This window comes from Paraburkholderia sp. BR14312, from assembly GCF_040948675.1.
GTDB lineage: Bacteria > Pseudomonadota > Gammaproteobacteria > Burkholderiales > Burkholderiaceae > Paraburkholderia > Paraburkholderia nodosa_A.
Genome location: NZ_JBFPKI010000023.1, coordinates 1 through 55621 on the forward strand (window position 1 = coordinate 1; position 55621 = coordinate 55621).

53 protein-coding genes (1 of these 53 cut by a window edge) are annotated in these 55621 nt (G+C 67.0%); 34 read left to right on the forward strand and 19 right to left on the reverse strand.

Translation table 11 applies throughout. The annotated features are described in order from the left end of the window. Positions 1-242: 242 nt before the first annotated feature. A complete protein-coding gene (locus AB3X98_RS39205; protein WP_368606173.1) occupies positions 243-884 on the reverse strand; it encodes a C39 family peptidase in 642 nt (213 codons plus the stop codon). A 321-nt stretch (positions 885-1205) separates the two neighbouring features. Between AB3X98_RS39205 and AB3X98_RS39210 the strand changes: the two genes are divergently transcribed. After that, positions 1206-2060 (forward strand): helix-turn-helix domain-containing protein, encoded by an 855-nt coding sequence (locus tag AB3X98_RS39210; RefSeq protein WP_069268748.1) that lies wholly within the window; start codon positions 1206-1208, stop codon positions 2058-2060. A gap of 37 nt (positions 2061-2097) precedes the next feature. Here AB3X98_RS39210 and AB3X98_RS39215 read toward each other — a convergent pair whose 3' ends face one another. Both AB3X98_RS39215 and AB3X98_RS39220 read right to left on the reverse strand, forming a co-directional pair. Beyond that, entirely contained in the window at positions 2098-3948 is a 1851-nt protein-coding gene (locus tag AB3X98_RS39215) for a hybrid sensor histidine kinase/response regulator (RefSeq protein WP_368606203.1), read from the reverse strand. Between the two features lie 52 nt (positions 3949-4000). After that, a complete protein-coding gene (locus tag AB3X98_RS39220; protein WP_342950262.1) occupies positions 4001-4525 on the reverse strand; it encodes a molybdopterin-dependent oxidoreductase in 525 nt (174 codons plus the stop codon). A 306-nt stretch (positions 4526-4831) separates the two neighbouring features. On the opposite strand from AB3X98_RS39220, the gene AB3X98_RS39225 reads away from it, so the two are divergent. Then, the gene (locus tag AB3X98_RS39225; RefSeq protein WP_342950261.1) at positions 4832-5779 is read left to right on the forward strand and encodes a phosphoribosyltransferase; all 948 of its coding nucleotides are present in this window, start codon (positions 4832-4834) and stop codon (positions 5777-5779) included. A gap of 12 nt (positions 5780-5791) precedes the next feature. Here the strand turns inward: AB3X98_RS39225 and AB3X98_RS39230 are convergent, their stop codons facing one another. Beyond that, complete coding sequence (locus tag AB3X98_RS39230; RefSeq protein ID WP_368606174.1) at positions 5792-7468, reverse strand: ATP-binding domain-containing protein; 1677 nt, start codon at positions 7466-7468, stop codon at positions 5792-5794. Between the two features lie 217 nt (positions 7469-7685). Between AB3X98_RS39230 and AB3X98_RS39235 the strand changes: the two genes are divergently transcribed. Then, positions 7686-8312, forward strand: coding sequence for a glutathione S-transferase family protein (locus tag AB3X98_RS39235; RefSeq protein WP_069268745.1), 627 nt, complete (start codon positions 7686-7688; stop codon positions 8310-8312). A 57-nt stretch (positions 8313-8369) separates the two neighbouring features. Further along, positions 8370-8993: a Fur family transcriptional regulator gene (locus tag AB3X98_RS39240; protein WP_368606175.1), complete on the forward strand. Its 624-nt coding sequence runs from the start codon at positions 8370-8372 to the stop codon at positions 8991-8993. Between the two features lie 108 nt (positions 8994-9101). Here the strand turns inward: AB3X98_RS39240 and AB3X98_RS39245 are convergent, their stop codons facing one another. The 3 genes from AB3X98_RS39245 to AB3X98_RS39255 form a co-directional block, all read right to left on the reverse strand. Further along, entirely contained in the window at positions 9102-9512 is a 411-nt protein-coding gene (locus AB3X98_RS39245; RefSeq protein WP_069268743.1) for a response regulator, read from the reverse strand. A gap of 198 nt (positions 9513-9710) precedes the next feature. Then, positions 9711-11273: a deoxyribodipyrimidine photo-lyase gene (locus AB3X98_RS39250; RefSeq protein WP_368606204.1), complete on the reverse strand. Its 1563-nt coding sequence runs from the start codon at positions 11271-11273 to the stop codon at positions 9711-9713. An 89-nt stretch (positions 11274-11362) separates the two neighbouring features. Continuing rightward, positions 11363-12091, reverse strand: a complete 729-nt coding sequence (locus AB3X98_RS39255) for a TetR/AcrR family transcriptional regulator (protein ID WP_368606176.1) — start codon at positions 12089-12091, stop codon at positions 11363-11365. Between the two features lie 98 nt (positions 12092-12189). Between AB3X98_RS39255 and AB3X98_RS39260 the strand changes: the two genes are divergently transcribed. Continuing rightward, on the forward strand, positions 12190-13755 hold the full coding sequence (locus AB3X98_RS39260) for an MDR family MFS transporter (protein ID WP_368606177.1): 1566 nt from the start codon (positions 12190-12192) through the stop codon (positions 13753-13755). A gap of 259 nt (positions 13756-14014) precedes the next feature. Further along, positions 14015-15319 carry an MFS family transporter gene (locus AB3X98_RS39265; protein WP_342950256.1) on the forward strand — a complete coding sequence of 435 codons (1305 nt, stop codon included), beginning with the start codon at positions 14015-14017 and terminating at the stop codon, positions 15317-15319. 18 nt (positions 15320-15337) lie between these two features. Here AB3X98_RS39265 and AB3X98_RS39270 read toward each other — a convergent pair whose 3' ends face one another. After that, positions 15338-16756 carry a PLP-dependent aminotransferase family protein gene (locus AB3X98_RS39270; protein ID WP_342950255.1) on the reverse strand — a complete coding sequence of 473 codons (1419 nt, stop codon included), beginning with the start codon at positions 16754-16756 and terminating at the stop codon, positions 15338-15340. Positions 16757-16880: 124 nt separating this feature from the next. On the opposite strand from AB3X98_RS39270, the gene AB3X98_RS39275 reads away from it, so the two are divergent. From AB3X98_RS39275 to kch, 4 genes are all read left to right on the forward strand, one after another. Next, positions 16881-17804, forward strand: a complete 924-nt coding sequence (locus tag AB3X98_RS39275; protein WP_368606178.1) for a DMT family transporter — start codon at positions 16881-16883, stop codon at positions 17802-17804. Positions 17805-17901: 97 nt separating this feature from the next. Beyond that, positions 17902-18438 (forward strand): GNAT family N-acetyltransferase, encoded by a 537-nt coding sequence (locus AB3X98_RS39280; RefSeq protein WP_069268736.1) that lies wholly within the window; start codon positions 17902-17904, stop codon positions 18436-18438. Positions 18439-18561: 123 nt separating this feature from the next. Continuing rightward, the gene (locus tag AB3X98_RS39285) at positions 18562-19446 is read left to right on the forward strand and encodes a mechanosensitive ion channel family protein (protein WP_368606179.1); all 885 of its coding nucleotides are present in this window, start codon (positions 18562-18564) and stop codon (positions 19444-19446) included. Then, complete coding sequence (gene kch, locus AB3X98_RS39290) at positions 19443-20624, forward strand: voltage-gated potassium channel protein (RefSeq protein ID WP_342950253.1); 1182 nt, start codon at positions 19443-19445, stop codon at positions 20622-20624. Before AB3X98_RS39285 ends, kch begins: the two co-directional genes overlap by 4 nt. Positions 20625-20642: 18 nt before the next feature. On the opposite strand, the gene AB3X98_RS39295 is transcribed toward kch, so the two are convergent. Beyond that, positions 20643-21224: a putative glycolipid-binding domain-containing protein gene (locus tag AB3X98_RS39295; RefSeq protein ID WP_342950252.1), complete on the reverse strand. Its 582-nt coding sequence runs from the start codon at positions 21222-21224 to the stop codon at positions 20643-20645. Between the two features lie 196 nt (positions 21225-21420). On the opposite strand from AB3X98_RS39295, the gene AB3X98_RS39300 reads away from it, so the two are divergent. The 7 genes from AB3X98_RS39300 (at position 21421) to AB3X98_RS39330 (ending at position 27270) form a co-directional block, all read left to right on the forward strand. Next, positions 21421-22368, forward strand: coding sequence for an urea transporter (locus tag AB3X98_RS39300; RefSeq protein ID WP_368606180.1), 948 nt, complete (start codon positions 21421-21423; stop codon positions 22366-22368). 10 nt (positions 22369-22378) lie between these two features. Further along, positions 22379-23155 (forward strand): class II aldolase/adducin family protein, encoded by a 777-nt coding sequence (locus AB3X98_RS39305; RefSeq protein ID WP_368606181.1) that lies wholly within the window; start codon positions 22379-22381, stop codon positions 23153-23155. 42 nt (positions 23156-23197) lie between these two features. Further along, the gene (locus tag AB3X98_RS39310; RefSeq protein ID WP_028205614.1) at positions 23198-23386 is read left to right on the forward strand and encodes a 4-oxalocrotonate tautomerase; all 189 of its coding nucleotides are present in this window, start codon (positions 23198-23200) and stop codon (positions 23384-23386) included. A 406-nt stretch (positions 23387-23792) separates the two neighbouring features. Continuing rightward, a complete protein-coding gene (locus AB3X98_RS39315) occupies positions 23793-25232 on the forward strand; it encodes a cytochrome ubiquinol oxidase subunit I (RefSeq protein ID WP_368606182.1) in 1440 nt (479 codons plus the stop codon). A gap of 37 nt (positions 25233-25269) precedes the next feature. Further along, a complete protein-coding gene (cydB, locus tag AB3X98_RS39320) occupies positions 25270-26274 on the forward strand; it encodes a cytochrome d ubiquinol oxidase subunit II (protein WP_368606183.1) in 1005 nt (334 codons plus the stop codon). Further along, a complete protein-coding gene (locus AB3X98_RS39325) occupies positions 26249-26404 on the forward strand; it encodes a hypothetical protein (protein WP_321927253.1) in 156 nt (51 codons plus the stop codon). The genes cydB and AB3X98_RS39325 overlap by 26 nt, the downstream gene beginning before the upstream one ends. An 86-nt stretch (positions 26405-26490) precedes the next feature. After that, positions 26491-27270 carry a hypothetical protein gene (locus AB3X98_RS39330; RefSeq protein WP_141710897.1) on the forward strand — a complete coding sequence of 260 codons (780 nt, stop codon included), beginning with the start codon at positions 26491-26493 and terminating at the stop codon, positions 27268-27270. Positions 27271-27277: 7 nt separating this feature from the next. Here AB3X98_RS39330 and AB3X98_RS39335 read toward each other — a convergent pair whose 3' ends face one another. Both AB3X98_RS39335 and AB3X98_RS39340 read right to left on the reverse strand, forming a co-directional pair. After that, positions 27278-27982: an isoprenylcysteine carboxylmethyltransferase family protein gene (locus AB3X98_RS39335; protein ID WP_246089213.1), complete on the reverse strand. Its 705-nt coding sequence runs from the start codon at positions 27980-27982 to the stop codon at positions 27278-27280. A gap of 46 nt (positions 27983-28028) precedes the next feature. Next, positions 28029-28895 carry an arylamine N-acetyltransferase gene (locus AB3X98_RS39340; protein ID WP_368606184.1) on the reverse strand — a complete coding sequence of 289 codons (867 nt, stop codon included), beginning with the start codon at positions 28893-28895 and terminating at the stop codon, positions 28029-28031. Positions 28896-29216: 321 nt separating this feature from the next. Here AB3X98_RS39340 and AB3X98_RS39345 point away from each other — a divergent pair, with 321 nt between their 5' ends. From AB3X98_RS39345 to AB3X98_RS39370, 6 genes are all read left to right on the forward strand, one after another. Further along, entirely contained in the window at positions 29217-30731 is a 1515-nt protein-coding gene (locus tag AB3X98_RS39345; RefSeq protein WP_069268727.1) for a carbohydrate porin, read from the forward strand. A gap of 94 nt (positions 30732-30825) precedes the next feature. Next, on the forward strand, positions 30826-31986 hold the full coding sequence (locus tag AB3X98_RS39350) for a hypothetical protein (RefSeq protein ID WP_368606185.1): 1161 nt from the start codon (positions 30826-30828) through the stop codon (positions 31984-31986). Between the two features lie 2 nt (positions 31987-31988). Next, positions 31989-33296, forward strand: coding sequence for an iron uptake transporter deferrochelatase/peroxidase subunit (gene efeB, locus AB3X98_RS39355; protein ID WP_069268725.1), 1308 nt, complete (start codon positions 31989-31991; stop codon positions 33294-33296). A gap of 105 nt (positions 33297-33401) precedes the next feature. Further along, on the forward strand, positions 33402-34358 hold the full coding sequence (locus tag AB3X98_RS39360) for an iron ABC transporter substrate-binding protein (RefSeq protein WP_368606205.1): 957 nt from the start codon (positions 33402-33404) through the stop codon (positions 34356-34358). A gap of 55 nt (positions 34359-34413) precedes the next feature. Further along, a complete protein-coding gene (locus tag AB3X98_RS39365; RefSeq protein WP_342950265.1) occupies positions 34414-36057 on the forward strand; it encodes an iron ABC transporter permease in 1644 nt (547 codons plus the stop codon). A 37-nt stretch (positions 36058-36094) separates the two neighbouring features. Further along, positions 36095-37144 (forward strand): ABC transporter ATP-binding protein, encoded by a 1050-nt coding sequence (locus AB3X98_RS39370; RefSeq protein ID WP_368606186.1) that lies wholly within the window; start codon positions 36095-36097, stop codon positions 37142-37144. On the opposite strand, the gene AB3X98_RS39375 is transcribed toward AB3X98_RS39370, so the two are convergent. Further along, positions 37132-38001, reverse strand: a complete 870-nt coding sequence (locus AB3X98_RS39375; RefSeq protein WP_368606187.1) for a LysR family transcriptional regulator — start codon at positions 37999-38001, stop codon at positions 37132-37134. The two genes, AB3X98_RS39370 and AB3X98_RS39375, sit on opposite strands and share 13 nt — an antisense overlap. A 135-nt stretch (positions 38002-38136) precedes the next feature. Here AB3X98_RS39375 and AB3X98_RS39380 point away from each other — a divergent pair, with 135 nt between their 5' ends. Further along, a complete protein-coding gene (locus tag AB3X98_RS39380) occupies positions 38137-39063 on the forward strand; it encodes a DMT family transporter (RefSeq protein WP_368606188.1) in 927 nt (308 codons plus the stop codon). A gap of 21 nt (positions 39064-39084) precedes the next feature. On the opposite strand, the gene AB3X98_RS39385 is transcribed toward AB3X98_RS39380, so the two are convergent. Then, positions 39085-40386 carry an MFS transporter gene (locus AB3X98_RS39385; RefSeq protein WP_368606189.1) on the reverse strand — a complete coding sequence of 434 codons (1302 nt, stop codon included), beginning with the start codon at positions 40384-40386 and terminating at the stop codon, positions 39085-39087. Positions 40387-40603: 217 nt separating this feature from the next. Here AB3X98_RS39385 and AB3X98_RS39390 point away from each other — a divergent pair, with 217 nt between their 5' ends. The 8 genes from AB3X98_RS39390 to mdcH are packed head-to-tail and all read left to right on the forward strand — an operon-like array spanning position 40604 to position 47606. Next, positions 40604-41395, forward strand: coding sequence for a GntR family transcriptional regulator (locus tag AB3X98_RS39390; protein ID WP_368606190.1), 792 nt, complete (start codon positions 40604-40606; stop codon positions 41393-41395). After that, positions 41379-43052, forward strand: coding sequence for a malonate decarboxylase subunit alpha (mdcA, locus tag AB3X98_RS39395; RefSeq protein ID WP_069268719.1), 1674 nt, complete (start codon positions 41379-41381; stop codon positions 43050-43052). Before AB3X98_RS39390 ends, mdcA begins: the two co-directional genes overlap by 17 nt. A 5-nt stretch (positions 43053-43057) precedes the next feature. Then, the gene (locus AB3X98_RS39400) at positions 43058-44014 is read left to right on the forward strand and encodes a triphosphoribosyl-dephospho-CoA synthase (RefSeq protein WP_368606191.1); all 957 of its coding nucleotides are present in this window, start codon (positions 43058-43060) and stop codon (positions 44012-44014) included. Next, positions 44002-44304: a malonate decarboxylase subunit delta gene (locus AB3X98_RS39405; RefSeq protein ID WP_042265098.1), complete on the forward strand. Its 303-nt coding sequence runs from the start codon at positions 44002-44004 to the stop codon at positions 44302-44304. Before AB3X98_RS39400 ends, AB3X98_RS39405 begins: the two co-directional genes overlap by 13 nt. Then, positions 44301-45182: a biotin-independent malonate decarboxylase subunit beta gene (locus AB3X98_RS39410; RefSeq protein WP_368606192.1), complete on the forward strand. Its 882-nt coding sequence runs from the start codon at positions 44301-44303 to the stop codon at positions 45180-45182. Before AB3X98_RS39405 ends, AB3X98_RS39410 begins: the two co-directional genes overlap by 4 nt. Beyond that, on the forward strand, positions 45179-45994 hold the full coding sequence (mdcE, locus tag AB3X98_RS39415; RefSeq protein WP_368606193.1) for a biotin-independent malonate decarboxylase subunit gamma: 816 nt from the start codon (positions 45179-45181) through the stop codon (positions 45992-45994). Before AB3X98_RS39410 ends, mdcE begins: the two co-directional genes overlap by 4 nt. After that, positions 45994-46671 carry a malonate decarboxylase holo-ACP synthase gene (locus tag AB3X98_RS39420; protein ID WP_368606194.1) on the forward strand — a complete coding sequence of 226 codons (678 nt, stop codon included), beginning with the start codon at positions 45994-45996 and terminating at the stop codon, positions 46669-46671. The genes mdcE and AB3X98_RS39420 overlap by 1 nt, the downstream gene beginning before the upstream one ends. Beyond that, positions 46668-47606 carry a malonate decarboxylase subunit epsilon gene (gene mdcH / locus AB3X98_RS39425; protein ID WP_368606195.1) on the forward strand — a complete coding sequence of 313 codons (939 nt, stop codon included), beginning with the start codon at positions 46668-46670 and terminating at the stop codon, positions 47604-47606. Before AB3X98_RS39420 ends, mdcH begins: the two co-directional genes overlap by 4 nt. Positions 47607-47740: 134 nt before the next feature. On the opposite strand, the gene AB3X98_RS39430 is transcribed toward mdcH, so the two are convergent. Then, complete coding sequence (locus AB3X98_RS39430) at positions 47741-48337, reverse strand: alpha-ketoglutarate-dependent dioxygenase AlkB (RefSeq protein WP_368606196.1); 597 nt, start codon at positions 48335-48337, stop codon at positions 47741-47743. Between the two features lie 115 nt (positions 48338-48452). Further along, positions 48453-48788 (reverse strand): hypothetical protein, encoded by a 336-nt coding sequence (locus AB3X98_RS39435; protein WP_069268713.1) that lies wholly within the window; start codon positions 48786-48788, stop codon positions 48453-48455. Between the two features lie 445 nt (positions 48789-49233). Here AB3X98_RS39435 and AB3X98_RS39440 point away from each other — a divergent pair, with 445 nt between their 5' ends. Both AB3X98_RS39440 and AB3X98_RS39445 read left to right on the forward strand, forming a co-directional pair. Next, positions 49234-50391: a metallophosphoesterase gene (locus AB3X98_RS39440; protein WP_368606197.1), complete on the forward strand. Its 1158-nt coding sequence runs from the start codon at positions 49234-49236 to the stop codon at positions 50389-50391. A 102-nt stretch (positions 50392-50493) separates the two neighbouring features. Further along, positions 50494-51585, forward strand: coding sequence for an AI-2E family transporter (locus AB3X98_RS39445; RefSeq protein WP_069268711.1), 1092 nt, complete (start codon positions 50494-50496; stop codon positions 51583-51585). Between the two features lie 8 nt (positions 51586-51593). Here the strand turns inward: AB3X98_RS39445 and AB3X98_RS39450 are convergent, their stop codons facing one another. From AB3X98_RS39450 to AB3X98_RS39465, 4 genes are all read right to left on the reverse strand, one after another. Then, entirely contained in the window at positions 51594-53033 is a 1440-nt protein-coding gene (locus tag AB3X98_RS39450; RefSeq protein WP_342950231.1) for a heavy metal sensor histidine kinase, read from the reverse strand. Then, on the reverse strand, positions 53030-53719 hold the full coding sequence (locus AB3X98_RS39455) for a heavy metal response regulator transcription factor (protein WP_042265081.1): 690 nt from the start codon (positions 53717-53719) through the stop codon (positions 53030-53032). Before AB3X98_RS39455 ends, AB3X98_RS39450 begins: the two co-directional genes overlap by 4 nt. Positions 53720-53867: 148 nt before the next feature. After that, a complete protein-coding gene (locus AB3X98_RS39460) occupies positions 53868-55373 on the reverse strand; it encodes an efflux transporter outer membrane subunit (RefSeq protein WP_368606206.1) in 1506 nt (501 codons plus the stop codon). Between the two features lie 2 nt (positions 55374-55375). Beyond that, positions 55376-55621, reverse strand: partial view of an efflux RND transporter periplasmic adaptor subunit gene (locus AB3X98_RS39465; protein WP_368606198.1) — the final stretch only. The gene runs 1002 nt beyond the window's last position; only the last 246 of its 1248 coding nucleotides appear in the window; the start codon falls outside the window, past its right edge; it ends in the stop codon at positions 55376-55378.

The window sequence follows — 55621 nt, forward strand, 5'->3', positions numbered from 1 at the left end:
CAACCGCTATGACCTGTTTTTCCTGCATCATCATTTCGGAACCATCAACCTGGACCATCCCGAATGAGCGGATCATGTGTTACCCATGTCCCCGCACACCTGTTACCCATGTCTCCGGTCCATACACCGCCGCAAAGAAAGTAGGTGCCGCCCCGCACAGGGGCAACCCAGGCATACCGCCGCGAAAACAAGAAAAGGCCAAAGCAGCCAGGAACCACAAAAAAAACCAAACCCACGCGCGATCAGCACGGCCGCCTAAGCGCCATACCCCGCCGGGCATGAAACCGTGCAACCGTCTCATAGGGCAGCCAGGCGTCAGCCTGGTACGGCGCGATGCCCGAAGGATTGTGAAACCACACACCGCCGTCGCCACGTCCGTGCAGCAGGATCAGATGCCCGCCCCGGCCGGGGTCCATCCGCTCGGGATAGCGGATCTCGGGGCTCACGGAAACGATGGCGAGCGTTTCGGCATCAACGCGCCCTGCACTCGCCGCAATGTCCTCGTCGATCATTACCTCCACGTGCACGCCGAACGCGGCTTCCACCCATCCGGCGAACGGGCGGTAGATCAAGCCATCCACGCCGCCATCTTCGCGCACGCGATATACACCGTGCCGCAACGCCTCTTCGAGCATCTGCGCGCGCGGCGCATGCGCGACGCCCCAATAGTCGAGCGCCGATTCGAGGCAGGTCAGACCGCACAAGCGCTTGGCCCAGAAGCGATAGGCGTCGGCCTCGGTGAAGCCGCTCGCCCACCAGCGCGGGTCCTCGCACGGGTCGGCGCCACGCTCGACGATAGGCGCCACCCAGTCGGCGCTGCCCCACTGGCTGTGATACGGCACGCCTTCATGCCGCCATGTCCCGCCGTTGCGCACGTCGTCCAATCGATACCCCTCGCCCCAGTAAGGTTGATTCGCCGCGCGCGAGCGCACGGCGTTCAAAATCGTGCATCTTCGCAGTCGCGCGCCGTCCCCGCAATGCCGCGAATATCGCAAGCCATGTGTAAACGAAGCCGAATATACGCTTACATTCCCGTATTCGGCGCCGCATTACATTTCGCTAAAATAACGCCGTCGCCTGGCATTTTATGCGTTTAGAATATCGTGCTCCCGTGCGCAGGCCGCAGGAGGTCCGGTCAAACCGGCCCCGCGGCGCCACGGCATGATCAATCAGAAACTGAATCCACGAATCCCCCTTCAAGCAGTATGTCGAACGTTGCATACACAACCGACTCGGCCTCGGTGGCGGAGCGCGTACGCGAGCTGATGAGCCGTCACGGCATCGGCAAGCGTCAGCAAACGACCGAGCTGTGCCGGATTCTTGACCTGAGCTTTTCACAGGGGCACCGCAAGCTGCGCGGCAACAGCCCGTGGACGCTCGCGCAGATCAAGAAAGTGGCCGAAGCGTTCGGCGAACCCGCGGGCCAGCTGTTCGGGGCGCAGCTGCTCGACCCCGGCATGGTCGGGGCCAGCGCTCAAGAAGCGATCCTCTGCGTGAGCGCCGCCGAGCTGCCCTGCACCGCCTGGATCGGCGCACCGGTCGAGGCGGGCAGCCGCCCCGACTTCGTCGCCTACGAAAAGCAGGGCCAGTGGCGCGTGGTGCGCCCGGACGGCGCGCTCTACCAGAACGCGCGCGAAGTCCACAAGATCGAGATCTACCCGCGCCGCGCCGAGTCCGACAAGCCGCTCATCGCCGTCGTGGACGACGACCGCTCCTCCGCCGACAACCTGCGCGACTACCTCGAGCACAGCGGCTACACGGCGCTCGCGCTCTACGGCCTCGCGGCATTCAACGAAGCGCTCGAAAACAACGTGTTCGACGGCGTGGTGATCGACTGGCTGTTCGGCAGCCAGACCGCCGCGGAGGCGATCCGCAGCGTGCGCGCCTCCGAGAACCCCGATGCGCCCATCTTCGTGCTCACCGGCGAACTGCTGACCGGCAAGGCCAGCGAATCGGAGATCAGCCAGGTCGTACGCCACTACAACGTGGCCTGCTACGAAAAGCCGGCGCGCATGGCGATTCTCGTCGCCGATCTTTCGAAGCGGCTCAACCGCGGCTAACGCCGCGTTTCGCTCGCTCAACCCGCTCCCGCGCCTTTCACACCGCCGCGCGCGGCGCGCTCAGCGCTCGCTGCAACGCCGCACGCAGCACCTCGTAATGCACCGGCTTCGTGAGCCGGTCGAAAAACGGCGCGCCCTCGCCGCCCGGCGTCTTGCCCGCATTGTCCGGAAGCGCCGCCAGCCCCGCCACGTCGGCGCTTACCGCGATCACGCGCGGCTGCGCGAGCACGTCCTGCGCGGTCTCGAGCCCCGCCACGAAGTCGTAGCCGTCGCGGCCCGGCATGTGCAGGTCGAGCAGCACCACGTCGCACACTTCGTGCGCCAGAAGCGCGAGCGCGCTGTCGGCGTCGCTGGCCGCGAGCGCGCGGTAGCCCATGTGCGCGACCATCTCGCAGAGCGAATCGCGCACGAGCGGGTTGTCGTCGACGACGAGCACCTGCGGCAGCGCCCGCGCGGGCAGCGCCGCTTCGGCCACGGCCGCGGGCGCCGGCGGCTCGACCGGCGTGACGGGAATGCGCACGGTGAAGGTCGTGCCTTTGCCCACGCGGCTTTGCGTCTCGATCGTGCCGCCGAACAGCTCGACGAGGCCGCGCACGATCGCGAGCCCCATCCCCGCGCCTTCATAGCGCCGCGAGCGCGACGTGTCGAGCTGCGTGAACTCCTTGAAGATGAGCGGAATCTGGTCCGGCGCCACGCCAGGCCCCGTGTCGCCGACGACGATCACGAGCGTGTCGCCGCCAGCGGCCTTCGGCGCGCCCTCCTCATCCTGAGATGGCCGCGGGACCCGCGCGGGCGCCTGCAGCCAGAATTCGAGCCGCACCTTGCCGCGCTCCGTGTAGCGGATCGCGTTCGTGACAAGGTTGCCGGCGATCTGGCGAATCCGATGCGGGTCGGCCACCACGCGCCGCTGCGGGCCCACCCACGCATGCTCGAACACGAGCCCGCGCGAGCGCGCCGCCTGCTCGTTCTCGTCGACGATCGACTGCAGCAGTTCGCGCGGCTCGAACTCTTCCTGGCGCAATTCGAGCTTGCCTGCGCCGAGACGCGCGTAGTCGGTGAGGTCCTTCATCTGCGCTTCGAGCTGGCGAGCCGCGGTTTCGAGGCGCTGGATCACCTTGCGGTCGGCTTCCGAATGCGAGTTGAAGCCGAGCAGCTCGATCGACGAGACGATCGCGTGCAGCGGCGTGCGCAGTTCGTGGCTGATCATGCCGAGGAAGGCGTCCTTCGCCATGCTCGCCTCGCGCGCGGCGCGGCTCGCCTGGTGCTCGGCTTCGAGCGCCGCGCGCTGCTGGTGCAAGAGGCGCGTGCGCCGGTAGCCGTTCATCACGAGCAGCACGCCCGCCGCCGCCGAAAGCACGAGCAGCACGAGCCCCGAAGCGAACAGTTCGCGGCGCTTGGCGATGAAATCGTGCCGGATCGCCTCGCGCTCGGTCACGTCGGCGAAACGCCGGTTCAGCGCGAGGTCGGTCACCTGGGTCCAGTGCAGGTCGAGCGCCATGAGCATCGGCACCGCGCGTTCGGGGTTGTCCGCGAGCGTGGCGATTTCGGCCTCGAATGGCGAGATCGTCGCGGCCAGAATGGCGAGATCGGCGTCCTGGCGGCGCTTCAGGCCCGGCGTCGAGTCGAGCGAGAGCGTCGAGCCCTTCATCACGTTGAGCTTCGACTGCAGCACCTCGTAGCGCAGCCGCACCTTGTCGAGATCGCGGTCGATGCCGTCCGCGAACATCAGCAGCTGGCTCTCGAAGCGTGCGTAGGCGATCTGGAGCTGCGCGGCGTCCCAGTACAGGCCGTCGTAATTGCCCGTGATGCGCTGCACGACCTGCGGATTGAGCAGGTTCGCGTAGAGCAGATAGCCGACCGCCACCACGGGCGGCGCGAGCGCCGCCATCCAGATGATCGCCTGCAGCAGGCGTCGCAAGGGACGTTGTATCACCCGCTACTCACCGCTTGATCGTCATCGACTTGATCTGCCACGCGAACTTCGAGTCACCGGCCGCGCCGTCGAGCTCGAGCGGATGCTGGTCGCGTGGGTAGATCAGGAACAACGGGCCGAAATTGCTTACCTTGAGGCGCTGGCCGTTCATCTCATAGGCGACAACCACGCCATAGCGCGCGGCGTCGGCCACGGGCACGACACAGGTGTAGTCGTCGAGCGTATGGATCTCGATCTCGCTGCCGTAGGCGCCCACGGCCTCGAGCACGTCCGAAAGCAGCGGGCCCGTGAAGGTCGAGCGCGGCGTCCAGGTCGTGGCCGTCGTGATCGAATGCGCGGGCAGCGCGAGCAGCTGCGCCTCGCTGAAGTGATACGCCGTGTGGGACGCGTTGTTGGTCACGCGCACCTCGCCATCGACGTCGAGCGAGAGCGCACCCGTAGAACCCGCCGCCTGCGCAGAAGGTGCAAAAAACGGCGCCGCACCCGCGAGCGCCACCACGGCGGCCCAGCGCCGCCAGCCTGGCCATCCCATCCCATGCCACATCTTGCCCGAGCCCTTTCGCGCGATGATTCGCGTCGTTTTCGTGTGTCTTTGCGCGGCGCTACGCGACATTTTGCGGTAATGCGCCGCTTTTTCCTGCTGCGTTTCCCTCGTTTTCCTGCTACCTCCACCCACCATGCCAGCAGGCGCTGGTGAGCATAGGCATAATATCGTCAAACATTGTGCTGACAATAGCCGTCTTTTTCTCGTACACCGCTATCGGAAACGCGCATTGCGCAGTTGCCGCGCAGTTGCCGCGCGCTTGCCGATTACGCGCTTCGACACCCAATTCAACCCATGGATAAACCTGTCGTTCCGCTCACCTACGAACAGCTCGATCACTGGGTCGAGTCGCTGCAGCCGGCGCTGATCGCGGAGGAATTCGACCTCGTGGTCGGTATCCTGCGCGGCGGCGCGCCGCTTGCGCTGATGGTTTCGCACGCAACGGGTGCGGCTGTTGCATTCCTGCGCTATGACCGCGCCACGCGCGAAGTGCGCTGGGACTCCACGCTGCCGCTACCCGAACCGGGCTCGAAAGTGCTGCTCTGCGAGGACATCGCGGGGCGCGGCCATACGCTCGTGGACTGCATCGCGTTCCTGAGCGAGCACGGGCTCGTCGTGCGCACGCTCACCGGCGCCTACGACGACCTCAGCCGTTTGCGCCCCGATTATTCGATCGACGCGAGCGGCTATTTCGCGCTGTTCCCGTGGGAGCGCCAGGCCTACACCGACCGTTATCGCGCCGACTGGATCCGCGATGGCGACGGCGACGGCACGCGCATGGCCGACGACCACGAGTACGCGGTCTACGCCATCGATCTCGATGGCGTCCTGCTCCCGGACCTCCCGATTGCGCGCTACGACGAAGACCTCGTCGCCGCGCTCGCCGAGCGCGACGAGCTGGTGCCGTTCGAGCGCCTGCCCGGCATCGACATGAAACGCACGCGCGCGATCATCACGGGGCGTCCGGAGATCGACCGCGAGCGCACGCTCGCCTGGCTCGAACGCCACGGTTTCGGGCACCTCGAACTGATCATGCGCACGCCGGACGAACACGACGACACGGCCGCGGCCGTGGCTGCGCACAAGGCCGCGGCGGCCATCCGCAGCGGCGTCACGCACTTCATCGAGAGCGATCCGGTGCAGGCGATCCTGATCGCCCAGACCGCGCCGCTCCTGCGCGTGATCTGGTGGAACGCCCAGGCACGCACGGGCACGCTGATCGGCGCCTCGGCCTGGAGCTGAGCGAGCCGGCGCTTAGACGCCGCCGCGCCGGCCCTCGATGAATCGCGCGGCGCGCGGCGACGCCACCACGATGAGCTTCATGGCCGCACGCGTCGCGCCGACGAAGAGTTTGCGCGCGGCGCGCTCGTCGAATGACTCGAAGTCTGCCTCGGTCAGGATCACGCACGGCGCGGACTGGCCCTTGAAGCGGTAGATCGAATCGAGCAGCACATCGCCCTCGCGGTACTGCGGATTGCCGAACAGGTCGTATTGGCCGGTGAAGCTGCGCAGCCGATGCGGGCCGAGCTGATCGAGCGTCGCGAACAGCGAATGCTCGCGTCCGCGCCAGGAAAGCACGACGATGTCCTGCTTGCGAAAGCCCAGCGAAAGCGCCTGCGTAATCGCGCGTTTCGTGACCAGAACCACCCCAGGTTCCGCGCCCGGTCCGGCTTCATACTCGTCCCAGCTCGCCACCGTCACCTCGGAGCCGTCGAACGGACTCCCCGCGGCGAGCTGCGCGATGGCGGGCACGGTCGGTCCGGCCACGTCGCGCAGGAATGCGAGGATGTCGCGCGGGCTGCGGTAGTTCGTGGTCTCGCGCAGCACGGTCCAGCCCGCCAGCGCGAGCGGCTCGCGCACGTAGAGGTTCTGCAGCGGATCTTCGAGCCACCACCATGCAGCGTCCGGCCGCAGCAGACGCCCGAGTGCGCCGACCCACGGCTCGTGGAAATCCTGCCCTTCGTCGACGATCAGCACGTCGAACTGCCAGCGCTCGGCAATCGGCATCTCGCCGAAGCGCTGCACGAGGTCGTCGAACGCGCCGGGGCTCGCGAAGTCGGGCACGTGGCCGCCGTCGCGCGCGACCCAGTCGCACAGCTGGTGATAGGTCGCCACCTTTGCCCCGGGCGGCGCGAGCTGCGCGATGTGATCTGCAAGCGGCCGGTTGAAGCACACGTAGAGCGTGCGCGCGCCGCGCGCCACCGCGTCCTTCATGACCTGCACGGCCAGTTGCGTCTTGCCCGAGCCCGCCGTGCCGATCACGCGCAGCCGGAACGGGGCGAATTCGAGGCGCCGCGCCCACGTGGCGAGGCCGCCCGCGAGCCGCGTGACGAGCGTGCCGGCCGCGCCGAGCAGCGCGCTGGTGTCGGGCGTGAGCGAAAGTTCGTCGGCGAGAAAGTGATGGATCCTGGCGGCGCACGGCAGGCGCGGCTCGTCGGCGGGCATGGCTTCGAGCACGATGGCGGCGAGCTGCGCCTTGCGCGCGGCGTCGACGATGCGCGCCGGGTTCACGCCCGCGATGGCCGGCTCCCGCACCACGTGGTCGGGGCAATAGAACAGCTCTTCGAGCACGTAGGTGCCCGCGCCGAACGACGCCGTAAAGCGCCGGTGCAGCCCCTCGACCGTGCGTGCCAGCGCGATCGCCACGTTGCGCTCGGTTTGCATGTACGCCTTGACGAGCCCGCCTGGCGTTTCGCGCAAAAAGCCGGTTTTCTGCTCGACGATCATCACGCGCCCAGCCGGGCTGACGATCACGAAATCGGCCTCGCCGAAGACCGAAAAGCCTTCGGAGAGCCGCGTCCAGTGCACGCCGTGATAGACGGTGTAGCCGTTCGGCAAACCGCGGGCGAGCGCGGCGAGCGTTTCGCGCTCGCGCGCGGCGGCGCCGGTGGCTTCGAGATGCTGCCAGTCGTCGGGGACAATGCGGGCCATGGGCGGGTCTCGGACGGATGTTGAGGTTCGTGGCGGCCGCGCGGGCAAGCGAGAGCGCGGTGCCGCACGAAGCGGGTACGGCGGCGGAACTCCGGGCGCCGCGCAGCGCCTATTCTACGAAATGCCTGGCTGCGCAAATAAACCGCGCGAGAATCGTGTATCGTGGCGGCCTGCGCCAGGCTTGACCCTTTTTCCTCTTGCAAGGAGTACGTGCCAGATGATCACGATCTGGGGACGCGCCAATTCGGTGAATGTCCAGAAAGTCCTGTGGTGTTGCGATGAACTCGTGCTGCCGTTCCAGCGCATCGACGCGGGCGGCTCGTTCGGTCATCTCAACGAGCCTTCCTATCTCGCCATGAATCCGAACGGCAAGGTCCCGACGATCACCGACGGCACCTTCGTGCTGTGGGAGTCGAACGCGATCCTGCGCTATCTGGCGATGGAGTACGGCCCTTCGAGCCTGCTCTACCCGACCGACCCGAAGGTGCGCGCCTCGATCGAGCGCTGGCTCGACTGGTCGATCGGCACGCTCGCGCCCATCGAGCGCCCTGTGTTCCTCGCGCTCGTACGCACGCCGCCCGAAAAGCGCGACACGGCGAAGCTCGCGGCCGACTTCGATCAGCTGACCCCGCTTTGGCGGCTGCTCGACCACCATCTGCAAGGCCGCTTCTTCATGGAAAACGAGCGCTTCTCGCTCGCCGACATCGTACTCGGCGCGTACGCGCGGCGCTGGTTCGGACTCGAAGGCGTGGAGCGCGAGCCGCTGCCGAATGTCGAACGCTGGTATCAGCGCATCGCGCAGCGTCAGGGCTTCCGCAAGTACATCGATCTGCCGCTCACCTGAGCCGTCGCTCCATGGCGGCGCGGGCGGGCCGGCGGCGCGCCCCGTATAATCGCAAGCATGAAGACAGCAAAACCGTCCCCGGACGCCCCGCCCCTGCATAGCGACACCGAGGCGCACGACCACGCGCACGGCCATGCCCACTCGCAAGACGGTGTCAAGGGCGCTTCGGTCGAGTCCGCGCTCGCGATGGCCGAGGCCTATTGCCGCGAGCGCGGCGAAAAGCTCACGCCGATCCGCCGCAAGGTGCTGGAGCTGCTGCTCGCCTCGGGACGCGCAACCAAGGCGTATTCGCTGCTCGACGAAATGCGCCAGATCCATCCGGGTTCGGCGCCGCCGACTGTTTACCGGGCGCTCGACTTCCTGCTGTCGGCGGGGCTCATCCACCGCATCGAATCGATCAACGCGTTCGCCGTGTGCCACGACCTCACGCAGTGTCAGCACGGCATTCTCGTGGTGTGCCAGCAGTGCGGCAACGTCACCGAACTGCACGAGCCCAAGCTGCGCCAGGCGTTGGTTGCGCAGATCGAGGCCGCGGGCTACCGGCTCGCCGGCGACGGTATCGAGCTCAAAGGCCTCTGCGCGCAATGCCAGGAGAGTCAGGCCAATTCGGCCGACAAGGCTGCACAGCCGGGCGCCGCTGCGGCGCCGGAAGCCGCCGCGCAGTCCTCGTCCGTTAGCTAACCGATCTTGCCCGCCGTTGAGCGCGGGCAACAGCTCAGCCGCGCCGCATCTCGCGGCGCTTCAGTCCATCCGCACCCGCACCTTTGCCGCCGCGCTACGCGCGCGGCGTCATAGCGACTGGCGCGCGTCGATTGCGTCGCTCAGCAGCGTCACCAGTTCGTCCGGCCGGGCCGGCTTGGTCATGAAGTGCTGGAAGCCTTCGCCGATGCTGCGCAAACGCCAGCTTTCGTCGGTGTGGCCCGTGAGCGCGACCGCGACGGTCGGAGCATGGTCGCCGCGGATTTCGTAATCGCGCAGACGCTGGATCAGGTAGAACCCGTCCATCGCCGGCAGGTCGAGATCGCAGACCACGGCGTCGGGGTGCAGGCTCAGGGCCGCTTCGACGCCAGTTTCGGCGTCTTCGACCGCCACGACATGCGCACCCTCCGCCTCGAGTAGCGAAGTCAGTGACGCCCGGCTGTGCGGGTCGTCTTCGACGAGGACGATGGTCGTCCGGTCGAGCTTGTGTACTGCGTTCATTGTGTTTGCTTACATGCCTTTCTGTCTGTCAGGCCGAGTGCCGCAAGGCTACGGGCCCGGAGTCACGCCGGGCGCACGGCAACGCGGGCCGTCCTGATAGAGCAATCTTAATGCCGTCCGGTTCCTGCGTGCCGCGCGTGCGCCCATCCGCGCCGCGCACGATAGCCGCATCACAAGACAGCCCGATGACGGCCGCGCTCACGCTTTGCCGCCCTGTTTTTTGTCCTGCTTTGGATCCTGTCGCGCAGCGGCAAGGCCCTTGGCCTTACCGGTTTGTGCATAGGCTTCGAGTGCACGCTGGCGCGCCAGTTCGTGCTCGACGACAGGTTCCGGATAAGTTTTGCCGAGTCGCACGCCCGCCGCTTCGAGCTGCTGCGCGCTGGCCTTCCACGGCTGGTGCACGAGCGCATCGGGCAGGCCCGCCAGCTCCGGCACCCAGCGCCGCACGTAGGCGCCGCGCGGGTCGAACTTCTGGCCCTGCAGCACCGGATTGAAGATGCGGAAATAGGGCGCGGCATCCACGCCCGAGCCCGCCACCCACTGCCAGTTGGCCGGGTTGCTGGCCGGGTCGGCGTCGACGAGCGTGTCCCAGAACCACGACTCGCCCGCGCGCCAGTCGATCAGCAGATGTTTGCTCATGAACGATGCCACGACCATGCGCACGCGGTTGTGCATCCAGCCTGTGTGCCAGAGTTCGCGCATGCCGGCATCGACGAGCGGATAGCCGGTCAGCCCCCGCTGCCACGCTTTCAGGCCAGCGGCGCCCTTGCGCCACGGCATGGCGTCGAATGCGGGACGCAGGTTGCGCGTCGCCAGATCGGCGTAGTGAAACCGCTGGTAATGGCAGAACTCCCGCCAGCCCAACTCGCTCGCGAACTTTTCGGCGCTCGCAGCGCGGCGCGCCGATCCACGTCCGTGCGCGTGCTGCGCCGCCTTGAGCGCCGCCCAGACCTGGCGCGGCGAAATCGCGCCGACGGCGAGATACGGGGAGAGGCGGCTCGTGGCCGCGTCGCCGGGTTCGTCGCGCTCACCGGCGTAGGCGTCGAGGTCGGTGGCGAGGAACGCGCGCAGGCGCTCCAGCGCGGCTTCCTCTCCCGCAGGCCAGGCCGCGCGCATGCCGCCCGACCAGTCGGGCGCGCGAGGCGCCAGGCCGAGCGCGTCGAGTTTCGATGCACGTTGGGTAAGACGTGCTGGCAGCGATTGAAAAATCATCCGTTCGGGCTCGCCTTCCGGCGGCGGCGGATCGCCCATGCGCAGGCAGGCGCGCCAGTAGGCGCTGAAGACCTGGAACGGCTCGCCGGACTGATTGAGCACCGTCCATGGCTCGTTGAGGAGCTGGGCGCCGAAGCTTTCCGCACTGACGCCGCGCTCGCGCAGCGAGGCTTTGAGGGCGCGATCGACCTCGCGTTGCGCCGCGCCGTAGCGGCGGTTCCAGTACACGGCTTGCGCGCCGGTTTCGGTGACGAGGGCGTCCAGCGTCGCCGCTTCGTCGCCCTGCAAGAGCAGCAGGCGGCCGCCGCGCACAGCCAGCGCCGCTTCGAGCGCGCGCAGCGATTCATGGCGCCACCAGCGCGCCGCCCCGCCCTCCGGGCGCTCGCCCGAGGCATGCGGATCGTGAATCCAGACGCAGATCAGCGGCAGGCCGCTCGCCGCGGCCTGCGCGAGCGCGGGCTGGTCGGCGAGCCGGAGATCGTCGCGAAACCAGACGATGGCGGGGGCTCGATGCGCAGAAGCGCGGGAAGCAGCAGCAGAAGAAGACAGACCGGACCTCGACCGGGAAACATTCGCGCGGCACCGCGCACGGGGCGTGCCGCAAAGGTCCCGGAGCGTACCACGGCGCGCGCTGGCGGCTAATCCGTATCAATGCCCGTATCGGTGCGTGCGTCGATGCGCCCTGGCCCCACGCCCTGGGTGATGAGCGCGACCGCATGGCGCGCGACCGCCTCGACGCCCACGTGCGGCTGCTGCGCGTCGCCGCGCCATATCTGGCTGGTGGCGAGCGGCAAGAGCGTCAGGCCCATCAGCGACTGGAACAGCAGCGCAGGCTCCAGCGCCGCGTTGAGCCGGCCCTCGCGCTGCCAGCGCGCAATGGCCGTGTGGGCCGTTTCCTGGTGCTCGCGGCCGAGGCGCTCGAGCATGCGCTGGCGCAGCACGCCGCCCTCGCTGATGACGTCGCGCACCCAGAGCGGCGGAAACCACGGATTGCGCTGCCCCAGCGCCACGAAGCGCTTCACCAGCGCGGTGAGCGCCGCCACGGGATCGTCGGGATGCTCCGCGAAGATGTCGCCAAGCGACTCGCGCAGCGGCACGAAACGCTCGTCGATCAGCACGTCGATCAGTTGATCGCGCGTCTTGAAGTAGTAGTGGACCATCGCCGGCGTCACGCCCGCCTCGCGGGCGATGGCAGCGAGCGAGGTGTCGAGGATGCCCTGGCGTGCGAACAGCGCGAGTGCGGCTTCGATCAGACGCGCGCGCTGTTCCGCCCCGCCCACGCCGCCACTCGGCCGGCCGGGACGGCGCGCGGCGGCCCGGCCTGGCGTGCCGCCTGCGCTGTCGAGGGAAGGTTCTGGCGCGTTCATAGGTGTCCTGCCCGGTAACAAAAATGAATTTTGACCAACTGGAATAATTGTCCTAATATTAACCTCCGAATTAATTAATTTCAAGATTGACGGACACGATGAAACCCAGCACGAAACACCCTGTGCCCGCTACGGCGGGGGTCGGCGCTCACGCGAATGCAGCGGTGCTGGCGTCGGGCCCGGCTGCCGATACCGGCGGCCATCCACCGATCCGGCTGCTGTTTCCGGCGCTCCTGCTCGTCATGCTGCTGGCCGCGCTCGACCAGACCATCGTCTCGACGGCGCTGCCCACCATCGTCGGCGAGCTGGGCGGCCTCGACCGGCTCTCGTGGGTCGTCACGGCCTACCTGCTCACCTCGACGATCGTCGTGCCGCTCTACGGCAAGTTCGGCGACCTGTTCGGGCGCAAGATCGTGCTGCAGGCCGCCATCGTGATCTTCCTGATCGGTTCGGCACTTTGCGGCGTGGCGCAGAACATGGAGCAGCTGATCGTGCTGCGCGCCTTGCAGGGCATTGGCGGCGGGGGCCTGATGGTCGTGACGATGGCCGCGATCGGCGACGTCATCCCGCCCGCGCAGCGCGGCAAGTATCAGGGCATGTTCGGCGGCGTGTTCGGCATCGCCACGGTGATCGGGCCGCTGCTCGGCGGCTTTCTCGTCGAGCATCTGTCGTGGCGCTGGATTTTCTACATCAACCTGCCGCTCGGCGCGATCGCGCTCGTGGTGATCGGCGCGGTGTTCAAGCCGCGCGCCGCGCACGTGAAGCATGTGATCGACTACATGGGCGCGGGCTGGCTCGCCGCCGCCCTCACCTGCCTGATCCTCTTCACGAGCGAGGGCGGCTCGCTGCTGCCGTGGACGTCCCCTACGCTCTGGCTCACGCTGCTGCTCGGCATCGTCGCTGTCGCGGGCTTCATCCACGAGGAAAAGCACGCCGCCGAGCCCATCCTGCCGCTCGAACTCTTCCGCCAGCGCACCTTCGTGCTCGCGAGCCTGATCGGCTTCATCGTGGGCGTGTCGCTGTTCGGCTCGGTTACGTTCCTGCCGCTCTATCTGCAGGTGGTGAAGGGCTCGACGCCCTCGCAGGCCGGCATGCAGATGCTGCCGATGATGGGCGGCGTGCTCGTGATGTCGATCATCACGGGCCGCATCATCAGCAAGATCGGCAAGTACCGCATATTCCCGATCGTGGGCACGGCGCTCGTGGCCGTGGCAATGATGCTGCTCGCGCGCCTGCAGATCGACACGCCGATTCACCTCATGTATGTCTACATGGGCCTGCTCGGCTGCGGCCTCGGCATGGTGATGCAGGTGCTGATCCTCGCCGTGCAGAACGCGGTGGAATTTCGCCATATGGGCGTGGCCACATCGGGCGCGACGCTGTTCCGCTCGATCGGTGGTTCGGTCGGCGTGGCCGCGTTCGGCGCCGTGTTCTCCCACGGGCTGCACGCGCGGCTCGAAAAGGTGCTCACGGCCGACGTGGAACTGCCGCAGCCGCTCACGCCCGACGTGATCCACCATCTGCCGCCCACGCTGCACGCGCAGTATCTCGATGCATTCGCCGGGGCGTTGCACACGGTTTATCTCTCGGCTGCGGTCGTGGTGGTGTTCTCGTTCGCGCTGTCGTGGCTGCTGCGTGACGTGCCGCTGCGCAAGCAGCATTGAGCGCGCTTCGCCTGCTTTTCCCCTACAGCCAGCGGCTCCCCGCTGGCTTTTTTGTGCCTCGCGAGCCCGCATCACGCCGGCCTGATGGGGCCTGCTCGGACCCGTTCGCGACATCATTACATTTTCCACACATTTAATTACAGTTAGCTAAAATCGCGGGCATCGCGCGCCGGGACCCGGCGGCGCGCGATGCAACTCTTGCGACGGCCGCATGACGGCCGTTCGCCATAAAACACACAAACCAGGAGAAGACCCGCCCATGGACGTCCAGACCGACCCAACCACGCTATCCGCGCAAGACACGAGGCGACGCGTATTCGCCATCGTCGGCGCCTCGTCGGGCAATCTCGTCGAGTGGTTCGACTTCTATATCTACTCGTTCTGCGCGCTGTATTTCGCGCCCGCGTTCTTCCCGAGCGGCAACACCACCACGCAGCTGCTCAACACCGCCGGCGTGTTCGCCGCGGGCTTCCTCATGCGCCCGATCGGCGGCTGGCTGTTCGGCCGCATCGCCGACCGCCACGGCCGCCGCAGCGCGATGATGATCTCGGTGCTCATGATGTGCGGCGGCTCGCTCGTGATCGCCATGCTGCCCACGTACGCGCAGATCGGCGCGTTCGCCCCGTTCCTGCTCCTCGTCGCACGGCTCTTCCAGGGGCTTTCGGTGGGCGGCGAGTACGGCACGAGCGCGACCTACATGAGCGAGGTCGCGCTCAAGGGCCGACGCGGCTTCTTCGCGTCGTTCCAGTACGTCACGCTGATCGGCGGCCAACTCTGCGCGCTCCTCGTGCTCGTGATCCTGCAGCAGACGCTTTCCACCGAAGAACTGAAGGCCTGGGGCTGGCGCGTTCCGTTCGTGGTCGGCGCATTCGCCGCGCTGATCTCGCTCTATCTGCGCAAATCGCTCGACGAAACCTCGACGAGCGAGTCGCGCCACAAACGCGACGCAGGCACGATTCGCGGCGTCTGGCAACACAAGGGCGCGTTCTTGACGGTGGTGGGCTTCACCGCAGGCGGCTCGCTGATCTTCTACACGTTCACGACCTACATGCAGAAGTACCTCGTGAACACGGCCGGCATGCACGCGAAAACCGCGAGCAACGTGATGACCTGCGCGCTCTTCGTCTACATGCTGATGCAGCCGGTGTTCGGTGCGCTGTCCGACAAGATCGGCCGCCGCACGTCGATGATCCTGTTCGGCGCTCTCGCAGTGATCGGCACAGTGCCGCTCATGCATGCGCTCAAAGACGTGGCGAGCCCCGTGGCCGCGTTCGCGCTGATCACGGTGGCGCTCGCGATCGTCAGCTTCTACACGTCGATCAGCGGCCTCATCAAGGCGGAGATGTTTCCGCCCGAAGTGCGCGCGATGGGCGTGGGCCTCTCGTACGCGGTAGCAAATGCGCTGTTCGGCGGCTCGGCCGAATACGTCGCGCTGTGGTTCAAGTCGGCAGGCAGCGAGTCCACGTTCTACTGGTACGTGACCGCGCTGTGCGCGATTTCGCTGATCGTATCGTGGCGCATGCGCGATCCGTCGAAGGAAGGCTATCTGCGTCACGAACCGTGATGCTCGGGCGCAGCCGCTTCATGCCGGCTGCGCCACCCGCTCCATCGCACGCTGCAATGTTTCGTAGACCTTGGGACGATTGCACTGCGAAACATTGAAACGCAGAAAATCGCTCGCGCTGCGCGACACGCTGAACACGTTGCCCGGCGCGAGCACTACGCCTTCCACCAGCGCCTCGCGCGCGATCTGCGCAGCGTCGAGGCCGTCCGGCAACTGCGCCCATACGAATAGGCCCGCCTGCGGCCGCGTCCATGCGCTCAGGCCCAGCGCCGAAAGCCGCTGCAGCGTCTCGCCCATGGCGTCGGCGAGCTTCGCGCGCAAGCCGTCCAGGTGCCGCCGATACGTGCCGTCCACGAGCAGGCGGTGCACGAGTTCCGCCACCATCTCCCCGTTGCCGAACGAGACCGCGAGCTTGAGATCCACGAGCGGCTCGATCCAGTCGGCGCGCGCCGCGATGAAACCGCAGCGCGCCGCCGCCGACATCGTCTTCGAGAAGCTGCCGATCGTCACGACGCGCGCGAGCCCGTCGAAGGCCGCGAGGCGCGGCGCGGGCTCGATTTCGAAGTCGGCGAAGATGTCGTCCTCGACGATCAGAAGGTCGTGCTCCTCCGCGAGCTTGAGCAGGCGATGCGCGACCGCGGGCGCGAGCGTCGCGCCGGTGGGGTTGTGGACCGCCGAGTTCGTCACGTAAAGGCGCGGGCGCGATTCGGCCAGCGTGCGCTCGAACGCGGCGAGATCCGGGCCCGTCGGCGTGTACGGCACCCCGACCACGCGCACGCGATGCGCGCGCAGCAGCGCCTGGAAATTGAAGTAGCACGGGTCGTCCACGAGCACGGTGTCGCCCGGCTCCAGCAGAAAGCGGCACAGCAGGTCGAGCGCCTGGGTGCCGCCGTCAGTCAGCACGATCTGCTCGGGCGCGGCCTCCACGCCGTGCTGGCCGAGCCGCCATGCCAGCTGCTGGCGCAGCGCCGGCAGGCCGAGCGGCGACGCGTAATCGGTGAGCGGCGCGCGCGGGTCGCGTGCAAGGGCGCGCAGCGCGCGCCGCACGGCGTCCTGCGGCAGCCACGAGGCGGGCAACCAGCCGCAGCCGGGACGCAGCGCGTCGGCCTCGGTCTGCAGCGACTGGCGCGTGAGCCAGAGCGGATCGATCTCGCGGTCGAGCTGCGGCCCGAGCGCGGCGAGCGCGAGCGGCGGCGCGTGCCCGGCCACGAAAAATCCGGCGCCGCGCCGCGCGACGAGCACGCCTTCGGCGACGAGGCGCTCGTAGGCCTCCACCACCGTCGAATTCGACACGCCAAGCTGCCCGCTCATCGCCCGGATGGACGGCACGCGCGCGCCCGCAGCCAGCGAGCGCGCGGCAATGCGCTCGCGCAGCGCCTGCATCACCTGCTCGACGCGCGTCATGGGCAAGGCTTGCGTCCTCGCTCTGTCTTTCATCTGTACTGCTCCGTGTTCAATACAGTTTGAACAAATTGTACTGATCTGTAGCTTACCTTCCCGCGGCGCGGCGCGCATCATCAGCGGACCGATCACCGATGCTTCCTCTTGCCCAAGCCCATCCATGCGCAAAACGCTCGATTCCACCACCGATGGCTGGCTCTGCGGCCTCGCAGGCGTCCTCATCTTCAGCGGATCGCTGCCCGCCACGCGGCTCGCCGTGCTCGGCTTCGCCCCCGTGTTCCTCACCAGCGTGCGTGCGACCATCGCGGGCATGATCAGCGTGCTGCTGCTTCTTGCGCTGCGCGCCGCACGGCCCGCGCGCGCCGAGGTCTGGCCGCTCGTCATCGTCGCGCTCGGCGTGGTGGTGGGCTTTCCGCTCCTCACCGCGCTCGCGCTCCAGCACGTGAGTTCGGCGCACGCCATCGTGTTCGTCGGCTTGCTGCCGCTCGCCACGGCCGTGTTCGGCGTGTTGCGTGCGGGCGAGCGTCCGCAGCCGGCCTTCTGGATCTTTTCCGCGGCGGGCAGCGCCGCCGTGGTGGCGTTCGCGCTGCGTCATGGCATCGACGCCTCGCCGCTCGGCGACGCGCTCATGCTCGGCGCGATCGTCGTGTGCGGGCTCGGCTATGCGGAAGGCGCGCGGCTCTCGCGGCGCCTGGGCGGCTGGCAGGTGATCTGCTGGGCGCTCGTGATCTCGCTGCCCGTGATGGCGCCGCTCGCGTGGTGGCTGCGGCCCGCGTCGTTCGCCGCGGTGGGCGCGGCCTCGTGGTGGGGGCTCGCCTATGTGTCGCTCTTCAGCATGCTGATCGGCTTCGTGTTCTGGTATCGCGGGCTCGCGCTCGGCGGCATTGCAGGCGTCGGGCAGTTGCAGTTGCTGCAGCCGTTCTTCGGCTTCGTGCTCGCGGCGCTGCTGCTGCACGAAGCCGTGCCGCCCGCGATGATCGCCGTCACCGCCGTGGTGATCGCGTGCGTGGCCGGCGCACGGCGCTTCGGGCGCGCAGGCGGCGCTTCCGCTGTCGCGAATCGCGCGGGCACGCAGCGCGTCTAGACCGGGCTTTTTTGGCACGCTTCAAAAGCGCGCCTGCGCAAGGCATAGTGAGGAACGCAAACCTCCTTCTCCTTTGCCTTCGCGCTCGCTCCAACCGATGAACCCACACCCCGACGCGCACGTGCGCGACGCCACCGCCGACGACTTTCCCGCCATCGCCGCGATCTACGCACACCACGTGCTCCACGGCACGGCGTCGTTCGAGGAGACGCCGCCCACGCTCGACGAACTCCTGCGTCGCCACGCCGCCGTGCGCGAACATGGCCTGCCCTGGCTCGTCGCCGAGATCGACGGCCAGGTGGCGGGCTACTGCTACGCCACGCCCTACCGCCCGCGGCCGGCGTACCGCTTCACGGTCGAAGATTCGATCTATATCGACGAGGCGTTTCGCGGCCGCGGACTCGGCCACACGCTGCTCAACGCGCTGATCGAGCGCTGCGAGGCGGGCCCGTGGCGGCAGATGATCGCCGTGGTCGCAGACCCGCGCGGCGGCTCGCTCAAATTGCACGAGCGCCTGGGCTTCTCGCTGACCGGCACGCTGCGCGGTGTCGGCTTCAAGCACGGCGAGTGGCGCGACACCGCGCTCATGCAGCGCACGCTCGGGCCGGGCGCGGACACACCGCCCAAGGGCTGACGCCCGGCGCTCAAACGCATGGCGGCACGCCACACGCGCGCCGCCAGCGAAACGCCGCTCGTACAATACGTCCTTTCGCAACGGAGCCGGACCCACGGCTCCGCAGACAAGGACTGATTCGCCATGCAACCCCTCCTCGAACACCTGCACCCGTCCAACTGGGGCTTCCTGTGGGACGCGCTCTCCGCGCTCGCGCTGCGCTTGTGCGCGGCCTTCGCGATCCTCTGGTTCGGTTGGTGGCTCTCCCGGCGCGTGGGCAACTGGATCAAGCGGCGCGGCGGCGGCATCGATCCCACGCTGCGCCCCATCGTGCGCGACACCGCCGTGTGGGGCGTGCGCCTCGTTGCCGTGATCGGCGCGCTCTCGCAAATCGGCATCCAGACCGCCAGCATCGTCGCGGTGCTCGGCGCAGCCGGTCTCGCCATCGGTCTCGCGCTGCAAGGCACGCTGCAGAACATCGCGGCCGGCATCATGCTGTTGCTGCTGCGGCCGTTCAAGGTGGGCGACTATATCGATGGCAGCGCTGGCGCCAGCGTCGCGGGCACCGTCGAGGAAGTGAACCTCTTCACCACGCGCCTCACGAAACCGGACGGCATCTGCGAATACGTGCCGAACAGCGCGCTGTGGAGCAATTCGATCCGCAACTACAGCCGCAATCCCACGCGTCGGCTCGACCTCGAAGTGGAAGTGTCGGTGCGCGACGACGTGAACCGCGCCATCGACGCATTGCGCACGCTCGCCGCCGCCGACCCGCGCGTGCTGGCCTCGCCCGCGCCGCAGGTGATGGTGACGCGTTTCGACGACAGCACCGCCGTGCTCAATGTGCGCGTGTGGTCGAATATCGACACCTTCTGGGAGATGCGCTGGGAGCTGTCGCGCAAGGTCCGCCAGGTGCTCAATGACGCGCACTGCTCGCTGCCCCTGCGCGCACGCGAGCTGCACATCGTGCAGACGCAACCGGCGCAGCCCGAGCAACCGACACAGCCGACGCAACACGCGCAGCAATGAGCGCGTACGCGCGCCGCCCGCGCGGCTACGCCAGAGGGCTCGTGCCGCACGGCTACCTGGCCGTGCTGCTGGTGATCGACGGCCTGCTGCTGGTGCGCCCGGTCGCGCAGAAAGCGCTCGAACACGCGCGCGGCAACTGGTTCGACGACTGGATCACGCTCATCAACGCGTTCGGCGTGCTCGCGCTGCCCCAGGCGCTCGTCGCGACCGGCCTCACGATGATGTCGTTCGGCATCGCGCTGCGGGCGCGCGTGGCTTGGGTGCTTTCACTGGTGCTGCTCGCTGGCGCAGCCAGCATCTGTCTGTGGGGCGACTATCGCAGCCACGCGCTCGCCGGCTTCTCACTCGCGCTTGCCTGCGCGCTGATCTACTACTGGCGCCATTTCGATCGCGCGAGCGTCGCCGCGGGCTCGCTGTTCGCATTCCTGAGCATTGGCTCATTGATCGTCTATGCGGTGTTCGGCTCGCTGTATCTCGGCGACGATTTCGACCCGCCTATCCGCAACCTCGTCACGGCGTTCTACTTCTCGATCGTGTCGATGTCCACGGTCGGCTACGGCGATATCGTGCCGCGCTCGGACACCGCGCGGCTCTTTACGGCTTCGATCATCGTGCTCGGCATCACCGTGTTCGCGACGTCGATCAGCGCTGTGATCGGACCCGTGATCGGCGGCCATTTGAAACGCATCGTGAAGGGAGGCATTTCCAACGTGACCCGCAAGAACCACTATTTGATCGTCGGTGCGTCGCCGCTCGCACATAGCGTGTACGCAGGGCTCCTCAAGCGCGGCTACGCGGCGACCGTGATCGTCGCGCCCAATATTCCGCACAACTATCCACCGGAGGCCGATCTCATCGTCGGCGATGCGAGCGACACCGCCACGCTGCACAATGCGGGCGCGGAAACCGCGCTCGCCGCGCTCGCGCTGCGCTCGGACGACGCCGAGAATGCCTTCGTGATTCTCGCCATCAAGGAGATCGCGCCGAAGGTGCGCACCGTGGCGCTCGTCAACGACAGCCGCAACCTGCAGCGGCTGCGCCTGTTGCAGCCGGATATGGTGTTTTCGCCGCAACTGCTCGCGGGCGAACTGCTCGCTCGCACGCTGAACAACGAAACCATCGACAACACGCTGGTCGAACAACTGCTGTTCGGCAAGAGTCCAGGCGGCGCGGTGTAAGCGTGGTGTCGCCGCGTGCTATCGGTCCGGCGGCGGCAGACGCCGGAACAGCGTCGGATAGTCGATCACGAGCCCGTCTTCATCCACGCGCAGGTTCGCCGTGAAGTCGCGAAAGATGCCTTCGTAGCGATACTCGCGGTCGCGCTCGATGCACACATAGGCCTGCTCGACAGGCTTGGGCTCCAGTTCGGGCGCGGCGATGTACACCACACGGATCGGCTGGCGCTCGCCGCGCGCGAGGCCCAGACGCCGGATCGGCAGCGTGTTCGTGTACGGCGTCGCGGCGATGTCGATGTCGATGCAGCCGTCGAGCGCTTCCAGTGCGCGGCCCTCGCCGTCGGTCCAGTGGCCCTTGCCGTCGCTGTGGAGCACGAGCGAGCCGCCGCCCATCACGCGAAACGCCGCCCAGCGCACGCGCCACTGCGCGTCGCACTCGATGGCGTAGCACAGGCCATAGGACTTGCCGTAGCGCTCGCCGATGACCACGCTTTCCGCGCGGATCGTGTCGCCTTTTTCGCCAAACTTCGGGCCGCAATGCGCATCGAACGCCAGATGCTCGATACCCTCGCCCGTCTCGGATGCCCAACGCACTTCACGCATCGTTCGCCTCCCGTGCAGACTGTCTCTGGATAATCACGACAACCGCCTTGCGCGTATCGTAACCCGTCAACAAATAGCGACTATCAACCCACGCGCATGCGCGAGGCGGTCCGCATCCCCTATGCTCGCACTCTGGCCGGCCCTGCGCCTCGCACGGGGGCCGCACCGGCCCGTACCCGCCCGCCACGCCTTCGCCATGTCCGCCCGATTTTGCGCCGCTTCCGGCGCCACCGCCCGTAGCGCCGATACCGCCGCCGTCGGTGCCCTTTTGCGCAGCCTCGGCCAGATCGTGCTGCAGGCGCATGCGGGAACGGGCGCGTGCCTGCTCGCAGCGCTCGCGCTCACCGACTGGCGGCTGGCTTTCGCCGCCCTGCTCGGCGCCGCGGCGGCCAACGTCTGCGCGGTCGTGGCGGGCCATGCAGACGCGGCGATCCGCGACGGCCTCGCAGGCTACAACGGCGCGCTCGCCGCGCTCGCGGCGTTCACCTTCGTCGGCGATGCGGGCACGGCGGCCGCGCTTGCCCTCATCGCGGGCGGTGCGAGCGCGTGGATCGCCGGGCCATTGGACCGCCACCTCGCGCGCGCCCGGCTCGGGCTGTATTCCGTCCCCTGCCTCATCGCGACCTGGATCTGGTTGCCGCTGCACCCGGGCAGCGCTCCCGTCGCCAGCGCAATCGCCGCAGCCCCGCTGGCCCCGCACGGCACACCGCTCGCCGCGGCCGCACACGCCGCCGCCGGCGTGTTGAGCGGCCTCGCGCAGACCACCTTTGCCTCGGGCGCGGCGGCGGGCCTGTGCGTGCTCGCGGGCCTCGCCTGGTCGTCGCGGCGCGCGGCCGCCTATGCGCTCGGCGGCGCGGCGCTCGCGAGCACGCTCGAACTCGCGTGCGGCGCGAGCCCGGACGCCTTCGGCGCGGGCCTCGCCGGCTTCAACGGCGCGCTTGCCGCGCTCGCGGTCTGCGCGCTCGGCACACGCGCCGCGATCTGTGCGACCATGCTCGCCGCAGCCCTGCATCTGGCCGCCGTGGGCTGCGGACTGCCAGCGCTGACCGCGCCGTTCGTGCTGGCAAGCTGGACTGTGCACGCGGCAGCGCGACGCCTGCGCCCCGCGCCATCGACGCCGCCTGAAGAGCCCATCGTCCGCTGAAGGAATCGCCATGTCTTTCGCCCATCGTCCGACGAGCACCTGCGCCGAGACCGCGCCGCGCTCCACCGCCGAGCAGCAACTGCGCGTCGATCTCGCCGCCGCTTACCGCCTCATCGCACTCAACGGCTGGGACGACCTGATCTACACGCATGTTTCCACCGCCATACCAGGCGAGGCGGGCCGCTTTCTCATCAATCCGTTCGGCCTCGCCTTCGACGAAGTGCGCGCCTCGAACCTCGTGAAGATCGACACCGACGGCCGTATCGTCGGCGCAAGCGAGCACCCCGTGAACGCCACCGGCTTCGCGCTGCACGCGGCCGTGCACCTTGCGCGGCCCGACGCCGTGTGCGTGATGCATCTGCACAATACGGCGGGCATTGCCGTGTCGATCCAGCGCGACGGCCTCCTGCCCGCCTCGCAGCACGCGCTGCGTTTTTACGGCCAGCTCGCGTGGCACGACTATGAAGGCCTCGCCTTCACGCCTGCCGAAGGCACGCGCCTCACGGCAAGCCTCGGCGCGCACCCGGCCATGCTGCTGCGCAATCACGGCACGCTCACCACCGGCCGCACAGTGGCCGAAGCCTACGTGCTGATGGCGACGCTCATCAAGGCCTGCGAAATCCAGCTGCAGGCGCAGGCCGGCGGCGCGCCGCTCGTCGTACCGCCGCCCGGGGTAGCCGAACGCACGGCCGAGCAGTTGCGCGACGGCGGCGCGATCGAAGGCGTGCTCGAATGGCCCGCGCTGCTGCGCAAACTCGATCGCATCGATTCGTCGTACCGCGACTGATCGCGCCCATCCATCGCTTCACTCACTTTCAAGGAGACCCGCATGCCGACATTCCACATCGAAATGTTCGAAGGCCGCAGCGTCGAACAAAAACGCCAGCTCGCCGCCGCCCTGACCGAGACCACCTGCAAGGTGCTCGGCGTCGAGCCACAATCCGTCGACATCATCTTCCACGACGTGAAGCCGGAAAACTGGGCGACGGCCGGCAAGCTGTGGAGCGATCCGCGCTGACGCCACTTCTATCGCATTCCTGATCTTTACCGCCTGGCGCCGTACGCGTCGCTCGCGCCGCCAGCGCGCCTGAATTCTCCCCCGCACGAATCCCGAAGCCGTACGCCAGGGCACATTGCCACACCCCGTGCGGCAGCGCGGTGTATTGACGCATCGCGACGCTCTGCGCACATCCCCGCTGCGCAACGAGTGTTTAATCTAAATTGATCTGTATCAATGCGTTAGCGCAGGTTTTCGTCCCTTTGATATTGACGACTGCGACACGCTGGCGCACGTCGCAGCGCAGCAAAACCTTCGCCGTTCCCCTACGCTTACGTCCATCGCACGAGAAGCGCAGCGCCCCCACTGCCTCGCCGTGCGACGTTTCTTCCGCGCTTTTCCCGGTAAGCAAGCAACAGGCACGTACATGCACACGTCACTTTCCGCCTTCGACCTGGCCCGGCTGCAGTTCGCCTTCACCGTTTCGTTTCACATCGTCTTTCCGGCGCTCTCCATCGGCCTCGCGAGCTTCATCGCCGTGCTCGAAGCCTGCTGGCTCAAAACGCGCCAGCCGTTCTACAAGGACCTTTGCCTGTTCTGGTCGAAGGTCTTCGCCGTGGCCTTCGGCATGGGCGTCGTCTCAGGCGTCGTCATGAGCTATGAGTTCGGCACCAACTGGTCCGGCTTCTCGTCGTTCGCGGGCCCCATCACCGGGCCGCTGCTGATGTACGAAGTCATGACCGCGTTCTTTCTCGAAGCGGGCTTCCTCGGCATCATGCTGTTCGGCTGGAACCGCGTGAGCCCGCGTGCCCACTTCGGCGCGACGCTGATGGTCGCCATCGGCACGCTCATCTCCACGTTCTGGATCCTCGCCTCGAATAGCTGGATGCAGACGCCGCAAGGCTTCAAGATCGTCGATGGCCATGTCGTACCGGTGGACTGGTTCAAGATCATCTTCAATCCGTCGTTCCCGTACCGCCTTGCGCACATGGCGATCGCCGCGTTCATCGTGGCCGCGCTCGTGGTGGCCGCCAGCGGCGCGTGGCATCTGCTCAAGGGACGCCGCGACCTCGCCATCAAGAAGATGTTCTCGATGGCGCTCGGTCTGCTGCTCGTGCTCGCGCCGGTGCAAGCCTTCGTGGGCGATGCGCACGGCCTGAATACGCGCGAATATCAGCCCGCCAAGATCGCCGCGATCGAAGGCATCTGGGACACCGAACCAGGCGGCACCGCGCTCAATCTGTTCGGCATTCCCGACATGCAGGCCGAGACGACACGCTACGCCGTTTCCATTCCGCACCTGGGCAGCCTGATCCTCACGCATAGCTGGGACGGCGAGATCAAGGGACTCAAGTCCTTCCCCGCCGACGAGCGGCCCAATTCGCCGCTGCTGTTCTGGAGCTTCCGCGTCATGGTCGGTTTAGGCATCCTGATGATCCTGCTCGGCGTGATCGGCTGGGTGCTGCGCCGCCGCGGCACGCTCTACGAATCGCGCTGGTTTCAGCGCTTCGTGCTCGCCATGGGACCGACGGGCTTCATCACGCTGCTCGCGGGCTGGGTCACGACCGAAGCCGGCCGTCAGCCCTGGGTGGTCTACGGCGTAATGCGCACGGCACAGGCAGTGTCGCCGCTCACGGCGCAACAAGTTGGCATTTCGCTGATGGCGTTCGTGGCGGTGTACTTCCTCGTGTTCGGCACGGGAATTTACTATCTGCTCAAACTTCTGCGCAAAGGTCCCGCGCTGCCCGCCCCGAAGCCGCATACGCCCCGCGAGCCACATGAACCGCGCGTGGCCCACCCTGCACTCAGCGCGAGTCAGACCGCGCGCCGCCCCATGTCCGCCGCCGATCAGCTGATCGACGCCTGAGGCTCCCCGCATTCATCGTTACGAGGCTAGCAAGCAAATGGATGTCACCGTCATCTGGGCCGCGATCATCGCGCTCGGCGTTCTTCTCTACGTGGTGCTGGACGGCTTCGATCTCGGCATCGGCATCGTGTTTCCGCTCTTTCCCGACGAGGATGAGCGCGATCTCATGATGAACACGGTCGCACCCGTTTGGGACGGCAACGAGACCTGGCTCGTGCTCGGCGGCGCGGGGCTCTTCGCCGTGTTCCCCGTGGTGTACTCGACCGTGCTCTCCGCGCTCTACCTGCCGCTCGTGTTCATGCTCGCGTGCCTGATCTTCCGCGGCGTGTCGTTCGAGATCCGCGCCAAGGCCAATCGCACGAAGCACTTGTGGGACCTCGCGTTCATCGGCGGCTCGACGGGCGCGGCGTTTTTCCAGGGCATCGCGCTCGGCGCGTTCCTGCAAGGCATCCCGATGGACGGCGGCCAGTTCGCCGGCGACGCCTTCGGCTGGCTCACGCCCTTCAGCCTGCTCTCGGGTTTCGGGCTCGTCGCGACCTATGCGCTGCTCGGCTGCTGCTGGCTCGTGGCGAAGACCGAGGGCGACCTGCAGCGCCGCCTGCGCAAGCTCGTCTGGCCGCTCACGGTCATGCTGCTCGGCTTCATCGCGCTCGTGAGCCTGTGGACGCCGCTGCAGGACCCGGCCATCGCTGAACGCTGGTTCCGTTCGGGCCTCTTCTGGCGTCTCGCGCCGGTGCCGCTGCTCGTGCTCGCCTGCGCCGCGTGGATGCGTTGGGCCGTGCATGCGCTCCATCACAAGACGCCCTTCATCGCAGCTATCGGTCTCGTGCTGCTCGGCTATGCGGGTCTGCTCGTGAGCCTGTGGCCGTATGCGATTCCGCAGGGCCTCACGCTGTGGGAAGCGGCCGCGCCGCGCGAGAGCCAGATGTTCACGCTCGCGGGCGCAGCGTTCATTCTGCCGATCATCCTCGCGTACACGATGCTCGGCTACTGGGTCTTTAGAGGCAAGGTGCGTCATGGCGACACCCATCACTACCACTAACACGGTGCGCCGCGCGCTGCCCGGCTGGCTATGGTTCGTACTCCTCTGGTGTGCGGGCGTGGGCGCGGCGGTCTCGCTCGGGTTCGCGTTCAAGGTCTTCATGAACCTCACGCTGTTCGCCGTGAAGTGAGTTGCACGCGCGGATTCGCACGAGCGCCCTCGATTTCGCGGCGCCGCGTTAGACTGTAGGCTCTCTGTTACCCGTGCGAAAACCTCATGCAACAGATGACCTTCATGGAATGCGTCAAGCGCGCATGGGCGAGCGCCTGGCAGGCCGCCGTGCAAATGCCGGTTCTCCTTGCGGGAACGTTTGTGATCTACGCGGCGCTCGGCTGGTTCGGGCTTGCCGGGCGGCCCGTACCGGCGGAAGGCGCAACGCCTTCCGCCGGACTCATTGCGCTCGGCAATCTCGCCTCGCTCCTGAATTCGCTTCTCTACCTCTGGTTCACGCTCAAGATCTCGCGCTTCGTGCTGCTAGGCGAGCGCAGCGCGCCGCTCATGCCGGCCGGGGCCAGGCCGTTCCTGCGTATTTTCGCGGTCGGTCTCATTCTGGCGGTCGCGCTCGGCGCCTTCGCGCTCTTGCTGTGGGTCGTGCTGCGGCCTCAATACCAGGGCGGCGCCGCGTTCCTCTTTCTGGTGGTCATTGCGATCTGGATGTTCGTGGCGGTGCGCCTCTCGCTGCTCTTTCCGGCGCTCGCCGTCGGCAGCAAGATCGCCTTCAGCGCCGCCTGGCGCGACAGCCGCGGGCATTTTTGGAGCCTCTTTGGCGTCACCTTCGTCGCCGCGCTGCCCATTGCGGTGTGCGGCCTGATCGTGCTGATCGGTATGGGCCTCGCGGGCGTCACGCCTGAAATCGTGCGGCAGCCGGGGTGGCTCACCGCGCTCGCCATTGGCCAGAGCATCGGCAATATCGTGTTTGCGCTGCTCACCACCACGGCACTTGCCTGGCTTTATCGGCGTTACGCGCAAGCCTTGACTTCGCCCTCCACGAGCTAATCTCTCACTACCAGATGCCCGGCACGAAGCGATAACGCACACGCGCCAGATACTCGCGGTAGCCGGGCAGATTCTCCGCCAGCGTTTGCTCTTCGCGCACCGCGCGATAGCCGATCCCCACGACCATCACGGGCACGCACGCAAGCCCCCACCACGAACCGAGCATGAGCGGCGTGCCGACGAGAAAGAGCAACGCGAAGCCATACATCGGGTGACGCACATAGGCATACGGTCCGGTATCGCTGACTGTGTGCCCGCGTTCGCTCTGAATCTTCACCACGGGCGCCGCAAAGCGGTTCGCCGCGAACACGGCGCGCGTCGCATAGATATCGACGAAGATGAAGATGGCGCCGAGCACGCTGAGCCATAGCGGCACGCGCGACCAGCCCATGCGCACGGCGTCGATTCCCATCAGGCAGAGCCACGCGCAAAAGCCCACCGAAACGCACAGCATGAACACGCGGTCCCACGGCTGTTGCGTGCGCTGCGCGAACGGCGCGAGCCGCTCGACCAGGAGACCCGGATCTTCGCGCCCGAGCCACAGGCCGATCCACACGCCGCATAACGCCCACTCGATGAGCCAGAGCCACGCCGCCGTCCACGCCAGCGTGCCCGCCGAAACGAACAACAGCACGCCCATCAATCCGAACCAGACTACGACTTGCACGAACAGCTTCGCCATTAGCGCTTTCGTCATTTTCAGCTCAGTCATGATGCCCTCCTTGCGCGCGGGGACGCTGACTCGCGTTCGCTCGCGCCTACTGCGTGGCGCTGTGCGACGTCATGCGCGCATATAGCGCGTCGGCATCGATACGCTGCCCCGCGTCGCCGCCCGCGAGATCGATGCCGAAGCGTTCGCGCAGACAGTGCGCGAGTTCCGCTCCATTGGCGAGGTTACGCTCCTCGCTCACCTGGCCTTGCGCATCGCGCTCGGTAAAACGCTCGTTGAACAGGATCGCGCGGCCGCCTTCGCGCGCGATGCACGCGATCAGACTGAACGTGAAGAACGACTCGGGCGACGCCGACGTGTACCAGTTCGCCACTTCGTAATCGACCCACTCGGCAGGCGTCAATTCGAAGCGATAGAGATCGAACCACTTCTCGCCATCGTGCAATTGCAGCTTGCGCTCGTTCGCCGACAACGTCACGAGCCGCGCCGGTTCGTGCGGCGTCGGCTGTTCCGCATCGGTCGAGAACGAGAGCGGCGCGCGCAGCGTCGCGGCACCGAAGCCGCCGTCGACGAGCCAGGTATCGCCCTGCGCCTCCACGCGCAGCAGCATATGCGTGCGCGGCGTGCGCGCGCCGGGCTCACGACCGTACAGCACACGTGCGGCGAGCGGGGTGACCGTAAAACCCAGTTGCATGAGCACGTGCGCGAGCAAGGTGTTGTGCTCGAAGCAGTAGCCGCCGCGCCGCTTCGTCACGAGTTTCGCGACGATGTCCGGGAGCTTGATCGATACGTGCCGTCCCGCCAGCGGATCGAGATTCTCGAAAGGAATGGCAAGCGGGTGCAGACGCTGCAGTTCGCGCAGCACGGCGAGTGTCGCGGTGCGTGGACCGTCGTAGCCGATGCGGGCGAAGTACGCGTCGAGATCGAGTTCGTAGCCTGGGGAAATGTCGGTCATGGAGCCAGCTTGTCTTGAAGTTTGTGCGGCAAAACATGCGTACACACACGCGATGATAAGCGACTTCATTCGCCTGACTGATTCATCAAACGCTAACGATCTGTAATCTGTAAATACACAAATGAAAGCACTTCGCAAGAAATCCTGTGATCCTGCGTAAAGCAGGCGTAAGACAGTTGCGAATCATTCTCGTTTTTGTTGACGCTCGCATTTACTGTTAGTACGATGGCGCCGTCTGGAGATGTCGGGGATTCAGCGGCTTGCGAATAACAAACGCCAACGCCATCAATCAAGCAAACATTTCAATAAGTAAGGAATACGATGGAATTGACCCGAACCGTCCGCGTGCCTGCGCTCGCCTGCTCGCGCAGCGCAGCGCCGGGCCGCCCGGCGCGTCGGCGCGCACCGGCGTGGCGCGCCATTGCCGTGCTTGCCGCGAGCGTGACTTTCGCGAGCGGAGCCGCACGCGCCCAGAGCAACGCGAACCCCGACGCCGCGCCAGAAGCGCCGGAAGCCGACCTAGCCATTCAGGCGCAGCCGTCGAACTTCTGGACGGGCTTCTGGACGCGCCAGAACATGCTCGGCGACATGGGCGGCCTGCGGCCGTGGCTCGGCAAATACGGTGTGACGTTCCAGCTCACGGAGACGAGCGAGTACCTCGCGAACCTGCGCGGCGGCCTCAAGACCGGCGGCGCGTACGACGGCCTCACAACGGCAACGGTTCAGGTCGACACGAGCAAGGCGCTCGGCATTCCGGGCGGCCTCTTCAACGTGAGCGCCCTGCAGATCCATGGCACCAACCTGAGCACATCGAATCTCGGCACGCTGAACACGGCGAGCGGCATCGAAGCGACGCCGACCACGCGCCTGTGGGAGCTGTGGTACCAGCAATCGTTCTTCAACAAGCGCCTCGACGTGAAGATCGGTCAGCAGAGTCTCGACCAGGAATTCATCGTGAGCCAGTACGGGGCGCTCTTCATCAACACGATGTTCGGCTGGCCGGCGCTGCCTTCGTACGACATGCCCTCGGGCGGTCCCGCCTATCCGCTCGCCGGTCTCGGCGTGCGCGTGCGCGGGCAGATCACACCTTCGTTGACGGCACTCGCAGGCGTGTTCTCAGGCGACCCGCTCGGCAACGATCCGAACAACCTTAGTGGTACGAACTTCAATCTGCGCAACGGCACGTTGTGGATCGGCGAGCTGCAGTACGCCATCAACCAGCCGTCCGAAGGCGAGCTGGTCAGTGCGGACAATCACGGCCTGCCCGGCACCTACAAGGTTGGCTTCTGGTACAACACCAACTCGTTTGCCGACCAGCGTTTCGACAACACGGGCCTTTCGCTCGCGAATCCGGCTTCGACCGGCATCCCGGCGCAGCACCAGGGCAACTACAGCTTCTATGCGGTGGCCGACCAGATGATCTGGCGTCCCGATCCGGACGAGCCGCGCAGCATCGGCGTATTCGCGCGCGTGATGGGCGCGCCCGGCGACCGCAATCTCGTGAGCCTCGCGGCCAACCTCGGCATCGTCATGAAGGCGCCGTTCAAGGGACGCGATAACGACAGCGTGGGCCTTGCCGCCACCTACATCAAGGTCGGCAACAACGTGCACAACCTCGACCTCGACCAGCAGATGTTTACTGGCGGTCCGTACGGCGTGCGCACGCAGGAAACCGCGCTCGAAGCCACCTATCAGTATCAGGTCACGCCGTGGTGGATTCTCCAGGCTGACGCGCAATACACGTTCAACGCAGGCGCCGGCCAGAATCCGCAGGATCCGACCGCGCCGCTGCGCAATACGTTCGTGATCGGCGTGCGGACCAACATCACGTTCTAAGCCCACGCAAGCGCAACCGACCCATGTTCAACCCCAAGTCCTCGCGTTTTCCCGCCGGCGTGCGCGCCGGCCGCGCGAGGCACGGAGATTCAGTATGAAACACGCTACGCGCACGCTCCTGCAATGCACGGCCCACGCGGTCCGCTCCGCGCTCGCGCTTGCCGCCGCGGCGGCGCTCGCCGGCGCGCCGCTCGCCGCTCACGCCGACCCGCAGGGCCTGCTCGAGACCGTCAAGCATCACACCACGCTCATCAACACCGTGCCCGACAACGGCGACCAGAACCCGTATGCGATCTTCGTCGCGCCGGTTTCCTCCGGCGCGGTGAAAGAAGGCGACGTGCTGGTCGACAACTTCAACAACGCGGCCAACCTGCAGGGCACCGGCAGCACGATCATCGACTATCGCCCCGACACGAAGCAGATGTCGCTGTTCGCGACGATTCCGCGCGATCTCAAGGAGTGCCCGGGCGGCGTCGGCCTTTCGACCGCGATGACGATGCTCAAGTCGGGCTGGGTCATCGTGGGTAGCACGCCGAGCAACGACGGCACGACCGGCACCAAGGGCGCGGGCTGCATGATCGTGCTCGACAGCAGCGGCAAGATTGCCAAGGTCATCAGCAGTCCCAACATCAATGACCCGTGGGGCAACATGGCCGTGGTCGACAACGGCGACCACGCCACGCTGTTCGTGAGCAACGCGGGCTTCGGCGTGGGCGGCGCGGACCGCAATCCGCCCGTGTTCAAGCAGGCCACGGTGCTGCGCCTCGACCTCGACATCCCGAGCGGCCAGGCGCCGGTCCTGAAGAGCGAAACCGTGGTCGCGAGCGGCTTCGGCGCGCAGGCGGACAAGGGCGTGTTCCTCGTTGGCCCGACCGGCCTCGCGCTTTCGGCGGACAACAAGCTGCTCTACGTGTCCGACGCAATCGGCAACCGTATCAACGTAATCGAAGACCCGCTCACGCGCGACACGAGCGCGGGCGTGGGCCGCCAACTGACCGCCGATGGCCTGCTGCACCGTCCGCTCGCCATGATCACCACGCCGCAGGGCCACCTGCTCGTCACGAATGCCTTGAACGGCCAGGTCGTCGAGATCGACCCGGCCGCGGCAAAGCAGCTGTACGCGCGCTGGATCGATACGGACAAGGCGCAAACGCCTCCGGGCAACGGCGATCTTTTCGGCATCGCGCTGACCCCGGCAGGCGACGGCTTCTACTACGTGGAAGACGACGTGAACACTCTCGTGCTGGCTAAATAATCATGTCCTCCGACGATACCCCTAACCAACCATCGCGCCCCGCGCGTCGCGGCTTCCTGAAAGCCGGCGCCGCGCTCGGCGCGAGCCTCGGCGCAGGCGCGGCCACGAGCGGCCTCGCCCAGGCCGCCGAGGCAAAGCATCACGCGATGGCCGCCGACCCGATGCTCGCCGTCGAGCCGTTCTACGGCGAGCACCAGGGCGGCATCGTGACGCCGCAGCAGGCGCACACGTATGTCGCGGCCTTCGACCTCACGACGACCTCGCGCGACGACGTCATCAACCTGCTGCGCAAGTGGACCGAGTCTGCGGCGCGCATGAGCCAGGCGCAGCCCGCTGCCGCGCTCGACTACACCGGCGACGACCACCCCGCGGCCGACTCCGGCGACGTGCTAGGTCTCGGCCCGGCGGGCCTCACGGTCACCTTCGGCTTCGGCCCCGGCATCTTCACGTCGCAGGACAAGGATCGCTACGGTCTCGCGCGCAAGCGCCCCGCCGCGCTCGTCGACCTGCCGCGCTTCAACGGCGACCAGCTGATCGCGCAAAAAACCGGCGGCGATCTCTTCGTGCAGGCGTGCGCCAACGATGCGCAAGTCGCTTTCCACGCGGTGCGCCAGCTAGCGCGCCAAGGCTATGGAATCCTGACGATGCGCTGGGGCCAGGCGGGCTTTCTCTCGGGCCCGCGCGCGCAAACGCCGCGCAACCTCATGGGCTTCAAGGACGGCACGAACAACCCGCCGACCACGGACCCGAAGGCGATGAACCAGTTCGTCTGGGCCACCGCCGCCGACGCGTCCTGGATGCAGGGCGGCACCTATACCGTGGTGCGCCGCATCCGCATCACGCTGGAGCACTGGGACCAGATGGAACTGGGCTTCCAGGAGCAGGTGTTCGGCCGCCACAAATACAGCGGCGCGCCTCTCGGCCAGATGAAGGAGTTCGACAACGTCGATCTCGAGGCGCAAGACAAGGACGGCAATCCGCAGATTCCCGAGAACTCGCACGTGCGTCTCTCGAACCGCGCGTCGAACAACGGCGCGCAGATCCTGCGCCGCTCGTACTCGTACAACGACAGCACGGACTTCTACATCGAGCGCTGGCCGCCGTGGCGCCAGGAAACCGAATATGACGCGGGCCTCATCTTCATTGCCCACCAGGGCGACCCGCGTACGGGCTTCATTCCGATCAACGAAAAGCTCGCGAAGTTCGACATGATGAACCAGTTCACGACGCACGTGGGCAGCGCGATCTTCGCGTGCCCGCCCGGCGCGAAGGCGGGCTCGTTCATCGGCGCGGAGCTGTTCAGCGCCTGAGATCGCTTTAGATCAATCGATAACAACGGACAACGAAGCAATATGAAATTTTCCATGATGCGCGCGCCGCTGCGCGCCGCCACCCTCTCGCTCGCGCTTGCCGGCATGCTGCCGCTCGCCGCGCACGCGGCCTCGATCACGCTCTACAACGCACAGCACGAGCAGGTCGTGAACCAGCTTGCGAAAGACTTCCAGCAGCAGACCGGCATCGACGTGAAGATCCGCAGCGGCGAAGGCCCGGCGCTCGCGGCCCAGCTCGTCGCCGAAGGCGAGAAGACGCCCGCTGACGTCTACTTCACGGAAAACTCGCCTGAACTGATGCTGCTGGAAGAAAAGGGTCTGCTCGCCCCCGTGCAGAAAGCGACGCTGGCGGTCGTGCCCGAACGCTTCAACTCGCCGCAAGGGCAATGGGTGGGCGTGACCGCGCGCGAGAACGTGCTCGCGTACAACACGGCCAAGGTGCAGCCCGCGCAATTGCCGAAGTCGATTTTCGATCTCGCCAAACCCGAATGGAAGGGCAAGGTCGGCATCGCGCCGAGCGACGCCGACTTCCTGCCGCTCGTCGACGCCGTGCTCGCCGTGAAGGGCGAGGCCGCCACGCTCGAATGGCTCAAGGGTCTCAAGACCAACTCGCAGATCTTCGACGACGACGAAGGCGTGGTCGCTGCCGTGAATCGCGGCGCGGTCGCCACCGGCATCATCAACAACTACTACTGGGACCGCCTGCACGCGCAGATCGGCGACAAGAAGACGCAAAGCGCCGTCGCGCACTTCGCCGATGGCGACGTGGGCGCGCTCGTCAATGTTTCGGGTGCCGCGGTGATGAAGTCCGCGCACAATGTGGACGGTGCGCAAAAGTTCCTCGCCTACCTCGTGAGCGAGCGCGCGCAGAAGCTGATGGCGCAGGACCACATCAGCTACGAGTACCCGCTGCGTCCCGGCGTGGCGAGCGACCCCATCAACAAGCCGTTCGAGCAGCTGAAGCCGCCCGCGCTGACCATCCAGCAGCTCGGCGACGACAGCCAGGCGGGCAAGCTGCTGCGCCAGGCTGGCCTGCTGTAATCGGCATGGAGTACGAAGCAATATCGTGAGCGAAGCAGTGACGACGGCACAAGCCGTGCCAAAGTCTCATCAAGTCGATGTCGCGGGGGTCCCGCCCCTGCGCGCGCGGCGGCGTGCGCCGCGCGCGCTCTTCGCCGCCGCCGCGCTCGGCCCGCTGCTGGTGCTGCTGCCGCTCGCGCTGACGTTCTGGCGCGCGCTGTCCTTTGGTCTGGCCGACGCCGCCGAACTGATCTTCCGGCCGCTGGTTGGCGAGTTGCTCGTCAACACGCTCTCGATTACCGTTTCGGCCACGCTCGCCTGTGCTGTGCTTGGCACCGCGGTGGCGTGGCTCGTCGAGCGTACTGACGTGCCGGGGCGGCGCGCCTGGGCGCTCCTCGCCGCCGCGCCGCTCGCCATGCCCGCGTTCGTCACCAGCTACGCGTGGGTCTCGCTGAGCCTCGATTTGCAGGACTTCCTGGGCGCGTTCATCGTCATCACGACGGCCTACTTCCCGCTCGTCTATTTGCCCGTGGCCGCCGCGCTGCGCGGCCTCGATCCCGCACTCGAAGAATCGGCGCGCGCGCTCGGCTGCAACCGCTGGGCTGTTTTCGTGCGCGTCGTGCTGCCGCAACTGCGTCCCGCGCTGTTCGGCTCGATGCTGCTCGTCGCGCTTGGCGTGCTCTCCGAATTCGGCGCATTCACGCTGCTGCGCTTTCGCACGTTCACCACCGAAATCTACGCGGAATACCGCACGAGCTTCGATGGCGGCGGCGCCTCGCTGCTGGCCTGCGTGCTGATCCTGCTCTGCCTCGTGTGCCTCGTGCTCGAGTTCCGCGTGCGCGGACGCGCGCGCTACGAGCGCGTGGATCGCGGCGCGCGCCGCGTGAGCGTGCGCCATGCGCTCGGCCGCTGGCGCTGGCCTATGGCGGCGGGTTTCGTCGCGCTCAATGTGGCGACGCTAGGCGTGCCGCTCGCGATGATCGGCTACTGGCTCACGCAGCCCGGCGCCGCCGCGATCACGCCCGCCGATGTCTCGCCTGAGTTGCTGGTTTCGACCACATTCGCCTCGCTGCGCCTCGGACTCACGGCCGCGTTTTTCACCACGCTGCTCGCGCTGCCGCTCGCGTATTTGCTCGCGCGCCATCCCGGCCGCGCCGCCACGTTTCTCGAACGCACGGCCTTCATCGCGCAGGGCGTGCCCGGTCTCGTCATTGCGCTTGCCATCGTTTCCCTCGCGGTGCGCGCGCTCGAACCGCTCTACCAGGGCACCACGCTGCTGATTACGGCGTACGCGATCCTCTGTCTGCCGCTGGCTCTCGTTAGTGTGCGCGCGGCGCTCCTGCAAGCACAGCAGCGCCTCGAAGATACGGCGCGCGCGCTCGGCCTGGGATGGTTCGCAACGTTGCGCCGCGTCGTGCTGCCGCTCGCGGGTCCCGGCCTCGGCGCGGCGGCCTCGATGGTATTCATCTCGGTGGTCACCGAACTGAACGCCACGCTGCTGCTCGCGCCCATCGGCACGCACACGCTCGCCACGCAGGTCTGGACCGACACCTCGACGCTCGCCTTCGCGGCCGCCGCGCCCTATGCCGCGCTCCTCACCGCACTTTCGCTCGCCGCTTCGGGTCTGCTGTTCGCGTTTGCGGGCCGCTCCGCGCTCGCGGGCCATGCAACGGTCAATATGCCGGTCGATACGATCAACGCGCCGCCCGACGACGCCTGAGCCTCAGTTAGCCCGAAAGTTAGCCCCAAGTTAGCCCATGAGCACACTTCGCATTTCCGGCCTGAAAAAGGCCTTCGACGGCCATCCGGTCCTGCACGGCATCGATCTTTCCGTGCGCTCGGGTTCGCTCGTCGCGCTACTCGGGCCGTCGGGCAGCGGCAAGACCACGCTGCTGCGCGTGCTGTGCGGCTTCGAACGCGCCGACGCCGGCACGATCGAGATCGACGGCCGCCGCGTCGCCGCAGACCGGCTGCATCTGCCGACCGAGCAACGCCATATCGGCTACGTGCCGCAAGAGGGTGCGCTCTTTCCGCACCTCACGGTTGCCGAGAACATCGTGTTCGGCCTGCCGCGTGCGCAGCGGCGCACGCAGCATCGCGTGGCCGAATTGCTCGAACTCGTCGGTCTTCCGGAATCCTATGCTTTGCGCGCGCCGCAACAGCTCTCGGGTGGCCAGCAGCAGCGCGTGGCGCTCGCTCGCGCGCTCGCGCCCTCGCCCGGCCTCGTGATGCTTGACGAACCATTCTCGTCGCTCGATGCCGCGCTGCGCGTCGAAACGCGCGAAGCCGTGGCGCGCGCGCTCGCCGCTGCCGGCGCGACCGCCGTGCTCGTCACGCACGACCAGGCCGAGGCGCTCTCGCTCGGCCACGAGGTCGCCGTGCTGTGGCGCGGCAAGCTGCTGCAGAGCGGGCCGCCGCAAACGCTATACCGCCGCCCGGCCACGCGCGAACTCGCGGCCTTCATCGGCGAGGCGGTGCTACTACGGGGAACGGTGGCCAACGGGCGGGCGCATTGCGTGCTCGGCGCGCTGCCGATCCAGCCAAACCAGCATGCGGCAGAAGGCGCCGTGGATGTGATGCTGCGCCCCGAGCAGATCGACGTGCTCCCCGAAACCGACCAGCGCGACGGCGCGCTCGAAGCGGTGGTGCAGGCCATCACCTTCCAGGGCCAGGACGCCGCGCTCACGCTGCAATTGATCGATGCGCACGCAACGGTCCGAGCGCGGGTGCCCGGCTATCGCACGCCGCGCGAAGGCGAGCGCGTGCGGCTCGCGGTGGGCGGCGAAGTGAGCGTCTATCCGCGCTGACGCGGCACCGAAAGGTCCTGCACCATCTGCTGCGCGAGGTAGTCGCAAGTCGGCCGGTTCGATTTGACGCTGCGCGCCACCACGATTTCCAGTGGCTCGATCTTCGGCAGACCCTGCGCCTCGCCGAGGATCGCGAAGCGCGCCGGCATGCTGCAGCGCGTGAGCGCGACGATCGCAATGCCCGCCTCCACCGTCGCCGTCAAACCCATCAAGCTCGCACTGCTATATGCAGCGCGGTAGCGGATGTGCGCGCCGTCGAGCGCCGCCACGGTATGCGCGCGCGCCACGCTGCCGTGCTCGTAGAGCCCCACCGGCAACGGCGACATGGCAAGCGGCGCGGGATCGGTGGCGGACCCCACCCAGACCATCTCCTCGGCGCGCACGAACTCGCCGCGCATCTTGCGGTCACGCGTGACGAACGCGATGTCGATCTTGTTGTCCGCCAGCATCGGCCCGAGCGCGACGCTCTGCGCACAGACGATCTCGATCTCCACATGCGGATAAAGCGTCGAGAAGCGCCGCAACACCGGTGACAGCAGCGACGCCATATAGTCGTCAGGCGCGCCGAGCACCACGCGCCCCGTCACCTCGGGCCGCACCAGCGCCGCCCACGCCTCCTCCTGCAGATCGAGCGCGCGCCGCGCATATTCGAGCAGCGTGTTGCCCGGGCGCGTGAGCGCGAGATTGCGCGTATCGCGCGTAAATAGCGTGGTGCCCAGCATCTGCTCGAGCCGCTTGACCTGCATGCTCACCGCCGCCTGCGATCGATGCACGGCCACGGCACCCTTCGTGAAGCTGCCCGCGTCCGCGACGGCGGCGAAGGTGCGCAGCAAATCGATGTCGAATTCGGGGTTCATACGCTGGGTGGCCGGGTAGCGGCCTATTCATAAGCTGCGTTGATGGAATTCTTCAATTTAATTCGTTTGCCCGCGCCCCGCAACCGGCGAATACTTAACCTGTCTCCAACCCCTTTCGATCCCCCCGCTCCGGCCATGCAATCCGAACATCACGGCAACCGTCAGCAAGGCGTCTTCATGCTCGCGGGCGGCGGCCTCCTGATGGGCACGATCGGCGTGTTCGTCGAGGAGGCGCGTCTCGGCGCCCTCACGCTCGTGTTCTTCCGCTGCTTTTTCGGCATGCTCGCGCTCGCCGGGTACTGCGCGTACAAGGGCTGGCTCTCGCCGCGGCAGTTCACGCGCCGCACGCTCACGCTCGCGGTGATTTCAGGCGTGCTGATGGTCACGCAGTGGGTGGCTTTCTTCGACGCGATCCATCGCACGAGCATTGCCGTTTCGACGGTCGTGTTCCATGTGCAGCCGTTCTGGGTCGTGCTGATGGGCGCGGCGATCTTTCATGAGCGGCTCGGCGCCGACCGGCTGGGCTGGATCGGCATCGCGTTCGTGGGGCTCGTGCTCGCTTCCGGCGTGCTCGCCGAAGCCCATGTGGCCGATCGCACGAGCTACATGATCGGCATTGGCGAGTCGCTGGGCGGTTCAGTGCTCTATGCGAGCGTCACACTGATCGCCAAGAGCCTGCGCAACTTTCGCCCGCATCTGCTCACGCTGACGCAATGCGTGGTGGGCTCCGTGTGCCTGCCGCTCATCGCGCCATTTTTTGCGCCGCTCGAACTCGTGCATATCTCGGCCACGCAATGGAGCTGGCTCGTGGGCATGGGGGTGCTGCACACGGGGCTTTCGTACGTGCTGATCTACGGCGCGCTGCCGATGTTGACCACGCCCGTGATCGCCGTGCTGCTGTTCGTATATCCGCTCACTGCGATCGCCGTCGATGCGATCGTCTACGGTCGCGCGCTGAGTGTGCCCCAGCTTGCGGGCATGGCGCTGATCGTGGCGGCGAGCCTCGGGGTCAATCTCGGCTGGCGCCTGTTGCCGCCGAGGCTCGTGAAGGCGCGGCGATAACCAACGCGCCGCATATCGGGCTCAGGAAGGCAGCGTTTGACCCTTCGTTTCCGGCGCGAACGGAATGATCAGAAGCCCGAGAACGAAGGCCAGCGCCGTGAGCGCCACCGGCACGCCGAGCGTATGCATACGCAGCACGGCCGCGCCAAGCAGGAAGTTCACGCCCGCGCCCACGAAGCGGCCAAACGACGTGCAGAACGCGAACGCCGTTGCGCGCACACGCGTTTCGAACTGTTCGGGCAGCCACAGGCTGAACAGCGCGAAGTTGCCGCCGAAGAAGCCCAGCACGAAGAGAAGCGCGATGAACGGCACGAGCCCGTTCTGCAGGTAGAACGCCCAGCCGAAGCTCGCCGCGATCGTCACGGCCATGCCAGCGAAATAGACGGCGAGCGTCCATCTGCGGCCGATGCGCTCGGCCATGGGCGGCAGTGCGAGACAACCCAGAATCGTGCCGATCGACAGGATGCCCGTGGCGATAGAAGCCGTGCGGATCGCCTCGGCCTTGTTCGCGCCCGCCTTCGTCGCCAGCTGGATCACGGCGGACGGCTCATAAACCGCGCCTGCCCACAACCCGATGATCGCGATGGTCAGCAGCGCGCACGCCACCACGGTGCGCAGGCGGTAGACATCGCCGAAGATTTCACGCAGCGGGTGGCCGCGGTGCACATGGCTCGCCTCCGACTTCTGCCACTTGGCCGGCTCCTCCACGCGCGTGAGCACGAGAATGGCCACCACCACCGGCACCGCACCCGTGAGGAACATGGCGCGCCAGCCGAAGTGCACGCCGACCGTGTAATTGAGCGCGGCCGCAATGAAGAAGCCCGCGTAGTACCCCGTCTGCAGATAGCCCGCGCCCATCTTGCGACGGTCTTCGGGCCACGATTCGGCCACGTAAGTGCCCGCGAGCGCCCACTCTCCGCCGATGCCCACGCCCGCGAGAAAGCGATAGATGCCGAGCGACCAGACGCTCTGCGCGGTAGCCGCAAGTCCCGTGAAGATCGCAAACATGAAGATAGTGCCGGCCAGCACGCGCGTGCGCCCGAAGCGGTCCGCAAGCGGCCCCCAGATGAAGGACAGCCCCCAACCCACGAGGAAGAGCGCGAACAGGATCGAGCCGGCAAGCCCGATGTTCGCCGCACTCGCCTCATAGCCCGAGCGCGGCAGCAGCTCCGTGAGCGCGGGCGTGAGCACGAGTGCGTAGATGAACGAGTCCATCCCGTCGAGCGTCCAGCCTGCCCAGGCGCCCCAGAAACCGGCGATCTGCGACCGGTTGAGCGGTGTCTTGGTGCGAGTTCGCCGTGCGGACTCGGTGATCGAATTCATGATGCTCCTCTCTCCATTGATGCCTCGCCAGCCCACGCAGCAAGATGCGCACGCACGCCGCGAAACGCGGAAATGCAGGCCGCGGCAGTGCCGGCCCTCTTCAGGAACTCCCTGTAAGCCCCCGTTCTTCTTACCCGTCTATAGTGAATCTGGTGTTTCGGCGTTGCGGGTTTTCGAGGCTTTCGCCTTGGTCGTTTTATATATAATATTTGATCTCATGAGCGACGCAACGAATGGTTTTCCCCTGGAAGGCGCGGCAGCGCCTCGCACCAGCACCTCGCGCATGATCGCCGACGCCCTGCGCAGCGCGATCGTCGAGGGCAAGCTCGCGCCCAATGCGCCGCTGCGCCAGGACGCGATCGCGCGGCATTTCTCGGTCAGCGCGATCCCCGTGCGCGAGGCGCTGCGCCAGCTCGCGAGCGAAGGCTGGGCGAAGATCGAGGTAAACAAGGGCGCGAGCGTGGCCTCGCTCTCCGCCGACGAAGCGCGCGAGATCTACGAGATCCGCTCCGCGCTCGAAAGCCTCGCGCTCGGCCTCGCCATTCCGAATCACACGAGCGCCACGCTGCGCGAAGTGACCGCGCTGGCCGCCGCCGCGAAACGCGAACGCGATCCGTCGCTCTATGTCGCGCGCAACGAGGCCTTCCACATGAACCTCTACGCGCCCGCCGGCCGCCCGCAGCTCATGGAGATGCTCACCGCCCTGCATCGCCGCGGCGAACGCTATCTGCGCCTGAAATTCGGCTTTCCCGAATACAAGGGCGAATCCGATAGTGAGCATGCCGAAATTCTCGCCGCCGTGAAGCGCGGCGACGTGCCCACCGCGCAAAAGCTCGTGGCCGAGCATCTGCTCGGCACGGGCGAACTCATCTACCGTTTCCTGACCGAGCGCGCCGCGCTGCCTGCAGTGGCAACTTCAGTGCCACCTTCGGTGCAAACTGCCGCCGCAAAACCGCGCGCCGCCTCTTCCCGCTCACGGAGCCGAACTGCCGATGAAGCCTCAAGCTGATACGCCAACCTCGCCTGACCTCGCGCCGCGTTCGTGGACCACGCGCCGCGACGACAAGGCCCGCCGCCTCGCCGCCGTGTCGGGCTGGCTCGAAGACGGCGTCCTGCCCGCCTCGCGCATGACCGATGCGCTCGAACTGCTGATCCGCCCGGGCGACCGCGTCGCGCTCGAAGGCGACAACCAGAAACAGGCCGACTTCCTCTCGCGCTCGCTGGCCAAGGCCGATCCGGCCAAAGTCAACAACGTTCACCTGCTCATTTCGAGCATCAGCCGTCCCGAGCATCTGACGCTGTTCGAGCGCGGCATCGCGCACCGCGTGGACTTCGCGTTCGCGGGGCCGCAGAGCCTGCGCGTCGCGCAACTGCTCGAAGACGGCCAGCTCGAAGTGGGCGCGATCCATACCTATGTCGAGCTGTACGCGCGCATGTTCGTCGACCTGATTCCCCAGGTCGCGCTGCTGTGCGCGGAGAAAGCCGACCGCCACGGCAATCTCTACACCGGCCCGAACACCGAAGACACGCCGACCATCGCCGAGGCCGCCGCGTTCAGCCAGGGCATCGTGATCGTTCAGGTCAACGAAATTGTCGATGAACTGCCGCGCGTGGACATTCCCGGCTCGTGGGTCGACGTGGTCGTGCAGGCCGACCGCCCGTTCGCGGTCGAGCCGCTCTTTACGCGCGATCCGCGCCACATCGGCGACTTGCAGGTGCTCACCGCGATGATGGTCATCAAGGGCATTTACGCGCCCTATGGCATCGCCGCGCTCAATCACGGTATCGGCTTCGACACCGCCGCGATCGAATTGCTGCTCCCCACGTACGGCGAATCGCTGGGCCTCAGGGGCAAGATCTGCCGCAACTGGACGCTCAATCCGCACCCCACGCTGATTCCCGCCATCGAATCGGGCTGGGTGGAGAGTGTGCATTGCTTCGGCAGCGAAGTGGGCATGGAAGCCTATATCGCCGCGCGGCCCGATGTGTTCTTCACGGGCAGCGACGGCAGCCTGCGTTCGAACCGCGTGCTGTGCCAGCTCGCGGGGCAATACGCAGTGGATCTCTTCATCGGCTCGACGCTGCAGATCGACGCGGACGCGAATTCGTCCACCGTCACGCGCGGCCGGCTCGCGGGCTTTGGCGGCGCGCCGAACATGGGCCACGATCCGCGTGGTCGGCGCCATGCGAGCGAAGCATGGCTCAAGCTGCTCAAGGACAACGGCCCGGTTTCGCGCGGCCACAAGCTCGTTGTGCAACTGGCGGAAACGTGGAAGAAAGGCGGCGAGCCGACCTTCGTCGACGAACTCGACGCCATCGCCGTGGGCCAGAAGAGCGGCATGCCTGTCGCGCCCGTGATGATCTATGGCGACGACGTGAGCCATGTCGTGACCGAAGAAGGCATTGCGCACCTGCATCGCGCAGAGGGCATCGACGAGCGCCGCGCCGCGCTCGCGGCCGTGGCGGGCGTGACGCCGATCGGCCTGCGCGCCCAGCAGCAGAAAACCGACGAACTGCGCCGCCGCGGCATCGTGCAGTTCCCCGAGGATCTCGGCATTTTGCGCGGCGAAGCCAAGCGCTCGCTGCTCGCGGCACGCAGCATCGACGATCTGGTGACGTGGTCGGGCGGGCTCTATACGCCGCCGGCCCGATTCCGTAGCTGGTAAGCGCGATGCGTACGCTTCCTCTTACGGTGCTTGCCGAGGGCTCGGCGGGTCTCGCGCGGCGGCTCCCGTGCGCCAGCGACTCGCGGCCGTCCTCCTCCGCCGCACAGCTCGCCCGCTTCGCCCGCGACGCGCTGATCGAAGAGGCGCGCCTCACGCCCAAGCCCGCGCTCGTGGACGCACGCGGTAGCGGCGCGCACAGCGATCTCGATCTCGCGACGATGCTGCGCTCGGCGCATGCGCTCGAGCCCACGTTCGAAGCGCTCGCGCGCGCTTCGCGCCGGGCCGCGCCCGGCACGGCGCTGCGCACCGATCTCGCACGCATCGGCCGTGCCGGCGAAGCCGCGATGATGCGCGCGACGCAAGGCAGCAACGCGCATCGCGGCGCGATCTGGATTGTCGGTCTGCTGGTGGCGGGCGCGGCGATCGTGCATACGCCGCAAAGCAGCGACAGCGCATTTGCCCACGCGGCGCACATCTGCGAAACGGCTGCGCAGATCGCGCGCTTCGACGACCTGCTCGCGCAGCCCGTGCAAAGCAACGGCGAGCGCGTGCGTCAGCGCTACAACGTAGGCGGTGCGCGCAGCGAAGCGCAAGAGGGTTTTCCGCATGTCGTGCGCGTGGGCCTGCCCGCACTGCACGCCGCGCGCGCGCGGGGCCACGACGAAGCCCACGCGCGCGTGGACGCCTTGCTCGCGATCATGGCCTCACTCGACGACACCTGCGTGCTGCATCGCGCGGGGCTCGCCGGGCGCGAGGCCGCTCGAGCGGGCGCGCAGCGCGTACGGGACGCGGGCGGCCTTGCCACGCAAGCCGGCCGCGCCGCGTTCGATGCGCTCGAACGCGCGTTGCTCGCACTCAACGCATCGCCGGGTGGCGCGGCCGATCTGCTTGCCGCGACGCTTTTCATCGACAGACTGGTTCAGCACCGCATGGGCGGGAGGACGGTTTCATGGAACAACTGACATTCGACTATCCGGCGCAACGCGCCGTGACGACGCGCGCCCACGTGGGCGTGGTGGGCTCGGGCGATCTCGAAGTGCTGCTGCAGCCCGCGAGCGACATGCAGGCACGCGTGGTCGTGCATACGAGCGTGGACGGCTATAGCCACATCTGGAAGAGCGTGCTCGACCGCTTCTTCACGCGCTACGACGGCGCGGCGCTCATCGAGATCAACGACTTCGGCGCCACGCCCGGCGTGGTGGCGCTCCGTCTCGCGGAAGCCGTGGAAGCCGCGCAGGAGGCGCAGTCATGAGCAGCACAAATCAACTGACGCCCGGCGCGCTGCTGCGCGAGAGCTTCATCGAATTGAGCGCGCGCGAACGCGCGGCCGCCGTGCTGGACGCGGGCACGTTCCGAGAACTTCTTGGGCCCTTCGACCGTATCGAATCGCCGTGGCTGCCGTTGCAGGGCATCGTCTGCCAGGCCGACGACGGCGCAGTGATCGCGCGCGGCACCATCGACGGGCAGCCCGCTGTCATAGCCGCGATCGAATCGGCATTCCAGGGCGGCAGCATCGGCGAAGTGTCGGGCAGCAAGATCGCCGCCGCACTCGAACTGGCGTTCGCCGACTGCGAGCGCGGCAAGATCGTGCGGCCCGTCATCCTGTTCGAAACCGGTGGCGTGCGTTTGCAGGAGGCCAATCTCGGCCTCGCTGTGATTGCGGAGATCCAGTCGGCCATCGTAGCGTTGCGCGCGCATGTGCCCGTGGTCGGCGTGATCGCGGGCATGGTGGGTTGTTTTGGCGGCATGTCGCTCGCGGCGGCCCTGTGTTCGATGCTCGTGATGACGAAGCAAGGCCGCCTCGGCATGAATGGCCCTGAGGTGATCGAGCAGGAAGCCGGCATCGAGGAACTCGATTCGAGCGATCGCCGTCAGGTGTGGCAATTGATCGGCGGCGAGCAGCGCGCGCAAACCGGTTTCGCCGATGCGCTCGTCGAAGACGCCGTGGATGACGTGCGCGCCGCCGTGCGCGCGGCGTTTGCACAAGGCGCGCCGCACACGCCGCGCTCGGCAGATGTGGATGCCACGCTCGCGAAACTCGCGCAGATCGATCCCGCCAGCGTCACCCCAGAAACGATGCGTGCGGTGTTCACCGCTTCGCCCCTGAACCTGCGCGGAGAAAACGCATGAACGACACGACGACGAGCCGCGGTTCACGCTGGCTGCGCGCCCTCGCGGGCGTAGACACACAAGGCGCGTGCGTGCAATACGCCGACGCGCCGCTCGACGACGAGACCGCGCGCTTCATCACCGTCGCACCCGATCCCGCGAACCGCTTTCCGCGTGCGCGCGGCAACGTGGTGGGCCTCGAACAGGGCTGGCGTCTCGCGAAGGCGGTGCGCGAAGCGATTGCCGAGGACGCCGCGAGCGGCAAGCGCCGCCCCATCATTGCGATCGTCGATGTGAAGAGCCAGGCCTACGGCTATCGCGAGGAGATGCTCGGCATTCACCTCGCCTGCGCCTCGGCCGTGGACGCCTACGCGAGCGCGCGGCTCGCGGGGCATCCCGTAGTGGCGCTGATCGTCGGGCCCGCCATGTCGGGCGCGTTCCTCGCGCACGGCTATCAGGCCAACCGCATCGTCGCGCTCGACGCGCCCGGCACGATGGTCCACGCCATGGGCAAGGAAGCGGCGGCGCGGGTCACGCGGCGCAGCGTCGAGGACCTCGACGAGTTGGGCGAAAAGATCGTGCCGATGTCGTATTCGATGGCTTCGTTCGCGAAGCTCGGTCTGCTCGACGAGTTGATCGAAGGCGTCGATGCCGACGCGCCGAGCGATGCGCAGATTGCACGCGTGCGCGATGTGCTCGCACAGAGGGTGCGGGAAGCACGCGGCGACAAGAGCGGCCTCGCGCATCGTCTGCAAGGCGCGTCGGCGCAGCGTACGCGTGCGGCATCGATCGAGGTGCGCAAGCGTCTGGCGCAACAGTGGGACGCTAGCTGATGCGCGTGTGCGCCGCCCCGCCGTTCGCTGCCGATGCGCCGCGCGTGGACGACACGCGCTGGCGCGCGCACGACTTGCTGCGCATCGCGCGCCACCCCCCATCAGGCGACGAGCCGGATTGGGTACGCGGCGCGCTCGCGCGCGCGCCCTGGGTGGTCGTGCGGCGCACGTGCGCGGCGGCGGGTTTCGTGGCTGTGGGCGTGCGCGGCAGCGTACGTTCCGAGCGCTTCGGCACCTGGCTAAATACTGAGGATATCGAATCATCTGCCAGTCCGGAGGATCTGCTCGGCGCTGAGCCGCTTCGCGCACGCCGCGCACTGCCTGCGTTCATCGCGCTTGCTACCCTGCGCACGGGCGCCTCGCCATTGCGCAGTTACGTTTGGGGCCCAACGGGCAGCGCCGGCTTCGAACTCGCCACGGGCGTACCCACCCTCACCGCATCGAGCGATCTCGACATCCTGATTCGCCTGCCGCAACGCGTCTCACGCGCGGCGATCGAGTCGCTTGCGCAGACGCTCGCGCAGGCCGCCAGCCGCGCAGGCACACGCATCGACGCGCACCTCGAAACGCCCGCAGGCGGTGTCGCGCTCGCCGAACTCGCGGCGCCCAAGCCGCGCGTGCTGGCGCGCGCTTCCAGCGGCGCGCGACTCGTCGCCGACCCGTGGCAACCCGCATGACGCTCGCCCTGCTCTTTCCGGGCCAGGGCGCGCAAAACGCCGGCTTCCTCCACAGGCTGCCGCAACACGACGCCGTGCGGGCGACGCTCGACGAGGCGTCGGCGGCACTCGGCTTCGACGTCCTCACGCTCGATAGCGACGACGCCTTACGCTCCACGATTGCCGTTCAGATCGGCCTCGTGGTCGCGGGCGTGGCCGTGGCGCGTGCGCTCGCGCACGAAGGACTCGCGCCGCAATTCAGTGCAGGGCTTTCCGTGGGCGCCTATGCGGCCGCGGTAAGCTGCGAGGCCCTGGCGTTTGGCGACGCACTGCGGATGGTGCGCAAACGCGCCGAGTTGATGGAAAACGCGTGGCCCTCGGGCTACGGCCTCACGGCCGTCGCGGGGCTGAGCGAGACGCAGGTCGAAACGCTCGCCGATGCGCATGCGCGCGAAGGCGGCGAGCGAGTGTACGTGGCGAACGTCAACGCGCCGCGCCAGATCGTCGTGGCCGGCGCCGACGGCGCGCTCGAAGCCTTCGCGGCCCGCGCGCTCGAAGCTGGCGCGCGCAAGGCACAACGGCTCGCAGTGGCCGTTCCTTCGCATTGCGAACTATTGGCCGATGCCGCCGATGCGCTCACCGAGTGGGCGCGCGACATACCGTTTCGTACGCCGCGCGGCGTCTACGTCGACAATCGCGGCGGCCGGCCCCTCTACACCGCCGACGCCGTTCGCGCCGATCTCGCCACCAATATGCGCTACACGGTGCGCTGGTACGACGCGCTCACCGTCATGATCGAGTCCGGCGCGAGCGTGCTGGTCGAAGCGCCGCCCGGCCCGGTGCTCACGGACATCGCGCGCGAGCAGTATCCCGAGGTGACCGCGCTCGCGGGCTCGAGTTTGCCGCTGGAGCGGCTCGTCGCGATCGTGCGGCGCCGCCTCGGCCAGGACGGCTGATCGCTGCGCAAATGCCGAGTTGGCGTTTATGCGCATAAATTCTTATTTTATTTTTAGCGCCCAGCTAGTCGCGCGAGCGTAGTCCGCGCACTGAACATCGGCGATTTAATACCCTTCCACAGCGATCTATACGCCTATTTTCGCAAACGTGGCGTTATCACACGAAACGTGAGGTTCACGCGTTCGCCGCTCACGGCGGGCTCCTTCGGCACGCGATGCCGCCATTGCGCCTGGGTCTTGCCCTGCATCACGAGCAGGCTGCCACTCGTCATCTGAAAGGAACGCACCACGCCCGTCGCGTTGTGGCGCAAGTCGAAGCGCCGCGTCGCACCGAGGCTCAGCGAGGCAATCACCGGCTCGGGGCCGAGTTCGGGTTCGTGGTCCGCGTGCCAACCCATGCTGTCCGTTCCCGTGCGGTAACGGTTGAGCAGCACGCTGTTGAAGCGAACGCCGCAAAGCGCAGAGATGGCGTCGCGCAACTCGGCTACCTGGCTCGTCCACGGCTGCGGGATGTTTCGGATGCCTGAATAGACGTACACCGCGCCTTCGTCGCCCTGCCAGGCCGTGAGGCGCGGCTGGTCCACCCAGCCGCCGGGCGTGCGAATACGTTCCTGGCGCCAGTCGGCCTCGGCGATGATGCGCGCGAGCGCCTCGGCGGCCGGCTCTGGCGCGAGCCATGACGGATGCCATGCCACGTCAGGGGTAGGCGTATCGTCGAAAAGATCGAACATCGGGAGTGCTTCTATCGAGCGGGAAAGCACACAGTTTCGCATGGCGCGGACCCGGCCGCCGCCCGCCCTCGCCTCCCGCAGGATTGCGAATCAACAGAAACGACAAACAGGCGATTCAGGTGAGCAGCGCGATGTAGAACACCGCCGCGCCGATGAGCGCGCCGACGAAGCAGAAGCCTTCGGCGGGTTCGTCGGTGGTGCGGGATCGCAGCCAGGCGCCCAGCACGCCGAACATGCCCGCAATACCGAGCGCGACGAACACCATCACGACATCGAACAACGCGCTTCGGCCAATTTCGAGAATGTCGATGTTCTTGACCGCGATATACAGCGCGATGGCCATGATCGACAGAACGACCATCGGCAGCATGACATGGCTGCCTTCGTGCCCGACGTGACGACCATGCAAACCCTCATGCAGCCCATGTGCGACCGGCCGGATTCCTTTCATGATCCGTCTCCCCCAGAGCGCCCGAAACCACGCGGGCCTCATTTCGAGCATAGTCCATCGCAAGGGCCGATTCAATGGACGTTTAATAGAGTGCGCTCGGCCCCAACGAGAACATAGTGCGACGGGTGAGATCGCGCTGGCAATCCAGGGAAATGCCGCACTGCCACAGTCGGAGGCGAGAAAGCGTCAAGGCCCACGCATACACGCATGCATGTATGTCGATGCCCGAGAGGTAAAGCCGTCGATGATGCATCGCAGCGCGCAAACCCCAATCCGCCGCCATCTATCGGCACGAAGTCTGCTGCGCCGGTAAAATGCAACGCAGCCTACCTCTACGGCCCGGTCGGCCGGGTTTCGACCGGGCCTCGATGGTTGGGCTTTGCTGCAGCGCGCCGAGCCCGGCACGCCAGCCCACGCCGGTCCGCTCCCATCCGTTCGCGCCGCCATGCCCCGACTCTCGTTTCTGGTCCGCTTCATCGCCATCGGCGTGCTGCTGCATGTTTATGTCGGCTTTCGCCTGATTCCCGACCTGAGCGTGCCAGCCGCCGGCAAGTGGCTCGCCGTGCTGTGGCTCGTGCTCTCGGTGCTGTTCATCCCGCCCGGCATGCTCGCGCGGCGCTTCAAGCGCCAGCCGCTCGGCGACCGCCTCGCCTGGATCGGCATGCTCGCCATGGGCTTCTTCTCGTCGCTGCTCATGCTGACGATCGCGCGCGACATCGTGCTCGCCTCGGCCATGACCGTGGAGGCACTGTGGCCCAAAGCCATCGATCTCGCCGGCTGGCGCACCGTGAGTGCCGCCGCGGTGATCGTGCTTGCGTTCCTCTCCTCCGGGTTCGGCTTCTTCAACGCGCGGCGGCGCGCGCGCGTGCGCAACGTCGAGGTGCCGATTCGCGGCCTGCCCGCCGCGCTCGACGGCTTCACGATCGTGCAACTGAGCGACATCCACGTCGGCCCGACGATCAAGCACGGCTACGTCGACGCCATCGTGCGCGCCGTGAACCAGCTCGACGCCGACGTGGTCGCTATCACGGGCGACGTGGTGGACGGCAGCGTGGCGCATCTCGCCGCGCACACCGCGCCGCTCGGCAAGCTCAACGCGCATCACGGCGTGTATCTCGTGACCGGCAACCACGAGTACTACTCGGGCGCGGACGCCTGGATTGCCGAGTTCCGCCGCATCGGCCTCACGGTGCTGATGAACCAGCATGTGGTGATCGAGCATGGCGGCGCGCGGCTCGTGCTGGCCGGCGTGACCGACTACACGGGCGGCCAGTTCGATCCCGCGCACCGCAGCGATCCGGCCGAAGCGCTGCGCGGCGCGCCCGCCGACGTCAACACGCGCGTGCTGCTCGCGCACCAGCCGCGCACGGCCCACGCCGCCGTCGACGCGGGCTTTACGCTGCAACTCTCCGGCCATACGCACGGCGGCCAGATTTTCCCGTGGAATTTTCTCGTGCGGCTGCAGCAGCCGTTCACTGCGGGCCTCGAAAAGCTCGGCAGCCTGTGGGTCTACACGAGCCGCGGCACGGGCTACTGGGGGCCACCGAAGCGCCTTGGCGCGCCTTCGGAAATCACGCGCGTGCGGCTCGTGGGCGCACAGTGAACCCCTGGGCGCGCTGCGCCCGACGGCCCGCGCGGCCTTGCCGGTATCATCGGACGATGCCGCCGTTCGTCCGCCTGCCGCTTTAACTGGAATCCATCGCACATGGAAGGCAACAAGCAGCTTCACCAGACATCGTTCTATTTGCTGTTGTTCACGGTGTCCATCGCGCTTTGCTTCATCCTCGCGCCGTTCTTCAGCACGGTGCTCTGGGGCGCCATACTTGCATTGATCTTCCAGCCAGTGCAGCGCCGGCTCGTTGCCCGGCTCGGGCGGCGGCGCAATATCGCCGCGCTCATTACGCTCACCATCTGCCTCGTCATCGTGATCTTTCCGCTCACGCTGGTGACGGCCACGCTGGTGCAGCAGGTCGCCTTGGCCTATCAGGGGGTGCGAAGCGGCAGCCTCGACTTCGGCGCCTACTTCACGCAGATCGTCCATGCCATGCCCGAGTCGATTCAGAACCTGCTAGCGCGCTACGACCTCATGGATCTGCCCGGGCTGCAGCAGCGCCTTTCGGCGGGCGCCGCAGAGATCAGCCAGTTCGTCGCCACGCGTGCTTTCTCCTTCGGGCAGAACACGCTGCAATTTCTGGTGAGTTTCGGCGTGATGCTCTATCTGTTCTTTTTCCTCGTGCGCGACGGCCGCGAAATTTCGCGGCTCGTACGCGACGCCATTCCGCTCGACGAGCAGCACAAGCTGCATCTCATGCGCAAGTTCACGACGGTGATCCGCGCAACGGTGAAGGGCAACGTGGCCGTGGCGGTCGTGCAGGGCGGCCTGGGCGGTATCGCGCTCTGGGTGCTCGGCATTCAGGGGGCGCTGCTGTGGGGCTTCGTGATGATGCTGCTCTCGCTGTTGCCCGCCGTGGGCGCGGCGCTCGTGTGGGGGCCCATTGCGATCTACTTCCTTTCCACGGGCGCGGTGGCGAAGGGCGTCGGGCTGATCGTCTTCGGCTCCGTCGTGATCGGCACCGTCGACAACGTGCTGCGCCCCGTGCTCGTGGGCAAGGACACGCGCCTGCCTGACTGGGTCGTGCTGATCTCGACGCTCGGCGGCATTTCGCTCATCGGCATCAACGGCTTCGTGATCGGGCCGCTCGTCGCCGCGCTTTTCATCAGCTGCTGGGACCTGCTGCGCAAGGACCAGCACAACATCGAAAACGAAAGCACGCCCGTGGAAGACGAGCCCGTCTAAGCGCGGCGCTATGGCGAAACGTGCAGCGGCACGCCGGCGCGGCCCTGGCGTGCAACACCGGCAACAGGCGCTTCGGGCGCTTCGGCGCCGTCCACGGCAACCGAAAAACCGAACGTGTTGATGCCGTCCGCGCTGCGCACGAACACCGTGCCGCCGTGCATTTCCGCCACGGCCTTGACGATCGACAGCCCGAGCCCGTGATTCTCGTGGCTGTTCGAGCGCGCCTCCTGAATGCGGTAGAAGCGGTCGAAAATATGCTCGCGCGTGACCGGATCGAGCGGCTCGCCGGGGTTCGACACGGCGATCTCGACGTGACCGTTCTGCGGCGCGACCGTCGCGCGCAACGTCGTACCGGGCTGCGAATGCTGGATCGCGTTGACGAACAGATTGCTCACGGCGCGGCCGATCAGCGATGTATTCACCCAAGCCCGCGCATCGCCCTGCACTTCCACGCGCAGCTGTGCCTCTTCCAGCGGCATCTCCAGAAAATCGAGCATGCGTTCGATCTCCGAGCGCAACGACACTTCCGTGAGGTCGGTCGCGCGTTCGCCGCGATCGCTGCGCGAGAGGAACAGCATGTCGTTCACGATCACGCGCAATCGTTCGAATTCCTCAAGATTCGATTGCAGCGTCTGTTGCAGCTGTTCGACCGAACGGTCGCGCGTGAGTGCCACCTGGGTCTGGCCAATCAGGATGCTCACCGGCGTGCGCAGCTCGTGCGCCACATCGGCGTTGAATGATTCGAGCCGCTCGTAGGCCTTGTCGAGACGCTCCAGCGCGCCATTGAACGATGTGGCGAGTTCGTGCAACTCCTCGGGCAGTTCGTCCGAGTGCAGACGCTGGCGCCGGTTCGACGGGCTCAACTGCGAGGCCTCGCGCGAGAGGCGCGTGAGCGGGGCGAGTCCGAAGCGCGTCACCGCGCGGCTCAGCAGCGCGACTGCAATGGTGGACAGCGCGATCAGCACGCCGAGCGCAATGCCGAAGCGCCGCAGCATGCCTTCGGTGCGCACGCAGTCGCTGCCGACCACGAGTTTCACCTGAGGCCGGTCGCCGCTCGCGGGTACGATAAAGGTCGTCGTGATGATGTCGTAGCTGCAGCCGGGTGGGCGCACGAGCAGATGATTCGGGCCGACGTCGCCGGTGACCTTGCCGACGATGGGCGTACCGAAACGAAAGCGCGGATCGGGGCCTTCGACGTAGTAATGCATGCGGCTATCAGCAGGCGAGAGGTCGCGCAGCTTTTCCTGCACGAAGGCCCACTTCTGCACGTCCGGTGCGTGCGAAACGATCAGGCTCGCAATGCGCGCACGCGTGTCGAGCGTTTCGCGCAATTCGTTGAAGAGTTGACGCTGCATCAGGAAGAAGAGGCCCGCGCCCGTGAGCGTGAACACGATGAGCGACACCGCTGCGAACATCGCCGAAAGCCGCAGCGAGATCGAGCGTTTCATGACGTCTGGCCTCCTTCCTCGCGCACTTCGAGCACGTAGCCCATGCCGCGTATGGTGTGCAGCAGCTTTGCCGCGTGCGGGCCGTCGAGCTTGGCACGCAGCCGCTTGATCGCCGTTTCCACCACGTTCGCATTGCTTTCGAAATTCACGTCCCAGACCAGCTCGGTGATGAGCGTCTTGGAGAGAATCTCGCCGCGCCGCCGCGCGAGCACCGAAAGCAACTGGAATTCCTTCGCCGTGAGATCGAGGCGCACACCGTCACGCGTCGCGCGGCGGCTGATGAGATCCACCTGGAGATCGCCCACCGAAATCAGCGTGGATTCCTGCGTGCGTGCGCGCCGCGTGAGCGCGCGCAGCCGCTCGACGAGCTCGAGGAAGGAGAACGGCTTGGTGAGATAGTCGTCGGCGCCGTCGCGCAGACCGTGCACACGGTCGTCCACGCGGTCGCGCGCCGTCAGCATGATGACCGGCGTGTCCTTCTTCGTGCGCACGGCGCGCAGTACGCCGAAGCCGTCGAGCTTCGGCAGCATGACGTCGAGCACGATCACGTCGAAGTCGTACTCCGTGGCCATCCACGCGCCTTCCTCGCCGTCCATGGCGACATCCACGACCCAGCCCTGCTCCGTGAGTCCGCTACGCAAGTAGTCGACGACCTTGCGCTCGTCTTCGATTACCAATACTTTCATGCCCGCCCTCCTCTTCGCGCGCTGCCCTGGCGGTGCCGGCCGACGCGGCCCGCGACCGCCGTTGCGCGCTTTTATATACCCTGGTGCCGGGCCCGCTCAAGCCCTCTTGTAGCTCTCGTATGCCCCGTTTTCAGCCCTTGCGTGCGACTCAGCTTCTGCCCTCGGCCTTCGGCACTTCGCGGCACGTGCCCGCGCTGCAGGCCAGCTCGCGGTCGTCGGCGCTCCAGCCACCGCCCAGCGCCTTCGCGAGAAAGACCACCGTGGCGACCTGCTGGCCGTGAATCTGCACTTCCTGGCGCTCGCTGGCAAGCAACTGCTGCTCCGCGTTGAGCACGTCGATGAACGCGACGAGGCCGCCCTGATAACGGTCGTTGGCAAGTTCGAACGACTTGCGTGCGTCGTCCACGGCCGACTGACCGTCGGTCGAGGCACGTTCCAGCACCGAAAGGCCCGTTACCGCATTTTGCACCTCCTGGAACGCGGTGAGCACGGTCTGACGATAAGACGCCTGCGCCGACTCGTAGCCCGCTTGGGCGAAATCCACGCCCGCCGCGCGCTTGCCGCCGTCGAACAGCACCTCGCTGGCCGTCGCGCCCACCGACCACATCAGGCTCGGCACGGAGAAAAGGCCGCCAAAACGCGTCGATTCCCAGCCGAAAGTGGGCGAAAGGGTGATGTCCGGAAAGTACGCGGAACGTGCCACGCCGATCTGCGCATTGGCCGCGGCCATCGCCCGCTCGGCCGAGGCCACGTCGGGCCGCCGCTGCAACAGCTCGCTCGGCAGCCCGGTGGGAAGCGCCGGCACCGGCAGCGGCGTCACCTTCTGCGCGATCGTGAATTCGGGCGCGGGCTTGCCGACCAGCACGGCAATGGCGTTCTGCTCCTGCTGTCGCTGGTTTTCGAGCAGATGCACCTGAGTTTGCGTCGCCGCAAGCTGGGCCTTTTGCTGCAGCAGTTCGAGACCCGAAACCGCGCCGAGATCGTGTTGCGCGGTCACGAAATCGAGCGCCTTTTGCTGCAGTTGCGCCGAGCGGTTCACCACGTCGATCTCGTTGTCGAGTTCGCGCATGGCGAAATAGTCGGTAGCGAGCTCGGCGGTGAGCACGAGACGCGCGTTGACGAGATCGTCGCCGGCCTGCTGCGTCGACGCCTGCGCCGACTCCACCATGCGCCGGATGCGTCCGAACAGATCCAGCTCGTAACTCACGGTCGCGCCGACGGTGACCTGGTTCTGCACGGTCGACGTGTTGGGCGTCGCGTAGTTCGTGAGCGGCCGGTTCGCGGAAATGCGCTCGCGCGCGAGGCCCGCGTCGAGCCCGACCTGCGGGCTTTGCTGCGAGGACACCGAAGCGAGCGTCGCGCGTGCCTGCGCGTAGTGCGCGGCGGCCACGCGCAGCGTCTGGTTCTCGGCGAGCGCCGCGGTTTCCAGAGTGTCGAGTTCGGCGTTGTCGAATGCCTTCCACCACTGCGGATCGAGCGGCGCATGCGAAGGCTGCGCCGCGTGCCAGTATGAATCGGCGGAATCGACGCGCCAGGCCGAGGGGCTTTGCGTTTGCGGCGCGTGATAGTCGGGGCCCACGGTGCAAGCCGCGAGACCGAGCGCGCCCAGCGCCGTGACGCAAGCGAGCGGCCGTTGCCGCGTGTTATTCCGCATCGTCACGTCGCGCTCCGCCTGGCGGCCTCGTGCGCCGCTTCGGTCTTGTTCGGCGCGACCACGACGACGCTGTCGCCATCCGCGATCGAGTCACTCGGGTTGAGCACGACGCGATCGGTCGGCGCGAGCCCGCGGCTGATTTCGAGCGTCTGCCCGAGGTCCTGCGCGATTTCCACCGGCTTGAGCTTGATCTTGCCATCCGCATCGACGACTGCAAGACGCGGACCTTCCGAGCGGAACAGCAGCGT

Bases quoted from the DNA above. Each gene is read 5' to 3' on its own strand.
- AB3X98_RS39210 (WP_069268748.1), top strand. From the start codon at position 1,206: ATGTCGAACGTTGCATACACAACCGACTCGGCCTCGGTGGCGGAGCGC.
- AB3X98_RS39215 (WP_368606203.1), bottom strand. From the start codon at position 3,948: ATGGCGGCGCTCGCGCCGCCCGTGGTGGCGGTCGGCTATCTGCTCTAC.
- AB3X98_RS39220 (WP_342950262.1), bottom strand. From the start codon at position 4,525: ATGGGATGGCCAGGCTGGCGGCGCTGGGCCGCCGTGGTGGCGCTCGCG.
- AB3X98_RS39225 (WP_342950261.1), top strand. From the start codon at position 4,832: ATGGATAAACCTGTCGTTCCGCTCACCTACGAACAGCTCGATCACTGG.
- AB3X98_RS39230 (WP_368606174.1), bottom strand. From the start codon at position 7,468: ATGGCCCGCATTGTCCCCGACGACTGGCAGCATCTCGAAGCCACCGGC.
- AB3X98_RS39235 (WP_069268745.1), top strand. From the start codon at position 7,686: ATGATCACGATCTGGGGACGCGCCAATTCGGTGAATGTCCAGAAAGTC.
- AB3X98_RS39240 (WP_368606175.1), top strand. From the start codon at position 8,370: ATGAAGACAGCAAAACCGTCCCCGGACGCCCCGCCCCTGCATAGCGAC.
- AB3X98_RS39245 (WP_069268743.1), bottom strand. From the start codon at position 9,512: ATGAACGCAGTACACAAGCTCGACCGGACGACCATCGTCCTCGTCGAA.
- AB3X98_RS39255 (WP_368606176.1), bottom strand. From the start codon at position 12,091: ATGAACGCGCCAGAACCTTCCCTCGACAGCGCAGGCGGCACGCCAGGC.
- AB3X98_RS39260 (WP_368606177.1), top strand. From the start codon at position 12,190: ATGAAACCCAGCACGAAACACCCTGTGCCCGCTACGGCGGGGGTCGGC.
- AB3X98_RS39265 (WP_342950256.1), top strand. From the start codon at position 14,015: ATGGACGTCCAGACCGACCCAACCACGCTATCCGCGCAAGACACGAGG.
- AB3X98_RS39270 (WP_342950255.1), bottom strand. From the start codon at position 16,756: ATGAAAGACAGAGCGAGGACGCAAGCCTTGCCCATGACGCGCGTCGAG.
- AB3X98_RS39275 (WP_368606178.1), top strand. From the start codon at position 16,881: ATGCGCAAAACGCTCGATTCCACCACCGATGGCTGGCTCTGCGGCCTC.
- AB3X98_RS39280 (WP_069268736.1), top strand. From the start codon at position 17,902: ATGAACCCACACCCCGACGCGCACGTGCGCGACGCCACCGCCGACGAC.
- AB3X98_RS39285 (WP_368606179.1), top strand. From the start codon at position 18,562: ATGCAACCCCTCCTCGAACACCTGCACCCGTCCAACTGGGGCTTCCTG.
- kch (WP_342950253.1), top strand. From the start codon at position 19,443: ATGAGCGCGTACGCGCGCCGCCCGCGCGGCTACGCCAGAGGGCTCGTG.
- AB3X98_RS39295 (WP_342950252.1), bottom strand. From the start codon at position 21,224: ATGCGTGAAGTGCGTTGGGCATCCGAGACGGGCGAGGGTATCGAGCAT.
- AB3X98_RS39300 (WP_368606180.1), top strand. From the start codon at position 21,421: ATGTCCGCCCGATTTTGCGCCGCTTCCGGCGCCACCGCCCGTAGCGCC.
- AB3X98_RS39305 (WP_368606181.1), top strand. From the start codon at position 22,379: ATGTCTTTCGCCCATCGTCCGACGAGCACCTGCGCCGAGACCGCGCCG.
- AB3X98_RS39310 (WP_028205614.1), top strand. From the start codon at position 23,198: ATGCCGACATTCCACATCGAAATGTTCGAAGGCCGCAGCGTCGAACAA.
- AB3X98_RS39315 (WP_368606182.1), top strand. From the start codon at position 23,793: ATGCACACGTCACTTTCCGCCTTCGACCTGGCCCGGCTGCAGTTCGCC.
- cydB (WP_368606183.1), top strand. From the start codon at position 25,270: ATGGATGTCACCGTCATCTGGGCCGCGATCATCGCGCTCGGCGTTCTT.
- AB3X98_RS39325 (WP_321927253.1), top strand. From the start codon at position 26,249: ATGGCGACACCCATCACTACCACTAACACGGTGCGCCGCGCGCTGCCC.
- AB3X98_RS39330 (WP_141710897.1), top strand. From the start codon at position 26,491: ATGCAACAGATGACCTTCATGGAATGCGTCAAGCGCGCATGGGCGAGC.
- AB3X98_RS39335 (WP_246089213.1), bottom strand. From the start codon at position 27,982: ATGACTGAGCTGAAAATGACGAAAGCGCTAATGGCGAAGCTGTTCGTG.
- AB3X98_RS39340 (WP_368606184.1), bottom strand. From the start codon at position 28,895: ATGACCGACATTTCCCCAGGCTACGAACTCGATCTCGACGCGTACTTC.
- AB3X98_RS39345 (WP_069268727.1), top strand. From the start codon at position 29,217: ATGGAATTGACCCGAACCGTCCGCGTGCCTGCGCTCGCCTGCTCGCGC.
- AB3X98_RS39350 (WP_368606185.1), top strand. From the start codon at position 30,826: ATGAAACACGCTACGCGCACGCTCCTGCAATGCACGGCCCACGCGGTC.
- efeB (WP_069268725.1), top strand. From the start codon at position 31,989: ATGTCCTCCGACGATACCCCTAACCAACCATCGCGCCCCGCGCGTCGC.
- AB3X98_RS39360 (WP_368606205.1), top strand. From the start codon at position 33,402: ATGCTGCCGCTCGCCGCGCACGCGGCCTCGATCACGCTCTACAACGCA.
- AB3X98_RS39370 (WP_368606186.1), top strand. From the start codon at position 36,095: ATGAGCACACTTCGCATTTCCGGCCTGAAAAAGGCCTTCGACGGCCAT.
- AB3X98_RS39375 (WP_368606187.1), bottom strand. From the start codon at position 38,001: ATGAACCCCGAATTCGACATCGATTTGCTGCGCACCTTCGCCGCCGTC.
- AB3X98_RS39380 (WP_368606188.1), top strand. From the start codon at position 38,137: ATGCAATCCGAACATCACGGCAACCGTCAGCAAGGCGTCTTCATGCTC.
- AB3X98_RS39385 (WP_368606189.1), bottom strand. From the start codon at position 40,386: ATGAATTCGATCACCGAGTCCGCACGGCGAACTCGCACCAAGACACCG.
- AB3X98_RS39390 (WP_368606190.1), top strand. From the start codon at position 40,604: ATGAGCGACGCAACGAATGGTTTTCCCCTGGAAGGCGCGGCAGCGCCT.
- mdcA (WP_069268719.1), top strand. From the start codon at position 41,379: ATGAAGCCTCAAGCTGATACGCCAACCTCGCCTGACCTCGCGCCGCGT.
- AB3X98_RS39400 (WP_368606191.1), top strand. From the start codon at position 43,058: ATGCGTACGCTTCCTCTTACGGTGCTTGCCGAGGGCTCGGCGGGTCTC.
- AB3X98_RS39405 (WP_042265098.1), top strand. From the start codon at position 44,002: ATGGAACAACTGACATTCGACTATCCGGCGCAACGCGCCGTGACGACG.
- AB3X98_RS39410 (WP_368606192.1), top strand. From the start codon at position 44,301: ATGAGCAGCACAAATCAACTGACGCCCGGCGCGCTGCTGCGCGAGAGC.
- mdcE (WP_368606193.1), top strand. From the start codon at position 45,179: ATGAACGACACGACGACGAGCCGCGGTTCACGCTGGCTGCGCGCCCTC.
- AB3X98_RS39420 (WP_368606194.1), top strand. From the start codon at position 45,994: ATGCGCGTGTGCGCCGCCCCGCCGTTCGCTGCCGATGCGCCGCGCGTG.
- mdcH (WP_368606195.1), top strand. From the start codon at position 46,668: ATGACGCTCGCCCTGCTCTTTCCGGGCCAGGGCGCGCAAAACGCCGGC.
- AB3X98_RS39430 (WP_368606196.1), bottom strand. From the start codon at position 48,337: ATGTTCGATCTTTTCGACGATACGCCTACCCCTGACGTGGCATGGCAT.
- AB3X98_RS39435 (WP_069268713.1), bottom strand. From the start codon at position 48,788: ATGAAAGGAATCCGGCCGGTCGCACATGGGCTGCATGAGGGTTTGCAT.
- AB3X98_RS39440 (WP_368606197.1), top strand. From the start codon at position 49,234: ATGCCCCGACTCTCGTTTCTGGTCCGCTTCATCGCCATCGGCGTGCTG.
- AB3X98_RS39445 (WP_069268711.1), top strand. From the start codon at position 50,494: ATGGAAGGCAACAAGCAGCTTCACCAGACATCGTTCTATTTGCTGTTG.
- AB3X98_RS39450 (WP_342950231.1), bottom strand. From the start codon at position 53,033: ATGAAACGCTCGATCTCGCTGCGGCTTTCGGCGATGTTCGCAGCGGTG.
- AB3X98_RS39455 (WP_042265081.1), bottom strand. From the start codon at position 53,719: ATGAAAGTATTGGTAATCGAAGACGAGCGCAAGGTCGTCGACTACTTG.
- AB3X98_RS39460 (WP_368606206.1), bottom strand. From the start codon at position 55,373: ATGCGGAATAACACGCGGCAACGGCCGCTCGCTTGCGTCACGGCGCTG.